This window comes from Streptomyces sp. NPDC102283 (assembly GCF_044766265.1).
Taxonomy (GTDB): domain Bacteria; phylum Actinomycetota; class Actinomycetes; order Streptomycetales; family Streptomycetaceae; genus Streptomyces.
Genome location: NZ_JBIWLQ010000001.1, coordinates 730,650 through 788,320, shown reverse-complemented (window position 1 = coordinate 788,320; position 57,671 = coordinate 730,650). Strand labels below are relative to the sequence as shown.

Genomic DNA, 57,671 nt, shown 5'->3' with positions numbered 1-57,671 from the left:
GGCTGTCGAAGCTGCGCGCCTACAGCGCCGTCGACTTCGACCGGGCGAAGTAGCCGACCGCCGGAACGGGGAGGGGGTGCGGGGAGCGATGGTCCGCGCCCCGCACCCCCTCCCCGTACACGCGGATCCCGTGTACATGGGAGGCTGTTGTCCGCGGATCCCCGTGTACGCGGGCGCGTTCAGCCCGCCGCGGCTATGTGCTCGGCCTTCGTCGCGGCGGCCGTGAGCTCGATGTCCCGGCGTCGTCGCCGGGCCAGCGCCACCCGGCGCTCCGCCGCGGTGAGGCCGCCCCACACCCCGTACGGCTCGGGCTGCATCAGCGCGTGCTCGCGACACTCCACCATGACCGGACACCGGGCGCAGACCCGCTTGGCGGCCTCCTCGCGGGCCAGCCGGGCCGCGGTCGGCTCCTTCGACGGGGCGAAGAACAGGCCGGCCTCGTCGCGGCGGCAGGCCGCATCGGAGTGCCAGGGGCCCGCGTCGTCCTCCCGGGCGGGGGTCCGCTGGGCCGGAACGGCGGCGACCTGCAGAGGCTGATGCGGCGGTTGCAGCACGGTCTACTCCTGACGACGGCTACGGCTTCGCGAGCGAGAGTCGATGCAGCATTCCCTACCCGCTGTACGTACGCCTATGCACTGCGTGGCACCAGCGCCCGAGGCACCGCAATGCGCCCCCGCGGCTTTATGGCCGATTCATGGCCGATTACCGGAGGGCGTGCGCCCCGCCGTATTCAGTGGCCGAGATGTTTGCGCAGCCGCCGCTGGAGGTCCGCGACGAACTTGCCCCGCTTCGGCCTGGCTTCCACGCTCCCGAACACGGAATAGCCGTTGACCACGACGACCGGTGCTTCCGGGTCCGCGGATTCGAGCGTGCGCACTTCGAACGTACCGAAGACGCCCGTGCCGCTGCCGCGCAGGGAAATGTTCTCCGGCACCCGGACGTCGACGCTGCCGAAGATGGACGTCGCATTGATAACGGTGAAGCGTTGGCCGAAAAGCGCTTCGGTCAGGTCGATCTCCACGCTGCCGAAGAGCGCGAAGGCGTTCGTCCGGCCGCCGACCCGCCAACGGCCCTTGCGGGTGGCGCTGCTGAAGACCGCGACGAGGTTCTCCGCGGGGCCGTCGGGGCTCTCGGGGCCGTAGACATAGGGCTGGGAGTCCGGGCGGACCGTGGGCCCGGAGGACGCGGGCAGGTCCCGGACCATCGGCTGGAGTTCGCCGACAGTCTTGGCCCGATAGACCAGGTCGATCCGCTCCGCGTGCTCGTCCGCCGTCAGACGGCCCTCGGCCATCGCCTCCCGCAGGATGTCCGCGATCCGGTCGCGGTCGGCGTCGGAGGCGCGGATGCCATCGCCGTCCAGGACTTCGGCGGGCGGCGGGACGGCCGGCGCGAGGGGCTGCTGGGGCTGCTTCTCTAGGTCCACCGACCCAGCGTACCCAAACGCGATAGATCGCGACTACCCCTCCAACCGGTGTGCCCCGGGCCCCGCGCACCGCCCCGCGGCGGCGTCCAGGTGAGCCTTACCTCACAGGAACCTCCAGGAGGCGGCGCTCTACCCTGGTGGATGCGCTGCCCGAGGGAGGCCAGCCGCTGTCGCCGAGTGAGGAATGGCCGTCATGGCAGAGTTTGCGTACTCCGATCTGCTCCCCCTGGGGGAGGACACCACGCCGTACCGTCTGGTGACCGCCGAGGGTGTCTCCACCTTCGAGGCCGACGGCCGGACGTTCCTCAAGGTCGACCCGGAGGCGCTGCGCACGCTGGCCGCCGAGGCGATGCACGACATCTCGCACTATCTGCGCCCGGCCCACCTGGCCCAGCTGCGGCGGATCGTCGACGATCCGGAGGCGTCCTCCAACGACAAGTTCGTGGCGCTGGACCTCCTGAAGAACGCGAACATCGCCGCCGCGGGCGTGCTGCCGATGTGCCAGGACACCGGTACGGCGATCGTCATGGGCAAGCGCGGGCAGAACGTGCTGACCGAGGGCGGTGACGAGGAGGCCCTGTCGCACGGGATCTACGACGCGTACACCAAGCTCAACCTGCGCTACTCGCAGATGGCGCCGCTGACCATGTGGGACGAGAAGAACACCGGCTCCAACCTCCCGGCGCAGATCGAGCTGTACGCCACCGACGGCGGCGCGTACAAGTTCCTCTTCATGGCGAAGGGCGGCGGCTCGGCCAACAAGTCGTTCCTCTACCAGGAGACGAAGGCCGTCCTGAACGAGGCCTCCATGATGAAGTTCCTGGAGGAGAAGATCCGCTCGCTGGGGACCGCGGCCTGCCCGCCGTACCACCTGGCGATCGTGGTCGGCGGCACGTCGGCGGAGTTCGCGCTGAAGACCGCCAAGTACGCCTCCGCGCACTACCTGGACGAGCTGCCCGCCGAGGGCTCGCCCACCGGACACGGCTTCCGGGACAAGGAGCTGGAGGAGAAGGTCTTCGAGCTGACGCAGCGGATCGGGATCGGCGCCCAGTTCGGCGGCAAGTACTTCTGCCACGACGTGCGCGTGGTGCGGCTGCCCCGGCACGGGGCCTCGCTGCCCGTCGCCATCGCCGTCTCCTGCTCGGCCGACCGCCAGGCCACCGCGAAGATCACCGCCGAGGGCGTCTTCCTGGAGCAGTTGGAGAAGGACCCCGCGCGCTTCCTCCCCGACACCACCGACGAGCACCTCGACGGGGCGGGCGGGGACGTCGTGGAGATCGACCTCAACCGGCCGATGGACGAGGTGCTGGCCGAGCTGACCAAGTACCCGGTCAAGACCCGGCTCTCGCTGACCGGCCCGCTGGTGGTGGCCCGCGACATCGCGCACGCCAAGATCAAGGAGCGGCTGGACGCGGGCGAGGAGATGCCGCAGTACCTGAAGGACCACCCGGTGTACTACGCGGGCCCGGCGAAGACGCCCGAGGGGTACGCCTCCGGCTCCTTCGGCCCGACGACGGCCGGCCGGATGGACTCCTACGTGGAGCAGTTCCAGGCGGCGGGCGGCTCCAAGGTGATGCTCGCCAAGGGCAACCGCAGCAAGCAGGTCACCGACGCCTGCGACGCGCACGGCGGCTTCTACCTCGGCTCGATCGGCGGCCCCGCCGCCCGCCTCGCGCAGGACTGCATCAAGAAGGTCGAGGTCGTCGAGTACGAGGAGCTCGGCATGGAGGCGGTCTGGCGCATCGAGGTCGAGGACTTCCCCGCGTTCGTCGTCGTCGACGACAAGGGCAACGACTTCTTCACCGAGCCCGCCCCGGCTCCGACGTTCACCAGCATTCCGGTGCGGGGGCCGGGTCTCGGCTGAGACCACACGGCTGTGGGCCGGGCGATCCCGCCCGGCCCACAGCCGTGTCGGCGCTTACCGCGAGGTATGTCCTTACGAAAAGAAAGCCCGCCCTCTACGGTGGCGTCCATGAGCGAGATCACCGTGGAGATCTGGTCCGACGTCGTCTGCCCCTGGTGCTATATCGGCAAGCGCCGCTTCGAGGCCGCTCTGGAGCGGTTCGAGCAACGCGACGTTGTCACTGTCGCCTGGCGGAGCTTCGAACTGGACCCGGACGGGCCCCAGGACGGCACGCTGACGATTCCCCAGTGCATGCGGCGCGATCTCGGCATGTCGCCCGAGCAGGCTGCCGCGGGCCTGGCGATGGTCACCCGGCTCGCCGCCGAGATGGGGCTGGAGTACCGGCTGGAGAACGCCGTGCCGGTCAACACCTTCGATGTGCACCGCCTCATCCATCTCGGCGAGCACCGCTCGCTCGGCGAGCCGGTACGCGAGCGTCTGATGCGGGGATACACCGCCGAAGGGGCCTACCTGGGCGACCGGGAGACGCTCGTCCGGCTCGGCACCGAGGCCGGGCTCGACACCGCGGAGGTGGCGGGGCTGCTGGACGGCGACCGGTTCGGGAAGGCGGTGCGCGCCGACGAACAGCGCGCCGCCCGACTCGGAGTCACCGGCGTGCCCAGCTTCTCGTTCAACGGACGGCGGGCCGTCTCCGGGGCGCTCTCCGTCGCCGACATCCTCGCCCGGCTGCGACACGCCCTGCTGCTGACCAGGGCCTGACAGGACGCGCGTTCTCAGCCGTCCAGCAGGCCCGAGGTCGCGACCAGATACCCCAGCTGCGCCCGGCTGTTGCTGCCCAGCTGCTCGGACACCTTGCGCATGTGCTCGGCGACGCTGCGGCGGCTCATGCCGATCCGGCGGGCGATGGCGGCGTCCGTCTCGCCGTTGACGACGGCCTGGAGGATGGCGCGCTGGAGGTCGGAGGTGACCACGGGGGTGCGCAGCGGCGCGCGTTCGGGCCGGACCGGGACCGCGCGGGACCACGCCTCGTCGAAGTGGCGGACCAGGAAGCGGACCAGTGACGGGTGCTGGACGCGCAGCGCGGTGTGCGGCTCGTCGGAGAACGGGATGAGGGCGAGGTCCCGGTCGAAGACGATGAACCGGTCCACGACCTCGGCCAGGGTCCTGATCTCGGCGCCCTCGGCGGTCACCTGCTCGATGTAGGCGAGCGTGGTGCGGTCCGAGCGGACGGTGTGCTGGTAGAGGGTGCGCTGCCGGATGCCGCGGCGCAGGTTGCCCAGGTCGCGCGGGAGCGCCTGCTCCAGGACGTGGGCGGGGCGTCCGCCGCCGGGGTGGGCGGTGCGGACCTCGGCGCGGCAGCCGCTGACCCCGGCGTCCAGGGCCTTGCCGATGACGGCCGTGCCGGAGAGCCGGGTGAGGGCGCGGCGCTCCGGCCGGTTCATCTCGGTGTAGAGGCCCTCGAAGGCGGCGAGGGTGGCGCGGGCGGAGCGCAGGGTGCGGCGCTGCTCGACGATCGCCTCCTCGATCGGGGCGAGCGCCGCGAAGGAGGCGGTCTCCGGCGGCACGGGTATGAGGTAGCCGGGCGACTCCTGGTCGGCCACCATCAGATGCAGGGACAGCAGGCAGGGGGGCGCGGCGCCGGCCGCGAGGCCGCCCTCCGTCAGCGCACGGCGATAGGCCGCGAGCGCCGCCTCGCAGGGTTGTTCCGGTATCGACCGGTCCGAGGGTGATTCACGGCAATCACATACCGGTGAGGGGGAATGATCGTCCTTCACAAGGATGCAGATTACCTTTGTGCACTCGGCAGTCCCTCGTCCGGCGCCCGCGCTCGACGAGTATGTCCGGGTGACATCTGGAATGGACAACGCGGACGGGCCGAAAACGGACGAGGCGGACGGCGGCGCCCGGAAGGACCGGGACACCGCGGTCTCCGAGCGGCGTTTCCGATTCCTCGTCGCCGGATACGCGGTGTCTTCCTACGGCACATTCCTGAATATGGTGGCGCTGAATCTCTTCGTCTACGAGACGACGGGCCGGGCGCTGGCCATGGGGCTGTTCATGGCGGTGCGGCTCGCCTCCGGATTCGTCGCCGGTCTCGTCGTGGGCGGCCTGCTCGCCCGTTTCAGCGCGAAAAGCATCATGCTGTGGGCGAATGTCGCGCAGGGCGCCGTGATGCTGGTGCTCATCCTGGCGCCGGACGGCCTGCTGACCGGGGCGCTGATGGCCGTCTCCGTGGTGATCGGGGCGTGCGGGACGCTGTTCATGGTGGCGTTGCGCAGTTCGATCCCGGAGATGGTCGGGGAGGACCGCAGGGCCTGGGCGAACTCCCTCTCGATCACCGGTCGTTCACTGGCCATGGTGGCGGGGTTCGCCTCGGCGGGCCTGGTGGTGTCCCTCGTCGGGTACACAGCGGCCTTCCTGGTCGACATGGCGACGTTCGTGGCCTGCGCGGTGACGGTGGCCCTGCTGCCGATCGCCGGAGGCAAGGGAGCGGGCGACAGGGCAGCGAACGGCAAGGGAGCGGACGGCTCCGGGGCAGGGAAGGACGCCTCGGGCGCCTCGTCCGCGAAGGGCGCCAGGCGCTGGCGGCCCGTGGCCTTCCTCGCGCTGGCCGCCGCACCCGGGATGGGACTGATGGTGGCCCTGCGCGGGGTCGACGCGTTCGGTTCCTCGTCCCACAACGCGGCGCTGCCGATCTACTCCACCTCGCTCGACGCGTCGAACCCCGCGGTGTTCGTCAGCGCGTTCTGGTGTGTGTGGGCGCTGGGCAACATCGGGGCCCAGCAGGTGATCCAGCGGTACGCGCAGCGCACCGGGCGCTCTGTGGGAGCGCTCGGTTTCGGCTACGGCACGGTGGTGATGTCGGCGGCGTTCATCGCGGCGTTCGCCGGGTTCCCGCTGGCCGTGACCGCGGTGATCGCGCTGATCGCGGGGGCCGCGGACGGCCTCACCGAGGTCGCGTACACCTCGCATCTCCAGACACTTCCGGCCACCTTGCGCGGCCATGCCTTCGGTCTTTCGGCCACTTTCGAGAACCTCGGCTTCGGCGTCGGCATGATCCTTGTGGCGGCGGCCCTCGACCGGTTCTCCCCGCTGGCCGTGGTGGGCTGGTCCCACGGCGCCGCCATCGTCGTCGCCGTGGTGTTCCTGCTGAGGGTGGCGGGAGTGCGGCGGGCGGAGCGTGCGGGGCTTACGGGGCGTGCGGGGCTGCGAAAGGAAGAAGCCGTTGAGGGACGACCGGATCGCGGTGATCGGGACGGCGCTGAGGTTTCCGGGGGCTGACACCCCCGAGGCGTACTGGCGCGACATCCGGGCGGGAGCCGGTCACGTACGCCGTTTCACCCGGGCCGAGTTCGCCGCGGCGGGGGTCCCGGCGGCGGAGTACGAGCGGCCGGGGTTCGGCGGGGCGAGCGCGCTCCTGGGGGACGTGGACGGCTTCGACACAGGGTTCTTCGGGATGAGCGGGCGGGAGGCGGAGCTGACCGATCCGCAGCAGCGGCTGTTCCTGGAGTGCTGCTTCCACGCCCTGGAGGACGGGGGTTACGCGGGTGGCGAGGACCGTTACGCGAACAGCGACGGCGACTGCGTACGGATCGGGGTGTACGGCAGCTCCGGCTACCGCCTGTACTCGCTGCACAGCTATCTCGCGGAGAACCTGGCGGCGGAGGCCTCCTCGGGCGACTGGATGACCGCCAAGCAGGTCCAGGTCGGCAACTACCCCGACTTCACCGCCACCCGGGCCGCCTTCCGGCTCGGTCTGACCGGTCCCGCGCTGACCGTGTCGACGGCCTGTTCCAGCGCTCTGGTCTCGGTGCACCTGGCCTGCCAGGCGCTGCGCGCCGGGGACGCGGAGCTGATGCTGGTGGGCTCCGCGGCCCTGCATCTGCCGGAGGTCACCGGCCAGGTCCCGGTGAAGGGCTCCACCCTCTCCCCCACCGGCACGGTCCGGGCCTTCGACGCGGACGCGGACGGCACGGTCGGCGGGAACGGGGCCGCCGCCGTCCTCCTCAAACCGCTGGCACGCGCGCTCGCCGACGGCGACACCGTGCACGCGGTGATCCTGGGCTCGGCGGTCACCAACGACGGTTCGGACAAGGCGACCAACGACCGTACGGGGAGGGGAGGGTTCACCGCCCCCGGGGTCGCCGGGCAGCGGGACGCGGTGCTCGGGGCGCTGCGCGCGGCGGACGTGGACGCGGCGTCGATCGGCTACGTGGAGGCGCACGGCACGGGCACGCTGAAGGGCGACCCGATCGAATTCGCGGCCCTGACCGAGGCGTTCCGCGCGCACACCGACCGGACCGGCTTCTGCGCGCTCGGCTCGACGAAACCGGCCATCGGCCACCTGGACAGCGCCGCGGGGCTGGCGGGGCTGGTCAAGGCCGTCGAGGTGCTGCGGCACGGGGTGGTCCCACCGCTGGTGAACTTCTCCCGGCCCAACCCGGCGCTGGCGGTGGACGACAGCCCGTTCCTGCTGCCGGTACGGGAGGGGCCCTGGCCGCTGGCGGGGGTGCGGCGAGCCGGTGTGCACTCCATCGGCATGGGCGGTACGAACGTTCATGTGATCCTGGAACAGGCGCCGGAGACCCCGCACACCGCGTCCGCCGACGACGTGCCCGCGCCCGCGCTGCTGCCGCTCTCGGCCGCCGACGGCGGCGCGCTGCGGGCGTACGCCGTCTCCCTCCGGGACCGCCTGGCGGGCGGATCGCCCCCGCCGCCCGCCGATCTGCTGACCAGCACCGCGCTCGGGCGGCGGCTCCTGCCGCACCGGCTGGTCGTCACGGCCGCGGACCCGGTGGCCGGCCTCGACGCGTTCCTGTCCGGGGCCCCGGCGGGCGAGGCGTACACGACCGGCGTCGTCGACGGCGTACGGGAGGGGCGGCCGGTGTTCCTCTTCAGCGGCCAGGGCGGCGGGCATCCGGGCATGGGCGCGGAGCTCGCCGCGCGCTTCCCGGTGGTGGCCGAGGTGCTCGAAGGCTGCGCCCGGGTGTACGCGGAGGAGACCGGACGGGACGACTTCCTCACCCGGATCGTCGACGGGCAGGGCCCCGAGCGGTGGGACACGGCCTTCGCGCAGCCCGCCCTGTTCGCCCTCCAGATCGCCCAGGCCCGGCTGTGGAAGAGGCTCGGGATCACCCCGGCCCGGGTCACCGGGCACAGCGTCGGCGCGTACGCGGCGCTGTGCGTGGCCGGGGCGCTGGAGACCGAGGAGGCGATGCGGCTGGTGTGCGGGCGCGGGCGGCTGATGCTGGAGCGGGCGGCCCCGGGCGCGATGGTCTCCGCGTTCGTCCCCCGGGCCCGGGTGCGGGAGCTGCTGGCCGCCGTCCCCGGGCTGGAGCTCGCCGTGGTCAACGGAGCCGCGCACCACGTGCTGGGCGGCCCGCCGGAGGCGGTGGACGCGGCACGGGCGCTGCTGGCGGCGCGGGGTGAGGCGTACGAGGTGCTGGCGGTGGACCGGGCGTTCCACACGGCACTGCTCGAACCGGCCCTGGAGGACTTCCGGGTACTGGCCGAAAAGGCCGAACTCCGGCCTCTGCACACGGAGTTCGTCGACGGCATCGACGGTACGGTCCGCCCCGCGGGGTGGCGCCCGGACGCCGCTTACCTGGTCGCGCAGGCCCGCCGCACGGCCGACTTCGCCGCCGTCCTGGACCGGCTGGCCGGGTCCCCGCCGCTGCTGGAGCTGGGCCCGTCCGCCGTGCTGACGGGGATGGTCCGCCGGTCACTGCCGGACGCGGTCTGCGTACCGACGCGGCAGTGGGAGCGGGCGGTGGCCGCGCTGCACTGCGCCGGAGCAGGGGTGGACTGGGCGGCGCTGCTGGAGCGTTGCGGCGGCCGGCGCGTCCGGCTGCCCACGTATCCCTTCCAGCGCCGATCGCACTGGAGGGGCCCGGCCCCGTACACACCCCCGGTGCCGCCCAGCTCGCCCAGCCCGCTCTCCTCGATCACCTCGCTCACGGAGCTGACCGCCCCGGCGGGCGGGGCCGCTCACCCATCCCCAGGCTCCACGGAGGACCGCATGACCGAACAGGCCGTACTGGACAGGGTGCTGGAGCTGACCGCGCGCCATCTCGGCCACCGGCCCGGCGAGGTCGCCGCCGACCGTACGTTCGTCGGCCTCGGCGCGGACTCGCTCCAGCTCATCGGGATGGTGCGGCAGCTGGAGGCCGAGTTCGGCACGGAGATCAGCATGCGGGAGGTCCTGGAGGAGGCGGGCACACCCCGGCTGACGGCGGCGCTGATAGCCGGGCGGGCGGCCCCCGCGACAACGGCGGCGTACGTGGAGTCGGCGCCGACGGCCGTGGAGCCGGGGCCCGCGATGGTGGAGCCGGTCACGGACGCGCCGGTCACGGGCGCGCCCGTGTACGCGACCCGGGCCGAGGTCGCCGCCCTGTCCGAGCAGCTACGTCAACTGGCCGAGACCCAGGCCGTCATGCTCACCCAGCTCTCCGAGGCCGTCGCGCTGCTGACCGCCCGCACCACGGGGACGGACGGGCGATGAGCGCGGGGATACCCGGCTCCGCCGAGGCCGTGACCGGGGCCGTGACCGGGACGGACGCCGCCGGCGCCGCCGCCCAAGCGGCCGCCGGGGCCGTGGCCCGCGCGGCGGAGCTGTCCCGCGCGCTCACCGCCCGGCTCGCGGAAGCCCGCGGCCAGGTCTCGGCGGAGGGCTCGAAGCACGCCGCCGGGGAGACCGCCCACGGCCCCCGTCTCGTCGTGGACGCGGCGGGCGGGATGGCCGGGGCGGGGGCCGACGAGGCCCAGCGGGCCCACACCGCCTCCCTGGTCCGGCGGTTCACCGAGCGCACCCGCACCTCCAAGGAGTCGGCCCAGCGGCACCGTTCGGTGCTCGCCGACAGCCGCGCGGTCGTGGGGTTCCGGGACGCCACCAAGGAAATGCTCTATCCGGTCGCGGCCCGCTCGGCGTACGGCTCCCGGCTCACCGACGTGGACGGCAACACCTACACCGACATCACCATGGGGTTCGGCGCGCTGCTGCTGGGCCATGAGGCGGAGCCCGTCACCGACGCCGTGCGCCGCCACCTCTCCGACGGGTTGCGCTTCGGCCCCCGGTCCCCCGACACCGGGGAGGCCGCGGCCCTGCTCGCCTCGCTCACCGGCCTGGACCGGGTCGCCTTCGCCTCGTCCGGCACGGAGGCGAACTCGGCCGCGATCCGGCTGGCCCGCGCCGCGACCGGGCGCGACAAGGTCGTCATGTTCCGGGGCTCGTACCACGGGCACATCGACTCCGTCCTCGGCCGGCCGGGCGGCCCCGGGCAGCACGCGGTGCCGGTCTCCCGGGGCATCCCGGCCAGCGCGGTGGCGGAGCTGATCGTGCTGGAGTACGGGGACCAGGAGTCCCTGGAGGCGATCGACGCCCTCGGGGACAGCATCGCGGCCGTGCTCGTCGAGCCCGTGCAGTGCCGCAACCCCGGCCTGCGGCCCGTGGAGTTCGTCCGCTCGCTGCGCGAACTCACGGCGCGCCGGGGCATCGTGCTGCTCTTCGACGAGATGCTGACGGGGCTGCGCCCCCACCCGCGCGGCGCACAGGATCACTTCGGGGTGGTGCCGGACCTCGCCACGTACGGCAAGGCGCTCGGGGCCGGCTTCCCGATCGGCGCGGTGGCCGGGCGGGCGGATCTGCTCGACGGGGTGGACGGCGGCTTCTGGCGGTACGGAGAGCCCGGCGGCCCCTCGCGCGAGACCACGTTCATCGGCGGCACGTACATGCAGCACCCGCTGTCGATGGCGGCGGCCCGTGCGGTGCTCACCCACCTCACCGAACGGGGGCCCGGGCTCCAGAGCGGGCTGAACGCGCGCACCCAGGCGCTCGCGGACCGGCTCAACACCTTCTTCCGCGACGAGGAATTCCCGCTCGAACTGGCCCACTTCGGGTCGATGTTCCGCTTCCGGCACCGCGCCGACCTGGAGTTGCTCTACCACCACCTCCAACTGCGCGGCGTGTACGTATGGGAGTGGCGCAGCTTCTACCTCTCCACCGCCCACACGGAGGAGGACGTGAACCGGGTCGCGGAGGCGGTGGAGGGATCGCTGCGCGAGCTGCGCGACGGCGGGTTCTTCCCCCGGTCCACCCGTCCGGCCGCGGTGAAGCGGGCCGAAGCACGCCGTCCCGCACCCGACTTCGGCGTCTACTTCTTCGGCGACCACCCGGACACCGGCGGCGCCGGGAGTGGCGGCAGCGGCGTCCCGGAGGCGTACGACACCGTCCTGGAGACCGCCCGCTTCGCCGACGAGCACGGCTTCTCCTCCGTCTGGCTGCCCGAGCGGCACTTCGACTCCTTCGGCGGGATCTTCCCGAACCCCGCCGTGCTCGCCGCCGCCGTGGCGCGGGAGACCGGGAGCGTCCGGATCAACGCGGGCTCGGTGGTGCTGCCGCTGCACGATCCGGTGCGGGTCGCCGAGGAGTGGTCGGTGGTGGACAACCTCTCCGGCGGCCGGGTCGGCATCGGCTGCGCCACCGGCTGGCACGCCCGGGACTTCGCCCTGCACCCGGACCGGTTCGCGGACCGGCGGCGGATCGCCTTCGACCACCTCGACGAGGTGCGCCGGCTGTGGCGCGGGGAGGCGGTGCGGCGGCGCACGGGCGAGGGCGCGGAGGCGGAGATCCGGATCCGGCCGCGCCCGGTGCAGGAGGAGCCGCCGTTCTTCCTCGCCACCTCCGGGCAGCGGGCGTCGTACGAGGAGGCGGCCCGGCGCGGCCTCGGGGTCGTCACCAACCTGATGAGCCAGACCGTGGACGAGCTGGGCGCGAACGTCGCGCACTACCGGCGTACGCGTGCGGAGTGCGGGCTCGACCCCGCGGGCGGGCGGGTGACGGTGCTGGTGCACACGTATCTCGGCGACGACCACGCCACCGCCCGGGCCGAGGCGCTGGAGCCGATGGTGCGGTATCTGCGGTCCTCGCTCCTGATGCGCTCGGCGGCCACCGCCGCGGGGTCCCGGCACGAGGACGTCGCGGCGGCGAGCGAGGAGGACCTGGACTATCTGTTCCGCCGCGCGTACGACCGCTACTGCGACCGGCGGGCCCTGATCGGCACGCCGACGAGCGTCGCGCCGCTGGTCGACGCGTTGCACGGGGCCGGGGTGGACGAGATCGCGGCCCTGGTCGACTTCGGGATGGACCGGGAGCGGCTGCGGTCGGGGCTGGAGCGCCTGGACGTGCTGCGCCGCCGGACGCGGGAGCGGGGCACCCGGGAACGGCAGCAGGACACCAGGGTTCCGGACGCCCAGGTTCCGGACACCGTCGCGCCCGCCACCTCGGCGCAGCGGCGGCTGTGGCTGGCCGCGCGGTTGCTGGAGAACCCGGCGGCGTACAACGAGACGGGCGCCGTGCGGCTGCGCGGTCCGCTGGACGTGGCGGCGCTGCGGGCGGCGGTGGACGGCCTGGTCGAGCGGCACGCGGGGCTCCGCACGGTGTTCCGGGCCGAGGAGGCGGGCGTCGTCCAGGTCGTACGGAACGGGCTCCGCATCCCGTTGACGGTGACCGACGCCCGGGGGCAGGACGCCGACCGGGCGATCGGGGCACTGCTCGCCGAGGAGAGCGGCCGGTCCTACGACCTGGCCGCGGGACCGCTGTTCACGCCCCGGCTGCTCCGGCTGGCCGAGGACGACCACGTCCTGGTGCTCGGTACGCACCACATCATCACGGACGCGCACTCGGCCGCGCTGATCGCCGGGGACCTCCGGGAGCTGTACACGGCGGCCCGCGCCGGACGCCCGCCGGTCTTCGAGCGACCCGCCGGAACGACCGTCGAAGCCCCCGAGCCCTCGGGCGACGCGGCCGATCTGGCCTGGTGGCGCGAGGCGCTGGGCGACCGGCCGCCGGTGCTGGTCCTGCCGACGGACCGGCCGCGCGGTCGCCGGGTGGCGGGGCGCGGCGGGGCGGTGGCCCGGACCGTGGGCCGGGAGCGGGCGGACCGGCTGCGGGAGTGGAGCGGGCAGCAGGGCGTCACCCTGTTCGCGACGCTGTGCACGGCCTGGCAGCTGGTCCTGCGGCGGCGGTCGGGGCAGGACGCGTTCCTGCTGGGCACGACGTTCGGGCGGCGGCCGGCCGCGACGGCGGACACGGTCGGGTTCCATGTGGCGCTGCTGCCGTTGCCGCTGTCCGCCACCGACGCGACCCCGCCACCGGAGGCCGTACGGGCCACCGGGCGGGCGCTGTTCGCGGCGGACGAGCACAGCGGGGTGGACCTGGACGCGCTCCTGGCGGCCGTCCACCCGGACCCGGGGAATCCGCGCCCGCTGGTGACCGTATCGGTCGATCTGGACCGGGCGGCGCTGGCCGGAATCGACCTGCCCGGGCTGCGGGCGGAGGCGGTGGCGGCCGGGACGGAGTCGGCGCCGCTGGAGCTGGCGCTGATGGCCACCCACGTCCCGGACGGGAGCCTGCGGCTGCGGCTGCGCTACGACGCGGACCTGTTCGACGCGGCGACGGCGCAGGGGTATCTCGCCGAGCTGGACGAGCGGTTGGACACGATGACGGCCCCGGACGCGGTGGGGCCTGACGCGGTGGAGCCGGAGAGGGCCGAGCCGGAGAGTGCGGAGCCGGGCACCCGGGCGGCCTCCGGCACCGCCGCGCTCCTCCGCGAGGTCTGGGAGTCCGTCCTCGGCGTGCACGGCTTCGCGGACGACGGCAACTTCTTCGATCTGGGCGGCAATTCGATCGCCGCGATCCGCCTGGTGAACCGGGTCCGGGACACGCTCGGAGTCGACTACCCGCTGGCGGACTTCTTCGCCGACGCCACCCTGCGGGCCATGACCGGGCAGCTGACGGGAGGCCCGGAAGCGGACGGCCCGGCGGAGAAGGACGGGCCGGAGACGAACGGCCCGGAGACGGGCGGCACGGAAGCGGACGCCCCGGAGACGGGCGTCGCGGCCGTCGTCGACCGCGCCCCCGTCAGCGACCAGCAGGCCCGGATGATCGCCGGGCACCACACCATGCCCGACCCCGCCGTGTGGAACGTACCGACGCGCATCACGTTCACCGGGGCGCTGGACCCGGCGGCCCTGCGGTCCGCCGTGACCGAGCTGGTCGCCCGGCACGACGGGCTGCGGACCAGGTTCGCGCAGGAAGGGGTGCCGGACGGGCCGTGGTGGCAGGAGGTGCTGGCGGCGGAGCCGGTGGCGCTGCCGGTGGAGGAGCTGAGCGGCCTCCCCGCCGACGAGCGGCAACCCCGGGCGGACGCCCTGTGCCGGGCCGACGCGGCGGCCCCCTTCGACCTGACGCGGTCGCTCCGGCCCCGGACGCGGCTGCTGCGGGTCGAGGAGGACCGCTGGGAGCTGATGTTCGTCCTGCACCACATCTGCGCCGACGGCTGGTCGCTGTCCGTGCTGCTCTCGGAGATCGCCGCGCTCTACACGGCCGCCGCCGCGGGCGTCCCGCACGGCCTGCCCGATCCGGCGATGCAGGCGCCCGGGTACGCCCGGTGGCAGCGGGAGCGGCACGATCCCGCCGCCGAGGCGGAGCGGGCCGCGTTCTGCGCCCGCTATCTGGACGGGGTGCCGTCCGCCGTCCCCGTACCGACGGACCGGCCGCGGCCGCAGAAGCTGAGCGGCCACGGGGACACGGTGCGCGGGGTCGCGACGGGTGCGGTGCGGGCGGCGGTGGAGAAGCTGGCGGCCGACCGGCGCACCACCCCGTTCGCGGTCGCGGCGGCGGCTCTCGGGGTGTTCCTGACCGGGCTGTCGGGAGAGGAGGACACCTTGCTGAGCGTGCCGTACGCCAACCGCGAGAGCACCGCTTCGGAGTCGCTCGTGGCGATGACGTCCACCGCGGTGATGGTCCGCGTACGACTGGATTCAGCCAATCTTGACGAGACGTGCGCGGAGCTCGCGGTCCGTACGGGCGCGGGCGCGCTCGGTGCCATGGCGCATGTTCTTCCCACCGCGCGCATCATGCAGGCGATGCGGGACGCGGGCGCTGTCAGCGTCCCCGACCGGGTGCCGCACGTCCTGGCGTTCCAGAACTCCGTCGACACGGACATCGAGATCCCCGGGCTCCGGGTCGAGGTGGCCGATCTGGCACCGCCGCTTTCCCGCAGCGAGCTGTGCTTCGGGCTTGCGCCGCGCCGGGACCCCGCGAAGGGTTATCGAACGTTCCTGGAATTCTCCACCGACCTGTGGGACCACGAGAGTGCCCACGACCTTCTCTCGTCGTACACCGACCTGCTCGCGGAGTTCAGCGCCCGGCCCGACCGGCCGGTGCGGGAACTCCTCGGGGAGCGCCCCTGGCAGGGGCCGCCGGGCCGAGGCTCCGGAGGCTCCGCCGGGGACGCGAGCGCCGGGCCCGACCAGCCCGGCGGACCGTCACCCTCCCAGTCACTGCCGAACACCGGAAAGGCGGACGCCGTATGACTCCGGCCCCCCACCGCAGCCACACCGACGACCTGCTCTCCTTCATCGCCGCCAGCCCTTCTCCGTACCACGTGGTGGCCAGTGCGGCCCAGCGCCTGGAGAAGGCCGGGTTCCGCGAACTGCGCGGCACGGACGACTGGACCGGGGCGACCGGCGGCTGCTTCGTCAGCCGCGCCGGTGCGCTGATCGCCTGGTACGTCCCCGAGGGCGCGCCCGCCCACACCCCGTTCCGGATCGTCGGCACCCACACCGACTCGCCGAACCTGCGGATCAAACCGGCTCCGGACACCGGGACGTCGGGCTGGCGGCAGATCGGGGTGGAGATCTACGGCGGGGTCCCGCTGAACACCTGGCTCGACCGCGACCTGGGCGTCTCCGGCCGGCTCGCCCTGCGCGGCCCCGACGGCGTCCCGCGCAGCCGGCTCGTACAGATCGACGAACCCCTGCTGCGGGTGCCGCAGTTGGCCATTCACCTGGACCGCTCGGTGAACGAGGGCGTGGCCCTGGACCGGCAGCGGCACATCGCGCCGATCTGGGCGCTGGGCGACCCGCGGGAGGGCGAGCTGCTGCGCCGGGTCGCTTCGGCCGCCGGGGAGGACCCGGCGGACGTGCTGGCCTGGGACCTGATGCTGCACGACATCCAGCCGCCCGGATATCTGGGCGTGGACCGGGAGTTCGTGGTGGCTTCCCGGCTGGACAACCAGGTCTCGGTGCACGCCGGGGTGACCGCGCTGGTGGACGCGGCGACGGGGACCACGCAGCCCTCCTTCGTACCGGTGCTGGCCGCCTTCGACCACGAGGAGGTCGGCAGCGGTTCCGAGACGGGTGCGCAGAGCCCGCTGCTGGAGCGGATCCTGTCGCGGTCCGTGTCGGCGCGCGGCGGCAGCGACGAGGACTGGTCGCGGGCGCTGGCGGGCGCGTTCTGCGTCTCCGCCGACATGGCGCACGCGGTGCACCCCAACTACGCGGAGCGGCACGACCCCGACCACCGCCCGCTCCCGAACGGCGGCCCGACGGTCAAGGTGAACGTCAACCAGCGGTACGCCACCGACTCCACCGGTATCGCGGTGTTCACGGCGGCTGCCGAGCGGGCCGGAGCGCCCTGGCAGCCGTTCGTCTCCAACAACGCGATGCCCTGCGGTACGTCGATCGGCCCGCTCACGGCGGCCCGCCTCGGCGTCACCACGGTGGACGTCGGGGTGCCGGGCCTGTCGATGCACTCGGCGCGCGAGCTGTGCGGGGTGCGTGACCCGGGCCATCTCGCCGCGATCCTCACCACGATCATGGTCGGGGACTGACCGAAATCCGGTAGCACCGAACTCCGGTGACAGGGAACGCCGGCAGCAGAGAACGCCGGTAGCAGAGAAAGAGAACAGGAACGACCGTGGCCGACGAAGAGACCGTCCTCATCTGCCTGCCCTTCGCCGGGGCGGGCCCCTCCTTCTTCACGCCCTGGAAGAAGCTGGCCCCGGAGGGTCTGCGGATCCTCCCGGTGTCGCTGCCGGGCCGGGAGAAGCGGTTCCCCGAGCCCGCCCACACCTCGGCGGCCCCGGCCGTCGACGACGCGTACGCGCAGGTGACGGCGGTCCTCGGTGAGGAGGACGGGACCGGCGGCCCGGTCGTGCTGTTCGGGCACAGCATGGGCGCGGTCCTCGCGTACGAACTGGCGCACCGGATCGAGCGGTCGGGCGGGCCGATCCGCCTGGCCGCGCTGGTGGTCAGCGGTGCGCCCGGCCCCTGGACGCCGCGCACGGACCGGGCGGACGGGCTGCCGGACGAGGAGTTCGCCGCCCGGGTCCGGGCGTTCGCCGGATATGACCATCCGGCGCTGGCCGACCCGGAGATGCGGGAGCTGCTGCTGCCGACGCTGCGGGCGGACGTCCGGCTCCACGAGACGTATACGCCGTCCACGGACAGGCCGTTGGGTGTCCCGGTCATCTCCGTCCGGGGGCGGGAGGACGCCCTGGTCGGGGCGGCGGAGGCCGCCGAGTGGGGCCGGGCGACGACGGGGAAGCTGACGGTGGCCGAGCCGGCCGGCGGGCACATGTATCTCACCGAGCGGCCGGGCGAGCTGCTGGAGCTGGTGGCCGCCGAGGTACGCGCGGCGAGGGGCCGGTGACGGGCGGCGGTGGCCCGGGGCGTGCCGCCGGCGGACGTGGTCCTGGACCGGCGGGCGGCGGCACCCGGCTCGCCGGTCGTACGGCGCTGATCACGGGAGCGGCACGCGGTCTCGGCCGGGCCTGTGCGCTGGCGTTCGCCCGCGAGGGTGCGGACCTGGTGCTGCTGGACGTGGCGGGCGGGCTTCCCGGGGTGCCGTATCCGCTCGGTTCGGCCTCGCAGCTCGCGCACACCGGGCGGCTCTGCCGCGAGGCCGGGTCCGCCGTGCTGACCCGGCAGGCCGACGTCCGGGACCTCGCGGCGCTGGAGTCGGTGGCGGAGGCGGCCGAGGAGCGCTTCGGGCGGATCGACGTCCTGGTCAACAACGCGGGCATCGCCGCCCCTTCGGGCCGCCCGGCGCACGAGATCACCGAGGCCGAGTGGCAGCTGATGATCGACGTGGATCTGGGCGGTGCGTGGCGGGCTATCCGCGCGGTCGGCGGCCGGATGGCCGCTCAGGGGTCCGGTTCGATCGTCAACATCGCCTCGACGGCGGGCCTGGTGGGCTACCGGCACTTCGCGGGGTACGTCGCGGCCAAGCACGGTCTGGTCGGCCTGACGAAGGCGGTGGCCCTGGACTACGCGCCCCGGAAGGTCCGGGTCAACGCGGTGTGTCCGGGCTCGGTGCGGGACGACGAGGCGATGGAGGGCCGGATGCTGGCGGAGATCGCCCGCTCGCTGGAGGTGCCGGTCGCGGAGCACGAGGCCGCGTTCCTCCGGGACCAGCCGATGAACGCTCTGGTGGAGCCGGGCGATGTGGCGGACGCGGTGCTCTGGCTGGCCTCGGACGAGTCCCGGCAGGTAACCGGCAGCGTGGTGACCGTGGACGGCGGGTTCACCGCCCGCTGACCGTCGTATCAGCCGTTTCCCCTCCGTGGACGAGAGGTTGTGCACGTGCCGCCTGCCCATCATTCCCTGACGGTCCGTCTGCCGCCGTCCTTCGCCGATATCGCGCTCGCCGCCGCCCTGACGGCGGCGGCCGAACTGTGGTGGCCCGGGGAGCGCCGCCCCCGGCTGTGGACGGAGACCGTGCCCGCCCCGGCCGGGTCCGGCGCCGCCGCCCGGCGGCGCACGGCCGAGGCCGGCCGGCCGGTCGCGCCCGGCCACCGGCTGCGCGCGGTGCTGCTGCGGTACGCGGACGAGCGCCCCGCCGACCTCGTCCTGACCGCCGACGGAGCCGCGCTGGACGCCCGGTCGTTGCGGACCGTCGCCCGGGTGCTGCTGGGCGAGGTGCCCCCGGACGCGGTGTCGCCGCACGACGGGCCGCTCCCCCCGGACCTGCGCGTGGCCGAGGAGACCCGGGGGCTCGCCGTCGCGCTCGCGCTCACCGCAGGGCGGTACACGGGCGCGGCCACGGTGCGCGTCGCCGTCCCCGTACCGGCCCGGGACCGGCCTCCGTACGCGCTGGGGGCGCTCGACGGGTACGCGGTGTTCACGGCGGACCTGTCGCCCGGCCGGACGGTGGCCGACCTGCTCGCCACGGAGCCGGACCCTCCGGCCGAGGGCGAGGAACCGCCCGCGCTGATGCTGGCGGGCGACGGGGACGGACCCGCCACGCTGCCGACCGGTCCGGACGCCCTCCCCGTACCGGCGAGTCAAGTGGGGCGTGTACGAGAGCAGTTGGTGAGCGGCTCGCCCAACACCCCGCTCTCGGTCCTGGATCCGCTGAGCAAGGCGGAGTCGGCGGCGCAACTGACCGCCGGCTCACCGCGAAGGACCCCCGCCCTCCGCGTCGACGAGGCCTTCGCCGCCCAGGCCGCCGCCCGCCCGGACGCTCCCGCGCTCACCGCCGGGCCCGCCTCCCTCACCTACGCCGAACTGAACCACCTGGCCGAGGAGTTCGCCGACGGCCTGTACGCCCACGGCGTCCGCCCCGGTGACCTCGTGGGGCTCTGCCTGCCCCGCGGAGCCGACCTGGTGGCGGTGATGCTCGGCGTCCTGAAGGCGGACGCGGTCCACGTACCGCTGGATCCGGAGCATCCGGCGGACCGGCGTGAGCGCACCGCGAAGGACGCCGGGGTCCGGCTGACCGTCGAGGACCCGGCCGCCCTGACCGGCCACCCGCCCCGCCCCGCGGCGGAACGGAGGGAGGCCGGCGCCCCCGCCTACGTCATCCACACCTCGGGATCGACCGGCCGCCCCAAGGGGGTGCTCGTCCCGCACGCCAACGTCACGGCCCTGGTCGACGCCGTCCGCGACGACTTCGCCCTCTCCCCCGGCGACACCTGGACGTGCTTCCACTCGGCGGCGTTCGACTTCTCGGTGTGGGAGATCTGGGGGGCGCTGCTGACGGGCGGCCGACTGGTCCTCGTGGACCACTGGACCTCGCGCTCGCCGGAGGACTTCCACGCGCTGCTGGCACGGGAGCGGGTGAGCGTGCTGAGCCAGACCCCGTCGGCGTTCACCCAGCTCGCCGCCGCCGACCGGACGGGCGGCGGGCTGTCCGCCCTGCGGCTGGTGGTGCTGGGCGGCGAGCCGCTGGACGCCCGCCCGCTGCTGGACTGGTTCGACCGGCACCCGGAGGACCGCTGCCGGGTGGTCAACATGTACGGGATCACCGAGACCACGGTGCATGTCACGGCGGCCACGGTGACCCGCCGCGAAGCGCTCGCCGGGTCCCGGTCGGTGGGACGGCCCCTGCCGGGCTGGTCGGTCCGGGTGCTGGACGGACGCGGGCGGCCGGTGCCGCCGGGGGCGCCCGGGGAGATCCATGTGGGCGGGTCGGGCGTGGCGCTGGGCTATCTGCACCAGCCCGCCCTGACCGCCGAACGCTTCGTCCCGGACCCCCTGGACCCGGCCGGGCGGCTCTACCGCAGCGGCGACCTGGGGCGGCTGCTGCCCGACGGGACGCTGGAGCACCTGGGCCGGATCGACGACCAGGTGAAGGTGCGGGGCTTCCGGATCGAGCCGGGCGAGATCCGGCAGGTGCTGCTGGAGGACCCGGCGGTGTCGGCGGTCGCGGTCACCGTGACCGGCGGGGGCGGCGACGCCGCGGCCGTGCGGATCGACGCGTACGTGGTCCCGGCACCGGGGGCGGGCGAGGACGCCGGGCCCGTGCGGGCACGGGCCGCCCGGCTGCTCCCCCCGCACATGGTGCCCGTGACGGTGACCGTGCTGCCGGCCCTCCCCCTCACCGCGAACGGCAAGCTGGACCCGGCCCGGCTGCCCGCGCCCGGAGCACGCCGGACCCCTGCCCCACCGCCCCGCGTGGAGGCCTCCCCCACCACCGTCCTCGCCGCCATCTGGCGGGAGGTCCTCGGCGTCGAGGAGATCGGCCCGGACGACGGCTTCTGGGACCTGGGAGGCAATTCGCTGTACGCGATCCGCATCGCCACGCTCGCCCGGGAGCGCGGGCTGCCGGGCATACCGCTGCGGCAGCTGTATCTGACGCCGACGCTGGGGGCGCTGTCCGAAGCGCTGTTCCCGGAGGCGTGAGAGCGGCATGAGGAGGGGGCGACCGCGTCACGCCGGCCGCCCCCTCGCACGCGGTGGTTACACGAAGCGCTGGTTCGCGCCGCCGTCGCACTTCTGGAGCCTGAGCGGGTCCTTGGCCCCCGCCAGCGTCAGACACAGGTTCGTCGCGGCGGCCGGGCGGACGGTGCCCGCCTGCCGGACGAACTTCTGGTTGGCCGCGCCCGAGCAGTCCCACACGACGAGCGTGGCGCCGGCGTCGTACTTCGCGCCCGGCACGTCCAGGCAGCGGTCGTGGCTCAGCGCGGTCCGCGCCGTCTGCGTACCGGCGTCGTACCACCAGCTCTGGTTGCGCCCGCCGTGGCAGTCCCAGCCGCCGATCGCGGTGCCGTTACGGGTGACCGAGGCAGGCACGTCCGCACAGGCCCCGGTCGCCTCGTTCTTCAGCGGGGCGAACAGGTCGTCGAAGGCCGCTCCCGTCAGGACCGGCTTCCCCGTGCTCGCCGGGTCGGCGCAGCTCGCCTCGCGCAGCCCGGAGTCGTACAGCTGGGTGAGGCAGGAGGCGAAGGCCCGGTGGCCGGCCGCGTTGGGGTGGAAGGACTGCCGCACGGAGTTCTCGTCGGGCAGGCCCGGCTTGGTCACGTCGATGAACAGCCCGCGCGCCCAGGTGTCCTCGGTGCACACCTCGTGGCCGTGGAAGAGCCGCGAGTTGTCGAGGTAGGACGCCCCGGTGGCGGCGGCGGCCTTGCGCATGCCGACCTGGAAGGCGGGCACGGCGGTGTTGCGGCCCCAGACGGTGTCGGAGTCGTAGCCGAGCCCGCCGCAGACGAGCTTGCCGGGGAACTTCGGGTTGTCGCGGAAGTCCGGGCCGATCGGGCTCGGGTAGCCCATGAGGACGAGCCTGTAGTCGTTGTTGGCGTACCCGGCGCCCGTCATGACGGTGCGCAGGTCGCGGACGGTCTGCTCGACCTTGGGGACCAGCGCGTCGACCCGGGCCTGCCAGCCGCCCGCGTACTTCGGTTCGCAGGGGCCCTGGAGACTGATGTAGCGGACCACGCAGTCGGTCATGACCGGGCCGAACTGGAGGTCGTCGTTGGCCCCGGCGACCAGGACGATCATCTTGATGCGGGTGTTGCGGGCCTTGATCGCGAGGCTGTCGCTCTGCACGAGTTCGTCGGCGTACTGCTTGTTTCCGCCGATCTTGATGTTTCCGGTATAGGCGCCGGAACACGAGACGTTGTACGTGACGTCCGCCGCGATGCCCGTGCGGTGGATGGCGGCGTCCGGCGAGCGGTGGCACCAGTTGTCCGGCCCGTTGGTGCCGGGGTCGTAGGTGCCGACGCCCTCGCCGGAGATCTCGCTGTCGCCGAGCGAGATCAGCCCGGTCCTGCGGTCGCCGAGCGGGCGCTCGGCGGGGCTCCCGTACAGCTGGGTGGCCTCGGCGGCCCGGACGGCTTCCAGCGCGGGCGGGAGAGGGGTGGATGCGATAGAGCTGGTACCCGACTCCGTCGCGCCCGCGGGTCCGGCGGCGGCCATACCGCCGACGGCGGCCGCGAGAGCGACGGCGGCCGCGACCGTGACACGGAGCCGGCGAAGGCTTCCGAGCCCTCGAAGTCTGGTGCTGGTGCGCCTCATTGCGCCTCCCGGTAGTGGTTACCCCCGGTATTTACTGGTCGGTAGGCGACTTGGGAATACACGGAACAAGAGAAGTGCTCATCTTTTTCAGGAGGTTTAAACACCATGGTCGACACGTCAGGTGACACGCCCCGTGACAGCGGGTTCCGGATCGAGCACGACTCGATGGGCGAGGTGAAGGTCCCCGCGGATGCCAAGTGGCGCGCCCAGACCCAGCGGGCGGTGGAGAACTTCCCCGTCTCCGGGCAGCGGCTCGAACGGGCGCACATCGAGGCGCTGGCCCGGATCAAGGGCGCGGCGGCCAAGGTCAACGCCGAGCTGAAGGTACTGGATCCGGACATCTCCGCCGCGATCCAGGAGGCCGCCGCCGAGGTCGCCTCGGGCCGCTGGGACGCGCACTTCCCGGTCGACGTGTTCCAGACGGGCTCGGGCACCTCGTCGAACATGAACACCAACGAGGTGATCGCCACCCTCGCCACCGAGCGCCTCGGCCGCGAGGTCCACCCCAACGACCACGTGAACGCCTCCCAGTCGTCCAACGACGTCTTCCCGTCCTCCATCCACATCGCCGCCACCGCCGCCGTCACCGCCGACCTGATCCCCGCCCTGGACCACCTGGCGGAATCCCTGGGGCGGAAATCGGCCGAATTCGCGGAGGTCGTGAAGTCCGGCCGTACGCATCTGATGGACGCCACCCCGGTCACCCTCGGCCAGGAGTTCGGCGGCTACGCGGCCCAGATCCGCTACGGCGTGGAGCGGCTGCGCACCTCCCTTCCCCGGCTCGCCGAACTGCCGCTCGGCGGTACGGCGGTGGGCACCGGCATCAACACCCCGCCCGGCTTCTCCGCCGCCGTGATCGCGGAGGTCGCGGACGCCACGGGGCTGCCGCTCACCGAGGCCCGCGACCACTTCGAGGCGCAGGGCGCGCGGGACGGGCTCGTGGAGACGTCCGGCCAGCTGCGGACCATCGCCGTGTCGCTGACCAAGATCTGCAACGATCTGCGGTGGATGGCGTCGGGTCCGCGCACCGGCCTCGCCGAGATCGCGCTGCCCGACCTCCAGCCGGGCTCCTCGATCATGCCGGGCAAGGTCAACCCGGTGATCCCGGAGGCGGTCCTGATGGTCGCCGCCCAGGTCACCGGCAACGACGCGACGGTCGCCACGGCCGGCGCGGCGGGCAACTTCGAGCTGAACGTGATGCTCCCGGTCATCGCGAAGAACCTGCTGGAGTCCGTACGGCTGCTGGCAGCCGCCTCCCGGCTGCTCGCGGACCGTACGGTCGACGGCATCACCGCCGACGTGGAACGGGCCCGCGCCTACGCCGAGTCCTCGCCGTCCGTGGTGACCCCGCTGAACAGGTACATCGGCTACGAGGAGGCGGCGAAGGTCGCCAAGAAGTCGCTCAAGGACGGGACGACGATCCGCGAGACGGTCCTGGCCTCGGGGTACGTCGAGCGCGGCGACCTGACGATGGAGCAGCTCGACGAGGCGCTGGACGTGCTGCGGATGACGCGTCCGTGAGCGCGGGCCGCCAGGGCGCCGCCCGGTGACGTCCGAGGGCGCCCGGCGGCCCCCGGGGTGACCGCGTGACACCTGGGGTGGCCGTGACATCTGGGGTGGCCATGACGGCTGAGGTGTCCGGCGGATCGGGGCCGGGTGACCTGAGTCGCAGCGGGCCGGTGGGAGCGCTCCGTAAGATCCCTCCATGACAGGTACGGGAGAGCACGCACGCTGGGCGCCGGGGGACCGGATCCTCTGGCGCTACCGCGACAACGGCCGGGCCCACCGGACGGCCGGCGCCCCGCCCGTGCACATCTGCCGTCCGGTGACCGTGGTCCAGGACACCGACGAGCTGCTCGCCGTCTGGATGGCGCCCGGCACCGAATGCGTGCGGCCGGTGCTGGCCGACGGCACCCAGGTGCACGCCGAGCCGCTGGCCACCCGCTACACCGCACCCCGCACCACGGCCCGCTCGACCTGGTTCGGCTCCGGGGTGCTGAAGCTGGCCAGGCCCGGGGACCCGTGGTCGGTGTGGCTGTTCTGGGACCGGGGCTGGATGTTCCGCAACTGGTACGTGAATCTGGAGGAGCCCCGGACCCGGTGGTCCGGAGGCGTGGATTCCGAGGATCACTTTCTCGACATCTCCGTGAACCCCGACCGCAGCTGGAAATGGCTCGACGAGGACGAGTTCGCCCAGGCGCAGCAGGTCGGTCTGATGGACCGGGAGACCGCGGCACGGGTCCGCGCGGCGGGCCTCGCGGCGGTCGAGGTGATCACCGGGTGGGGGGCGCCGTTCCGGGACGGCTGGGAGCACTGGCGGCCCGATCCGCGGTGGCAGGTGCCACCGCTGCCGGATGACTGGGACCGCACCCCTGCCCGTATGCCGTCGTGAGACCCTGGAGAGACCCTTCGGGCGGTCCGGTCGGCAGGTCCGGTCGTACGGAGGGCTGATCACCGCAACCAGCGGTCACCACACCGGAACTGACCACAAGTCACCACACCGGTCGTGCGGAGGGACGGGCCACGGACCCGGACGTTCCGCTCGGTCGCGGGAGCCACTACGAGGGGGTGGAGACGTGCACGCTGTCCGCTGCCCTCTCACCGCGTCCGCCGTCGGCGGGGTCGCCCGTCGGCCATCTCCGAGGCGCTCGGTTTCGGCCCCTTCATCGGGGGCATCCGGTGACAGCCGTTGTTCTTCCCGCGCTTGCCGGGGCACAGTAACGCCCCACGAGGTGACTGCCTCATACAACCGGCCCGGACGGACGGAATCCCACGCGTGACGGAGCACCCCACCTCCCACGAAGGCCGGCAGCCTCTGGCGGCCCGGCAGCAGGAGCGCACCCGGCCCCGGCAGCAGGACGCCGCGGCAGCGGCCGCCGCTGCCGCGGTCCCGGCTCCGGCCGCCGCGCCGAACCCGGGTCCGGGAGCCGCCGCCGAGGCGCAGGCGGCCACCCGCCGCGAGGGCGACCGGCTGCGCTTCGTCGGCGCGGCCACCCGGCGGATCGCCCGGGGCATAGACCTGGACGAGATCGTCCTCGGGCTGTGCCGGGCCAGCGTGCCGACGTTCTCCGACGCGATCCTGGTCTATCTGCGCGACCCGCTCCCGGTGGGCGACGAGCGCCCGGTGAGCCCGTTCGTCCTGCGGCTGCGCCGCAGCGACCGGCTGCGCGTCAGCGGCGAGGAGGCCGGCGAGGCGACCGGATCGGAGACCGAGCGGCTGCGCCCGCTGATCCTCGACCCGCAGGCCGACCTGATGCCGGCCGCCGAGCTGTGCGAAGTGCGGGCGGGCGGTGCGCTGGCCGAGGTGCTGCGCGGGGTGCGGCCGGTCTTCGGCGACTCGGCGGCGGCGCGGGCCGCCCTGCCGGAACTGCTCGGCCCCGGCCGGTCCGTCCCCACCGGACACCGGGCGATCCTCGCCCCGCTGCGCGGCCGGCGCCGGGTCATCGGGGCCGCGGTGTTCGTGCGCGGCATCGAGCGCACCCCGTTCGAGGCCAGTGATCTGCTGGTCGCGGCGCAACTGGCGACGCACACCGCGCTCGGCATCGACAAGGCCGTGCTGTACGGGCGCGAGGCCTACATCGCCGACGAGCTGCAACGCACGATGCTGCCCGACTCGCTGCCCCAGCCCACCGGCGTCCGGCTCGCCTCACGCTATCTTCCGGCGGCCGAGACGGCCCGGGTCGGCGGCGACTGGTACGACGCGATCCCGCTGCCCGGCAGCCGGGTCGCGCTGGTCGTCGGCGATGTGATGGGCCACTCCATGACCTCGGCGGCGATCATGGGCCAGCTCCGGACGACGGCGCAGACCCTGGCGCAGCTCGACCTGCCGCCGCAGGAGGTCCTGCACCACCTGGACGAGCAGGCGCAGCGCCTGGGCAGCGACCGGATGGCGACCTGCCTGTACGCGGTCTACGATCCGGTCGCGCACCGGATCACCATCGCCAACGCCGGACACCCGCCGCCCGTGCTGCTGCACCTGGGCGGGCGGGCCGAGGTGCTGGTGGTGCCGCCGGGCGCCCCGATCGGGGTGGGCGGCGTCGACTTCGAGGCCGTCGAGCTGGACGCCCCGGCCGGCGCCACGCTGCTCCTCTACACCGAAGGCCTGGTGGAGTCGCGGCTGCGGGACGTGTGGACGGGCATCGAGCAGCTGCGGGAGCGCCTCGCGGCGACCGCGCAGCTCACCGGTGACGACCACTCGCCGCCGCTGGAGGCCCTGTGCGACGACGTGCTGGACATGCTCGGCCCGGGTGACCGGGACGACGACATCGCGCTGCTCGCCGCCCGCTTCGACGGGATCGCGCCGAGCGATGTGGCGTACTGGTACCTGGAGCCGGAGGACGCGGCTCCGGGCCGGGCCCGCCGGCTGGCCCGGCGGGCGCTGAGCCGCTGGGGTCTGGACGACCTGGCCGACGAGGTGGAGCTGCTGGTCAGCGAGGTCGTCACCAATGCGGTGCGCTATGCGGAGCGGCCGGTGACGCTGCGGCTGCTGCGGACCGACGTCCTGCGCTGCGAGGTCGGCGACGACTCGCCGCAGCTGCCCCGGCAGCGCCGGGCGCGGGAGACGGACGAGGGCGGGCGCGGGCTGTTCCTGGTCAACCGGCTGGCCCGGCGGTGGGGTGCGACGCGGCTGTCGACGGGCAAGGTCGTGTGGTTCGAGATGGCGCCCCGGGGGCAGTGACGAGCCCGCTGGAGGCTCCATGGGAGGAGGGGGCGGGCCCGCGGGCCCGCCCCCTCCTGTCGTCACGGCCTCACGGTCCGAACAGTCCGTTGCCGCCCGGCCGTTCGCCCGGCTGGCCGTCGTCCTCCCCGGGCTGGGGCGGCACCTCCGGGCTCGTGGGGGGCGTGGTGGTGGGCGTGCTGCTGGGCGGAGGCGGCGTCGACGACGACGGGGTGTCGCTGGGCGTCCCGCTGGGCGTCTCCTCGGAGGGCGTGTCCGACGGGGTCGGATCCTTGGTCGGGGTGGGGTCCTCGGAGGGGGTGTCGGACGGCGTCGGCGGGGCGGGCACCTCGCCGCGCTCCACGTCCTGGAGGTCGAACGTCTTGTCGGACCCGCCGCCGAGGGCGCCGAGGGTGTAGTCGGCCCAGATCCTGGCCGGGAAGCCGCTGCCGCTGGCGCGGCCGGAGTTGGCCGTACCGGTCAGGGAGACCTGCTTGCGGCCGCCGTCACCCTCGCCGAAGAGGGCCACGACCGTGCTCAGCTCCGGGGTGTACCCGGCGAACCAGGCCGACTTGTTGTCCTCGGAGGTGCCGGTCTTGGCCGCCGCGTCGTAGGCGGGGCTGTTGGCCGCGCCCCCGGAACCGGCGTCGACGACCCCGGTGAGCCCCTTGGTCACGGTGTCGGCCGAGGCGCGGCTGATGACCTGCTCCCGCTTGGGCTTCTCGGCGTTCACCGTGCGGTCGCGGTGCTCGGCGGACTGGAGGATGTGCGGGGTGACCTTCCGGCCGTGGTTGTCCAGCGTGGCGTACACGCCAGCCATGTCCCAGGTCGAGGCGTTCATGGTGCCGAGGGTGACGGCGGGGCGCTCGGGGAAGTTCTTGTCCGGTACGCCGAGGGCGAGCGCGGTCTCCTTCACGGCGGCGGGCGTCACGTCGACGATCATCTGCGCGAAGACGGAGTTGACCGAGCTGTTCAAGGCCTTCTGGACGGAGACCGGGCCGTAACTGCGGTCGTCCTGGTTCTGCGGGGCGAACGGGGTGTCGCTGCCGACGACCGGCCGCTTGCTGGTGCCGTCGTACATCGTGTTGAGCCCGATCAGGCTGCCGTCCTGCGTCTTCGACTCGTTCTCCAGGGCCGAGGCGAGCACCAGCGGCTTGAAGGTGGAGGCGGGCTGGTAGTCCTGGCGGGTGGCGTTGCTGATGTAGTGCTTGATGTAGTCCTCGCCGCCGTACAGGGCGACGACCTTGCCGGTCTTCGGGTCGACGGAGGTGGCGCCTGCCTGGACGGTGGCGTCGATCTTGTTGCCCTCGCGGTCGAGCTTGGACTCCAACTGGTCGTCCACCGACTCCTCCAGCGCCTTCTGGCGCTTCTTGTCGACGGTGAGGGTGAAGGTCCAGCCGCCCGCGTCGCGGTCCGCGGCGGAGACGCCCTGCTTGTCGAGCTCCCTGTTGGCGGCCTCGACGAGGTAGCCGGCCTGGCCCTCCATGCCCTGGGCGGGCTTGGGCTCCTGGGGGACGGGGAACTTCAGGCCGGATTTCTCGGACTCGGTCAGCCACTTCATCTCGACCATGTTGCGCAGGGTGTAGGCCCAGCGCTCCTTGACCAGCTTCTTGCCGGTGTCGGTCGCGGTGTTCCAGTCGTACTGGCTGGGGGCCTGGAGGAGGGAGGCGAGGTAGGCGCCCTGGGAGACGTTCAGGTCCTTGGCGTCGACGCCGTAGTACGCCTGGGCGGCGGCCTGGATGCCGCTCGCGCCGCGTCCGTAGTAGGCGGTGTTGATGTACCCGGCGAGGATCTTCTCCTTGGACTCCTGCTGGTCGACCTTGAGCGAGATCACCAGCTCCTTGAGCTTGCGGCTCACGGTGGGGTCCTGCGTCAGGTAGAAGTTCTTCACGTACTGCTGGGTGATGGTCGAGCCACCCTGCTTGCCCTTGCCGCTGACGGTGTTGAGGAGGGCGCGGGTGGTGCCCTTCAGGTCGACGCCCTGGTCCTTGTAGAAGGACTTGTTCTCGGCGGCGACGAAGGCGTGCTGGACCTTCTCGGGCACCTCGTCCAGGTCGACTATCTGGCGGTTGACGCCCTTGCCGGTCCGGGCGAGGACCGAGCCGTCGCTGTACTGGTAGACGTTGCTCTGCCGCTCCGCCATGGCGTTGGCGGCGGGGACGTCGACGTAGACGTAGAGCGCCCCGAAGGCTCCCATACCCAGCAGGACGATCCCGAAGAACGCGCCCAGCAGTTTCTTCCACGTGAAGAGTCTGCGTATGCCGCCGCTCTTCGGGGCCCGGCGCGACTCCCGCGCCTGGGCTCGTCGCGCATCCGCTCGACCCATTGGTGTGTTGCTCCCGCTTCTCTGCTCGACCGGCTCGCTCGGTTTCCTCAGTTCGCTCAGACCTGCCAGCTAACACCGCCGACAGGGACAAAAGACGAGCGATCCGGTCTTTTACGGACGTGAGAATCAGCACCCGTTCCCTAGGAACCGACTCCCCAGAGGTGGACAAGGTTGCGACAACCGTTAATGTGGAATCACATTGCTAGCGCGGTGCGAGACCGCGCCGAACGGGGGATCCCATGACCGCACAGCACGACGGCCACCGCCCGGGCGCACCGGCCGCCGACCTCTCCATCGACGCCCCCGACATGCCCGCCCCCCAGGTCAGGGAGGTCACCGCGCACTCCATCCCGGGTGGCGTCGGCCTGCTCCTGACCGTCGTCGGAGTGTTCGCCGGAGTCGGCCTCGCCATCGTCGGCGGGGTGATCGGGGCCGGCGGGAACAACGCGGTCGGCGTCCCGCTCTTCATCGTCGGGGTGCTCCTGGTGATCACCTCGTTCTTCTGCATGAGCGGTGTGAAGATGGTCGCTCCGGGCGAGGCCCGGGTGATCCAGCTCTTCGGCCGGTACGTCGGCACCATCCGCGCCGACGGGCTCCGCTGGATCAACCCGCTGACCTCCAGCCGCAGGATCTCCACCCGCGTCCGCAACCACGAGACCGCCGTCCTCAAGGTCAACGACGCCTACGGCAACCCGATCGAGCTGGCCTCGATCGTCGTCTGGAAGGTCGAGGACACCGCCCAGGCCCTCTTCGAGGTCGACGACTTCCGGGAGTTCGTCGCCACCCAGACCGAGGCGGCCGTGCGGCACATCGCCATCGAGTACCCGTACGACGCCCACGAGGAGGACGGCCTCTCGCTGCGCGGCAACGCGGAGGAGATCACCGAGAAGCTGGCCGTCGAGCTGACCGCCCGGGTGCAGGCCGCGGGCGTCCTGATCATCGAGTCGCGCTTCAGCCACCTCGCGTACGCCCCCGAGATCGCCTCCGCCATGCTCCAGCGGCAGCAGGCCGGGGCGGTCGTCGCGGCCCGCCAGCTGATCGTCGAGGGCGCGGTGGGCATGGTCGAGATGGCCCTGAGCCGGATCGCCGAGCAGGACATCGTGGAGCTGGACTCCGAACGGAAGGCGGCCATGGTCAGCAATCTGATGGTGGTGCTGTGCGGTGACCGCGCGGCTCAGCCGGTCCTCAACACGGGCTCCCTCTACCAGTGACCGACCAGACGCCTCCCCGGCGGACACCGGCGTCCCGGTCGCGGCAGCGCAAGCAGATGCTGCTGCGGTTGGACCCAGCGGTGCACGACGCACTCGCCCGCTGGGCCTCGGACGAACTGCGCAGCGCCAACGCGCAGATCGAGTTCCTGCTGCGGCGGGCGCTCGCGGAGGCGGGCCGGCTGCCGGGGGCCGCGCGTCCGATCGCCCGCCGGGGGCGGCCGCCCGGACAGCCGCCGGAGGAGCCGAAAGCCCCGCCGGAGCCCGGGGCGAGCACACCGCATCCTCCGCCCGGAGCCGACGCCCAGGACACCTCTTAGCACCGCGACCCCGGCCCTCCCTCATGGGCCGGGGTCGCTTTCCAGACGCGTATACACGGCAGGTATACACACCGTGTACAGTTCTTCTCATGTCTATCGGTCACACCCTCCTCGGGCTCCTGGAGTCCGGCCCCCGACACGGCTACGACCTGAAGCGGACCTTCGACGAGAAGTTCGGCCAGGACCGCCCGCTCCACTACGGCCAGGTCTATTCGACGATGTCCCGGCTCCTGAAGAACGGACTCGTCGAGGTCGACGGCGTCGAGAGCGAAGGAGGACCCGAGCGCAAGCGGTACGCCATCACCGACGCCGGGATCACCGATGTCTCGCACTGGCTGGCCCAGCCCGAGAAGCCGGAGCCCTACCTCCAGTCGACGCTCTACACCAAGGTCGTCCTGGCGCTCCTGACCGGTCGCAGCGCGGCCGATCTGCTGGACACCCAGCGCTCGGCGCACCTGCGGATGATGCGCGTCCTCACCGACCGGAAGCGCGGGGGCGACCTCGCCGACCAGTTGATCTGCGACCACGCCCTGTTCCACCTGGAAGCCGATCTGCGCTGGCTGGAACTGACCTCTGCCCGTCTCGACCAGCTCGCCAAGGTGGTGGCTCCGTGATTCCCGAAGGCTCTCTTCTCGCCGCGCACGATCTGCGCAAGACCTACGGCTCGACGCCCGCCCTGGACGGCGCGTCGTTCTCCGTGCACCCCGGCGAGGTCGTCGCCGTGATGGGCCCCTCCGGTTCCGGCAAGTCGACCTTGCTGCACTGCCTGGCCGGGATCATCACGCCCGACTCCGGCACCATCACCTACGCGGGCCGCGAGCTGTCCGCGATGTCGGACGCCGAGCGCAGCGCTCTGCGGCGCAGCGACTTCGGCTTCGTCTTCCAGTTCGGCCAGCTCGTCCCGGAGCTGACCTGTGTGGAGAACGTCGCCCTGCCGCTGCGGCTGAACGGCGTCAGGCGCAAGGCCGCCGAGCGCACCGCCCTGGAGTGGATGGAGCGCCTGGAGGTCGACGATCTCGGGGCCAAGCGTCCCGGCGAGGTCTCCGGCGGGCAGGGCCAGCGGGTCGCCGTGGCCCGTGCGCTGGCCGCGTCGCCGAAGGTGATCTTCGCCGACGAGCCGACCGGCGCGCTGGACTCCCTCAACGGCGAGCGGGTGATGGAGCTGCTCACCGAGGCCGCCCGTTCCGCCAATGTCGCCGTGGTCCTGGTGACCCACGAGGCCCGCGTCGCCGCCTACTCCGACCGTGACATCACCGTGCGCGACGGCCGGGCCCGCGACATGGAGCACGCCGTATGACGCTGCTCGAAGAAAGGCCGCCCGTCGCGCCACCGCGTCCGGCAGCTCCCACGCGGGGCGCGGTGACCCTCCGCGACCTCGGCCTCGGCATCCGCTTCGCCGCCGCCGGGGGCCGCGAGGGCTGGATCCGTACGCTGCTGACCGCCGTCGGCGTCGGCCTCGGCGTCGCCCTGCTGCTGCTCGCCTCCTCCGTACCGCATCTGCTCGACGAGCGGAGCGCGCGCGAGCAGGCCCGCAGCGAGTCCCGGATCTCCGACTTCCCCGACGCGAACGCCCCGAAATCGGACAGCTCGGTACTGCGGATCGACACGACCACCGAGTACCACGACCGGACCGTCGCGGGCCATCTCATGCGCCCCGACGGCTCGAAGCCCGTCCTGCCGCCGGGGATCGACCGCTTCCCCGCGCCGGACACGATGGTCGTCTCCCCCGCCCTGCGGGAGCTGCTCGACGAGCCGGGCAACGAGCTGCTGCGGGATCGGCTCCCGTACGAGATCACCGGCACGATCGGGGACGCGGGGCTGCTCTCCCCCGGTGAACTCCTCTACTACGCGGGCAGCGACACCCTGACGCCGGCCAACGGCGGCCACCGGATCGCCACGTACGGCGACGACCGCCAGGGCGATCCCCTCCCGCCCCTGCTGATCGTGCTCGTCATCATGGTCTGCGTCGTGCTGCTGGCGCCGGTCGCGATCTTCATCGCCACCGCCGTGCGCTTCGGCGGCGACCGGCGCGACCGGCGACTGGCCGCGCTGCGCCTGGTCGGCGCGGACATCCGGACGACCCGGCGGATCGCCGCCGGGGAGGCGCTGTTCGGCGCGCTGCTCGGGCTGCTGTTCGGCCTGGTGTTCTTCCTGGTGGGCCGCCAGTTCGTCGGCGCGGTGGAGATCTGGGACGTCAGCGCGTTCCCGGCCGACCTGGCGCCGGACCTCCGGCTGGCGTCGCTGATCGCTCTGGCCGTGCCGCTGACGGCCGTCCTCGTCACCCTGGTGGCGATGCGGTCCGTGGTGATCGAGCCGCTCGGCGTCGTGCGCCGGGGGCGTGAGCGGGGGCGCCGCCTGTGGTGGCGGCTGCCGGTGCCGCTGGCGGGTCTCGTGGTGCTCGCGCTCTGGGGCCGGGTCGAGGAGTACGCCCCGGTGAACCCGTTCCCGATCACCGCTGGCGCCGTGCTGGTGCTGTTCGGGCTCGCTCTGCTGCTGCCCTGGCTGGTCGAGGCCTGTGTGAACCGGCTGCGCGGCGGCCCGGTGCCGTGGCAGCTCGCCACCCGCAGGCTCCAGCTGAGCAGCGGGGCCGCGTCCCGCGCGGTCAGCGGGGTCACCGTGGCGGTGGCGGGGGCGATCGCCCTCCAGATGATGTTCGCCTCGATGAACGCCGACTTCAACCGGATGACGGGTGCGGACCCCACCCGGGCGCAGTTCGCCGGGTACTCCGAGAACGTCACGGGCGAGGGGGCCACCGCGGCCATCGAGCAGTTCCGCGCGACCCAGGGCGTGGACGTGGTCATCGGCTCGGTGGAGGCGTACGCGTCCAAGCCCGGCACGTACGCCGAGGACGAGGTCCAGCCCACCACCTCGCTGACCGTCGGCACCTGCGAGACCCTGCGCGAGCTGGCCCGGATCGGCGCCTGCGTGGACGGCGACACCTTCGTCGTCCACCCGGAGGACGACAAGGACATGACCGCCTGGGTCGACGAGACCGCCCGCAAGGGCGAGGTGGTCGAGATCGGCTCCGGGAAGAAGCCGATGCGGTGGACGCTGCCCGCCGACGCCCGGACCGTGACGGGCCGCACCGACCCGATGGGCGACCCCCACTGGGGGATCATGGCCACGATCGGCGCGGTCGACGCGGGCAAGCTGCCCGGGGCGACGATCACCACCCAGATCCGGGTCGACCGGAGTGTGCCGGACGTCGCCGAGTACGTACGCAACACTGCGGCCAGGATCGACCCCGGGATGCGCTTCGTCACGATCGACTCGGTGGAACGCGACCGCCAGTACGCCAGCATCCAGACCGGGCTCCAGGTGGGCGCGAGCGCGGTGCTGCTGCTGATCGCCCTGTCGATGCTGGTCTCCCAGCTGGAGCAGTTGCGTGAGCGCAGGCGGCTGTTGTCGGTGCTGGTGGCCTTCGGCACCCGGCGCTCCACGCTCGGCTGGTCGGTGCTGTGGCAGACGGCCGTGCCGGTGGTGCTCGGTCTGGTGGTGGCGGTCGCGGGCGGTCTGGGCCTCGGGGCGACGCTCGTCCACCTGATCGAGAAGGAGGTCTCCGACTGGTGGCTGTTCTGGCCGGTGACGGGGGTCGGGGGCGCGCTGATCCTGCTGGTCACCCTGTTGTCGCTGCCGCCGCTGTGGCGCATGATGCGCCCGGACGGACTGCGCACCGAGTGAGACCCGCACGACCCGCGTAGAGCCGGGGCCCCTGGGAACAGGGGCCCCGGTCCGCGTTCCGCGCGAGGGCGGCGCTCGCTACGGGCCCTCCGCCACCAGCCGCACCGGCAGCGGCCGCATCGCCTCGCGCAGGGCGGCCGCGAGCTCCGTGAACTCGCCGCCCCGCGCCGACCCGGTCCGCATCGCCAGCGCCACCCGCCGGGTGGGCGCCGGGTCCGCGAAGTACCCGGTGGCCAGCGCCTCGTTGCGGCCGGTCTCCACCGTCACCGCGGTCCGGGGCAGCAGCGTCACCCCGAGCCCGCCGGCCACCAGCTGCACCAGGGTGGAGAGCCCGGCGGCGGTCGTGGTCACCGGCGCGCCCTCGGTGCGGCCCGCCTCACGGCAGATGTCCAGGGCCTGGTCGCGCAGGCAGTGCCCCTCGTCCAGGAGCAGCAGCGGCAGTTCGCGCAGGGCGTCGCGCGGGATGTCCGCCCGGCCGCCGAGCCAGTGGTCCTGCTCCATGACCAGCACGAAGTCCTCGTCGAACAAGGGGATCTCGCTCACTCCGGGGACGCCGAGCGGCACGGCGAGCAGGAGCAGGTCGAGCCGCCCGGCGGCGAGACCCTCCAGCAGTGAGGAGGTCTGTTCCTCGTGGACCTGGAGGTCGAGGTCCACGTACCGCTCGTGGACGAGGCGGAGCACGGTGGGCAGCAGATACGGGGCGACGGTCGGGATCACGCCGAGCCGGAGCACTCCGGTGAACGGGGCCCGGACCGCCTCCGTTTCCTCCATCAGCGCGGCGACGGCCTCCAGCACCGCCCCGGCCCGCACGGCGAGCCGCTCCCCCGCGGGCGAGAGCAGCACCTTGCGCGTCGTACGCTCGATGAGCTGGACACCCAGTGCCTCCTCCAGGGTGGACACCGCTCCGGAGAGTGCGGGCTGACTCATCCCGATTGCTGCCGCGGCGTCCCGGAAGTGCAGATGCTCCGCCACGGCCGTGAAGGCGCGCAGCTGCGACAGGCTGGGCTGTTTGGCGGCCGACTTACCGGACTGCTTGGGGCGTATGCCCTGATTACCCTGGCCCACTGATAGGCACCTCCGATCATCTCGACCGAGTGTAGCTATTTCCGCGATCAATGCACTCTGTGCCAAGGTGGAACTCGTCCAACCCTCAGGAACGCCCCCAAAAGGGGAATTCCAGACGTTGCAAGGAGAGCGCGTGCTCACTGTCGGTGACAAGTTCCCCGAGTTCGACCTGACTGCTTGTGTCTCGCTGGAAAGCGGCAAGGAGTTCGAGCAGATCAACCACAAGACCTACGAAGGCAAGTGGAAGATCGTCTTCGCGTGGCCGAAGGACTTCACCTTCGTGTGCCCCACCGAGATCGCCGCCTTCGGCAAGCTGAACGAGGAGTTCCTGGACCGCGACGCCCAGGTCCTCGGCTTCTCCGGCGACTCCGAGTTCGTGCACCACGCCTGGCGCAAGGACCACCCGGACCTGACCGACCTGCCCTTCCCGATGCTGGCCGACTCGAAGCACGAGCTCATGCGTGACCTCGGCATCGAGGGCGAGGACGGCTTCGCCCAGCGCGCCGTCTTCATCGTCGACCAGAACAACGAGATCCAGTTCACGATGGTGACCGCCGGTTCCGTGGGCCGTAACCCCAAGGAGGTCCTGCGGGTCCTCGACGCCCTGCAGACCGACGAGCTGTGCCCGTGCAACTGGACCAAGGGCGAGAACACCCTCGACCCGGTCGCGCTCCTCTCGGGCGAGTGAGCTGATACCGACATGGCTCTCGACGAACTGAAGTCCGCCATACCGGACTTCGCCAAGGACCTGAAGCTGAACCTCGGCTCGGTCATCGGCAACAGCGACCTCCCGCAGCAGCAGCTGTGGGGCACCGTGCTGGCCTGCGCGATCGCCTCGCGTTCGCCGAAGGTGCTCCGCGAGCTGGAGCCCGAGGCGAAGGCCAACCTCTCCGCCGAGGCGTACACCGCGGCGAAGTCGGCGGCCGCGATCATGGCGATGAACAACGTCTTCTACCGGACCCGGCACCTGCTGTCGGACCCGGAGTACGGCACGCTCCGCGCGGGCCTGCGGATGAACGTCATCGGCAACCCGGGCGTGGAGAAGGTCGACTTCGAGCTGTGGTCGCTCGCCGTCTCCGCGATCAACGGCTGCGGCCAGTGCCTGGACTCCCACGAGCAGGTGCTGCGCAAGGCCGGCGTGGACCGTGAGACCATTCAGGAAGCCGTCAAGGTCGCTTCGGTGATCCAGGCGGTCGGTGTGACCCTCGACGCCGAGGCCGTACTCGCCGAGTAGTGACACCGCACCACCCCTGGTACGAGAAGAGCCCCGAGGACGACCGACCGTCCCCGGGGCTCTTCTTCCGTTCCGCTACTCCTGCGGGGGCTTGTTCTCCCGCGCCGGTTCGCCCGGCGGATCCTGCGGACCCGGTGGCGGCGTCTCCGGCCCCGCGTGCGCCGGGCTCATCGACAGCGCGGTGGCCCCGTGGTGGCCGCTCCGCTCGCCCGGTTCCCCGTACGAGCGCAGATAGCCGACCACCGTGTTGACCACGGCGACCAGCGGTACGGCGACCACCGCGCCGCCGATGCCCGCGACCAGGCCGCCGGTCGCCACCGCGAGGACCACCGCGAGCGGATGCACCCGGACGGCTCGGCCGAGGATGAACGGTTGCAGGATGTGGCCCTCGATCTGCTGCACCGCCAGGACCACCACCAGCGCCCACAGCGCGGTCCACACTCCCTCGGTGACCAGCGCGACGACCACCGCGAGCGCCCCGGAGACCACGGCGCCGACGAGCGGGATGAAGGCGAACAGGAAGATGAAGACCGCCAGCGGCACCGCGAGCGGAACGTTCAGGACGTAGAGGCCGAATCCGATGAAGATGGCGTCGATCAGGGCGACGAGCACCGTGCCGCGCACATACGCGGTCAGGGTGCGCCAGGCGCGCGGTCCGGCGCCGGCGACCCCGGGGCGGGCCGCGGCGGGCACCAGCTTGAGCGACCACTCCCAGATGCGCCGGCCGTCGTAGAGCAGGAACAGCGTGGAGAACATCGCCAGCAGCAGCCCGGTGAGGAACTCCACCATCACGGTGACGCCCTGGAGCCCGGCGGAGGTGATCTCCTCGGTGTTGGTGCCGATGGTGTCGTTGAGGTTCTTGGCGATGTCGTTGATCTGCGACTCGGTGACGTGGAAGGGGCTGTCGAGCGCCCAGCGCTTCAACTCGTCGATGCCGTCGCGGACCCGGTCGGAGAGCGTGTCGAGGTTGTCCATCACCTGCCACACCACGAACCAGCCGACCAGGCCGATGATGACGAACCCGAGGACGGCGGTCACGGCGGTGGCGAGCCCGTGGGGCAGCCCGAACCGCTTGAGCCGGACCACGGTCGGCTGGAGCATCGCGGTGACGAGCAGCGCGGCGGCGAAGGCCAGCACCACGAGCTGGACCGCGCTGATCACCCGCATCAGCACCCAGAGCGTCCCCGCCAGGACGAGGAGACGCCAGCCGGCCTCGGCGGCGACCCGCATCCCCCACGGGATCGCCGCCACCGGATCCGGCTTGGCGGCGACCGAGGGGGCGTACGAGGGTGGCGCGGGCACCTGCCCGGTGCCGTCGTCCTCCGGGACGGCGGAGCCCCCTCGCGCCGCGAGGTGGTCCTCGTCCTCGGCGGCGGCGCGCGCCCGCCGCTCGTCCAGTCGCGCGCCCAGCTCCGTCAGTTCGGAGCCGAAGCGGCCCAGCCAGCCCGGTAGTTTCGACATGCCTGCTTTCCTTCCCCCATCTTCGCCACCCAGCGCTCCGCGGCGTTTCGCCACGCTCCCCCGGACCGCCAGGATGCGACCGTACACGCGCGAGGCCCCTCACCGTCTGGACGGTGAGGGGCCTCGCGAGGTTGAGAGGGCGGTCCGTGGACCCCGCCCGCTCCCTCTAGTACCAGTTGTTGGCCTGCCAGAAGGACCAGGCGCCGCACGGGCTGCCGTAACGGCCGTCCATGTAGCTGAGGCCCCACTTGATCTGGGTGGCCGGGTTGGTCTGCCAGTCGGCGCCGGCGGACGACATCTTGTGACCCGGGAGCGCCTGCATCAGACCGTACGCCCCGGAGGACGGGTTGCTCGCGCGGTAGTTCCAGGTCGACTCGTGGTTCACGATGTTGCTGAAGCACTGGAACTGGTCCGCGGGGACCATCTGACGGGCCATCGCCTGGACGTCGGCCACGCTGTAGGAGCCTTGCGCGGAGAACGAGGCGGCGTCGCGGACGGAAGAACGGCTGGCGCGCTCGGCGTCTTCCTTCTTCTTCTTCTTCTCCTGCTCCGCCTTGCGCTCGGCCTCGACCCGGTCCTCGGCGGCCTGCTTCTTGGACTTGGCGTCCTTGGCGGCCTGGAGGCGGGCCGATTCCTCGGCCGACTTCTTCGCGGCGGCGTCGGCGGCGGATGCCTGGGCATCGGCCTGCTGCGTCAGCGAAGCGGTCTGGACCTGGGCCTGCTGGCCCGCGGGGATGTCTGCGAGCAGCGTGGTGTCGGCTGCGGCCGCCTCGAAGTTGTTGTTGTCGTCGGCGGCAGGTGTGCCGCCCGCAGCAACGCCTACGACGGCGCCAACGGTGGTGACCGCGGTGGCAGATGCCACGGCGAACCCCCGGACCGAGATCCGGCTCACATGATGTCCTTCCAGCATCGCCCGCTTAGGTGACCTCGCGGGCGCGTTCGTGCCCCTGGCACTGGCCTCCCTACTGCGTGGGTCACGGGAGACACGGGCCCGATGGGCAACCCCGGCGAGGGGCTGCCGCGTGGTGCTCGCGGGCGGCATACGGGCGTCTCGTGTTGAGTTGTGTGGTGCGTGGCGCCTCTGGAGGTGCCCAAGTGCCGTATGCGGGGCCTGACGGAAGCAAGACTCTGCCGGACGGGAGCACCGGGAGGCAATTCTGTCTTGCGTGGGAAAGGTCACACCTCGTTTGGCCCTCCGGTTTTTCGGAAATGACGGCGCAGCACCATGCCGCCCGGCTAAGCTCCTTGGCTCGCCGGGCGGCATCAAAAGGGCATGCGTGTCAGATGTGGCCTTCCTCCAGCATTTCGGTCACCAGCGCGGCGATCCGCGAACGCTCCGACCGCGTGAGCGTGACGTGGGCGAACAGCGGATGACCCTTCAGTTTCTCGACGACCGCGACGACTCCGTCGTACCGGCCGACCCGGAGGTTGTCCCGCTGGGCCACGTCGTGGGTGAGCACGACACGCGAATTCGCCCCGATCCGGGACAACACGGTCAGCAGGACGTTCCGTTCGAGCGACTGGGCCTCGTCGACGATCACGAACGCGTCGTGCAGGGACCGGCCGCGGATGTGGGTGAGCGGCAGGACCTCCAGCATCCCGCGCCCGAGCACCTCCTCGATGACCTCGCGCCCGGCGACCGCCGAGAGCGTGTCGAAGACCGCCTGCGCCCAGGGGCTCATCTTCTCGGCCTCGCTGCCGGGGAGATAGCCGAGCTCCTGCCCGCCCACCGCGTACAACGGGCGGAAGACCATCACCTTCTTGTGCTGCTGGCGCTCCAGCACCGCCTCCAGGCCCGCGCAGAGGGCCAGCGCCGACTTGCCGGTGCCGGCCCGGCCGCCCAACGACACGATGCCGACCTCGGCGTCGAGGAGGAGGTCGAGGGCGATCCGCTGCTCGGCGCTGCGCCCGTGGATGCCGAAGGCCTCCCGGTCGCCCCGCACGAGCCGTACGTTGCCCTCGGCCGTCACCCGGCCGAGCGCCTTGCCGCGCTCGGACTGGAGGACCAGACCGGTGTGCACGGGCAGCTCGGCGGCCTCGGGGACGTACAGCGTCTCCTCGGCGAACAGCAGGTCGATCTGTTCCCCGGCGAGGGACAGCTCGCCCATGCCGGTCCAGCCGGAGTCCGTGATGGCGAGCTCCGCGCGGTACTCCTCGGCGAGGAGGCCCACGGAGGAGGCCTTGATGCGGAGCGGCAGGTCCTTGGAGACGACCGTGACGTCGTACCCCTCGGCCTGGAGGTTGCGTGCGACCGCGAGGATCCGTGAGTCGTTGTCCCCCAACCGGTAGCCGGCGGGCAGGACGCCGGGATCGGAGTGGTTGAGTTCGACGCGGAGTGTCCCGCCCAGATCCCCGAGCGGGATCGGGGCGTCCAGCCGGCCGTACCGGACCCGGAAGTCGTCCAGCAGGCGCAGGGCCTGCCGGGCGAAGTAGCCGAGCTCGGGGTGATGCCGTTTGGCCTCCAGTTCCGTGACCACCACGATCGGCAGCACGACTTCGTGCTCGTCGAAGCGGGCCATGGCACCGGGATCGGCCAGCAGGACGCTGGTGTCGAGAACGTATGTGCGCCGGTCGGGCATGCGGCGCTTGCTACTGGTCACCACGGAAGGACGTACCCCCTCGGACGAGGTCGGGGAGTGCGACGGACGGTCGCGGAGCTTCCCGAAGGGAGAGGACGGACCGGGATCGGGCCCCTGTGCGCGGGCCGGACCACGGCCACCGCGTCGGCCGCAGACTGTCTACGGTCCTTCGTGTGCAAAGGGCCTCCCGGGCGAGCGGGCTGGGTGCCGCTCACTTGGATGCGACATCCGCCTGGTTGATGACCGGACGTCGACCTGACAGGGGTATTCCCTTTTCCGCGGGAAGCCATGCCGCCGCATATGACACGGTGTGGAGAAGTCCCGGTGGACGCGCGGTGACCCCCTCACATACGCGATGGCTCCCCTATATAGGGGAGCCATCGGCGAACGCGGGCGGGAGGGGTGTTTCAGGACACCTCAGGCGCCGTAGCGGCGGTGGCGGGCGGCGTAGTCGCGCAGCGCCCGGAGGAAGTCGACCTTGCGGAAGGCCGGCCAGAAGACCTCGCAGAAGTAGTACTCCGAGTGGGCGCTCTGCCAGAGCATGAAGCCCGAGAGCCGCTGCTCGCCGCTCGTCCGGATCACCAGGTCGGGGTCGGGCTGGCCCCGGGTGTAGAGGTGCTCGGAGATCAGATCGGTGGAGACGACCTCGGCCAGCTCCTCGAAGGTCGTGCCCTTCTCCGAGTGCTCCAGGAGCAGGGAGCGCACCGCGTCCGCGATCTCCTGGCGGCCGCCGTAGCCGACCGCGACATTGACGATTATTCCGTCGATGTCGGACGTCGCCTCCTGCGCCTCCTTGAGCACCGACTGGGTCTCCGGGGGAAGCAGGTCGAGCGTGCCGACGTGGTGGACGCGCCAGCGCCCGTCCGCGGCCAGGTTGCGCACGGTGTTCTCGATGATGCCGAGCAGCGGCTTCAGCTCGTGCTCGGGCCGGTCGAAGTTGTCCGTGGACAGCATCCAGAGGGTGACGACCTCGACATCGGTCTCGCTGCACCAGCCGAGCAGCTCGGAGATCTTGTCCGCGCCGGCCTGGTGGCCCTGCACGGCCGAGCCGCCGGACGCCTTGGCCCAGCGCCGGTTGCCGTCGAGGATGACCCCGATGTGCTTCGGCACCTGGTCGTGGTCCAGGCGGCCTCCCACCCGGCGCGCGTAGAGCCTGTACACCAGGTCGCGGAAGTTCACTGCGTTCACCCTCTCGGTTCCGTACGGGCCCGGGGCCCGCCTTCCCCGTCGCCGGGGGTCCGGGGGCCGTCCCCCGCAGGGGATCGCTGCACGGTCTGCGCCGCCCGCACGATCCCTCGGCGGTCCGCGCCCCTACCACTGGCACGGCCGCGCGGGCCTTCGCCGCGCCGCACATCGGCTTTCCCCGAAGCGGCCACATTACTGCGATCGGGTCACGGGGGCCCAACCCGGTCTGTCACAACTCCGTGATAGGGAATGAAACGTGACTGATTACCTCTCCCCCGACCTCTCCTACCGCGCCGCCGGTTCGCGCTACGACTCCATGGAGTACCGCCGGACCGGGCGCAGCGGCCTCAGGCTGCCCGCCCTCTCGCTGGGCCTGTGGCACAACTTCGGCGACGACCGGGCCCTGGACTCCCAGCGGGCGATCCTGCGCCGCGCCTTCGATCTCGGGGTCACCCACTTCGACCTGGCCAACAACTACGGCCCGCCGCCCGGCTCGGCCGAGCTGAACTTCGGCAAGCTCTTCGCCCAGGACTTCACCCCGTACCGTGACGAACTGGTCATTTCCACCAAGGCCGGCTATCTGATGCACCCCGGCCCGTACGGCGAGTGGGGCTCCCGGAAGTATCTGCTGTCCTCGCTCGACGCCTCCCTCAAGCGGATGGGCCTCGATCACGTCGACGTCTTCTACTCGCACCGCTTCGACCCGGACACCCCGCTGGAGGAGACGATGGGCGCGCTGGCGTCCGCCGTCCAGCAGGGCAAGGCGCTGTACGTGGGCGTCTCCTCGTACACCGCGGAGCAGACCGCCGAGGCGGCCGGGCTGCTCAGGGAGATGGGTGTGCCGGCGCTGATCCACCAGCCGTCCTACTCCATGATCAACCGCTGGATCGAGGACGACGGGCTGCTCGACACCCTGGAGGCGGCCGGAATGGGCTGCATCTCCTTCGTGCCGCTCGCCCAGGGCCTGCTCACGAACAAGTATCTGAAGGGCATCCCGGAGGGCTCGCGCGCCACCCAGGGCAAGTCCCTCGACCCGGGCCTGCTCTCCGACGAGGTCGTCCGCCGGCTCAACGGGCTCAACGACATCGCCCGGGGCCGCGGCCAGTCGCTCGCCCAGCTCGCCATCGCGTGGGTGCTGCGCGACAGCCGGATGACCTCGGCGCTGATCGGCGCGTCGAGCGTGAAGCAGCTGGAGGAGAACGTGGCGGCCCTCGCGGGCCCGGCGCTGACCGCCGACGAGCTGAAGGAGATCGACGCCTTCGCCGTGGACACCGCGGGCACGAACATCTGGGCCGGTCGCAGCTGACGCCGACTCAGCGCTGAGGTCGGCTCAACGGGAGGTCGGCTCAACGGGGCTCGCGGGCGAGGAGGACGGAAGCCCCCCGGGGCTGTGCGGCAGCGCCGGCATCGGCCCACAAAAAAACGGGCCGGTCCGTGGGGGGGATACGGACCGGCCCGAGGGGGGGTTTCCACCATAACCCTTCGTAAGTGCTGCCGCGCGCCTCGCCACTCCACCATTACTCTCCGAATTCACCGGACTGCGTTCCGGACAGGGCGGCGGACACCGGTCGAACTCCCGATACCGAGGGGGTGCGGTACGGCGTCGGCTTGACGCTTCCGGGCGATAGAGGACGGAACCTGACCTCTGACGGCTCTAGGTTCGAGGCATGACGACACGATCCCGCGCGACAGCGACAGCGACCGTGAGCTGGACCGGGGCGAACGCCCGGAGGCTGGCCCGCCAGCACCTCCACCACCCGGATGCCACCACGTCCCCCATCGCCACCCCCGGCGCGGCGGTGGCCGCGATGCTCGGCGCGCACGCCCAGGTGCTGTCGGCGGCCGAGCTGTCCGTGGGGCTGCGCGGGGACGGGCTGACCCGCACGGACGTCCGTACGGCCCTGTGGACCGACCGGACCCTGGTCAAGACGTTCGGACCGCGCGGCACGGTCCACCTGCTGCCCGCGGCCGACCTGCCCCTGTGGACCGGGGCCCTGTCCACCGTGCCGGCGGGTACGAGCCCCTTCCCCAAGGGCGCCCGGATGAGTCCGGACCAGGTGGAGGCGGTCGTCGCGGCCGTCGCGGAGGCGCTGACCGGGGCGGAGCTCACGATCGACGAACTCTCCGAGGAGGTCGTCGCACGGACCGGACCGTGGGCCGGGGACCTGGTGATGCCCGGATTCCAGACGATGTGGCCGCGCTGGCGACAGGTCCTGCACCTGGCCGGCCACCGGGGCGCCCTCGTCCACGCCCCGAACCGGGGGCGGAAGACGACGTACACCAACCCCGGGTGCACCCCGCTGCCCGGCCCCGGGGCGCTGGCCGCCCTGATCGAGCGGTATCTGCGCGCGTACGGGCCGGCCACCCCCGCCCACTTCGCCCGGTGGCTGGCCGCGCCGAAGTCCTGGGCGGCCGATCAGTTCGCCGCCCTGGCGGTGGCGGGGGCCATCGAGGAGGTCGCCCTCGCGGACGAGGGTCCGGCGTGGGTGGTCGCGGGCGACACGGACTTCCCGGCCTCGCCGGTGCGCGGCGTGCGCCTGCTCCCGTACTTCGACGCGTTCGCCATCGCCTCCCAGCCCCGCGAGCGGCTGTTCCCGGGGGCGGCGTACGAGCGGGCCCTCGCGGGCGGGCAGGCGGGGAACTTCCCGCTGCTGCTGGTGGACGGCGTGGTGGCAGGCGTCTGGCACCTGCGCCGCTCGGGCCGGCGGATCGCGGTGACGGTGGAGCCGTTGGAGCCCCTGCCCCCGGCCGGGCTGCGGGCGCTCCGGGAGCAGGTGGAGCGGGTCGCCACGATCATGGAGGGGACGGCGGAACTGACGGTCGGCCCGGTGACGGTGGGACCGCACGCGTAGGGGCCGTGTGCGGGGTCCCTTCGAGGGTGCGGGGGTCGGTGCGGGTCGTGTGCGGGTCAGGAATGAGGGTGCGGGGGGCGTGCGGGTCAGGGGCGGGGCTCGCGGGTCAGGGGGCAGGGCTCGAAGCGGATCGCCATCGTGTCTCCGGCGACCACCACGAAATCCCCTTCCTCGCACCGGATGACCGCCCGGAGCACCTCCCCGCCGGAGTCCCTCAGCTCCTGGGTGCCCACGACCGTCCACGCTCCCCCGTACGGCACCGGCGGGAGCAGGGCGGGCGGGGCGTGCTGCCATCGGCTCGCCGGTACGCACCAGTCGGGCAGGCCCGGCCAGGCGCCCGGGGTGACGTGCAGTGTCCGGTCGGAGGCGCAGGTCAGCAGGACGGACTGGTCGTCCGAGAGGACGAACTCGACGGCCTCCGGCTCACCCGCCCGGCCCTCGGGCCGGTAGTAGATCCCGAGGACGGCGGTGATCCTGGCTCCCGTGAGCCAGTCGGCGTTGCCGTGCCGCGCGCGCCCGGCAGGCGCCGCACAGTCTCCCCGCTCCATGGTCATGACCGCTCCCCCTCCTCCGCTGTGCCCTTCGCTGTGCGCGCGTCCCGTCGAGTAGGACGCCCGCCCGCACGATCCCGTTGCCTCCAGGGCGGGCCTGAACTGGCGTACGGGGTAGGCGGGTTGACCGGCGGATGCATGCCGGCCACCGTCACCGGGGCTTGCGGGCCTCGATCAGGAAGCGGGCCGTGCGGGCGAGGAACGGCCCTTCCGCCTCGATCTGCCGGTGCAGTGCGGCCAGTTGGGGCCGGTACTGCTCGACGGTGAAGCCGGGCACCATCCAGATCACCTTGCGCAGGAAGTAGACGACCGCGCCGATGTCGCGGAACTCGGTGCGCAGCGTCTCGGAGCGCAGGTCCACCACGTCGAGTCCGGCCGCCGTCGCGGCGGCCCGCGCGTCCTCGGGGTGGCGGCCACGCCGGACCTCGGGCGGCTGGGGGCCGAGGAAGTACTCGACGAGTTCGAAGACACTGGCCGGGCCGACCTGCTGCGAGAAGTACGTGCCGCCGGGAGCCAGCACCCGCGCGATCTCCTCCCACCACGTGGTGACCGGATGGCGGCTGACCACGAGGTCGAAGGCGGCGTCCCCGAAGGGAAGGGGTGGCTCGTCCGCGTCGGCGACGACGACCGCCCCGAGCGGGTGCAGCAGGGCGGTGGCGCGGGCGATGTTGGGTGGCCAGGCCTCTGTGGCCACGGTGACCGGCGGGAGCTTCGGCGCGGCGGCCAGGACCTCGCCGCCGCCGGTCTGGAGGTCGAGCGCGGCGTGGGCCCGGCCGAGCCGGTCGGCCATCGCGCGGGCGTACCCCCAGGAGGGGCGCTGCTCGGTGGCCCGGCCCTCCAGCCAGGAGAAGTCCCATCCGTCGACGGACACGGCGTCGGCCTCGGCGACGAGGGCCTCGAACCGGTCGCGGGAGGCCGCGGAGTCGAAGCGGAGGGGTGCGGGAGCAGGGCCGGGGGCGGGTGCGGAGGGCTCGGACATACGGAAATCGTGTCAGGCGGGTCCGGGGCGCGCGAATGGATTCCGCGCGTGCGCGGGCGCGCGCTCCGAGCGGGTGGGCGCGGGCGGGTCCACGCGCGGGCGGGCGGATTCCGCACGCCGGGTCGTCGTCACCCGGCCAGGGCCCCGAGCAGCAGGCCGGTCAGCGCCCCGCCGATCATGAACGGCCCGAACGGGATGCCGGTCCTGCGCCCCGCCCGGCGCAGGACCACCAGACCGAGTCCGTACGCCGCCCCGAACAGGAATCCGGCGAACCCGCCCACGAACAGCACGGTCCAGCCGTACCAGCCGAGTGCCACGCCCAGGGCGAGGGCGAGCTTCACATCGCCGAAGCCCATGCCGTTCGGGTTGATCAGGAAGAGCAGGAGGTAGAAGCCGCCGAGGGCCAGGCCGCCCAGCAGGCCGGAGCTCCAGGATCCGGCGTGCCCGGGAAGCAGCGCGGCGCCGCCGAGCAGCAGGACTGCCGCGGCCGCCAGGGGCAGGGTCAGCGGGTCGGGCAGCCGGTGGACCCGCCCGTCGACGACGGCGAGGAGTACGGCGACAGGGGCCAGCGCCAGCCACCCGATCAGCTCGGGCCTGGCCCCGGTGGCGGCGGCGAGCGCGACACAGGCGGCCACGGTGACGAGGGGGGCGAGGACGCCGGGGGCGTAGGCCGACGGGCCGGGGGCCGGAGCTGCCGGATCTCCGGTGCTGCGGCCCGCTTCGGCAAGGGCCGACGCAGGCCCGGCGGCTGACCGGCCGGCGTCGGTGCCGGCGGTGGTAGCGGGGGTGCCGGTCCGGGGTGCGGCCGGCGTTCCCGGGGCGGCGGCGCAGGGCGCGCACCGGGCCGGGCCGAGCCAGCCGCGGACCGGGCCGGTGAGCGGATGCCCCGCGGGGCACGCCGTACGCCAGGGCTCCTCCGGCTCGACGGCGAACCGGTAGGCGGCACGCGGGATCAGCAGTCCGGTGACGGCACCCCAGACCGCGGCGAGGGCGAGCAGCGCGGCGTCCACGGGACGACCCTAACGGGCGGCGGGAACAGGGGTCTTGGGCCCGGGGACCCAAGCGCGGCCGTATCCGGCCCGGGCGGGTCCGGCGGGGGCTACGGTCGGTGCCCATGAGGACATGGCGCGATGGCGACGGGACGCTCACGGTCGGCACGGACTCCGGGGCCCGGGAGGTGCCGCTGCGGATAGCGGCCTCGTACCGGGCCCGCACCAAGGGGCTGCTGGGGCGGGACGGGATCGAGGGGGCGATGATGCTCACCCCGTGCGGGAGTGTGCACACCTTCCGGATGCGGTTCCCCATCGATGTGGTGTACCTGGACCGGACGTTCACGGTCCTGGCCGTCCGCACGATGAAGCCCGGCCGGCTCGGCCTGCCCCGGCTGCGCGCCCGGCACGTGGTGGAGGCGGAGGCCGGGGCGATGGAGCGGTGGGGCGTGCGACCGGGCGTACGGGTGGAGCTGAGAGCGACGGCCCCCGCCTCCGGGGCGCCCGGGGCGTCGGGTTCCGGGGCCTGAGCACGCGGCGCGACGCCCCGGAGCGGCGGCGCGAGGCTGCCGGGGCTCCGGGGCCACGGCGTCCGGGCGGACCGGGCTACGGCGGGCCCGGGCCCAGCAGGGTCCAGGCCCCGTAGGCGGCGGACGCGCAGGCCAGGACGGCGAGGACGGCGGCCGTGCGCCCGGTCGTGCGCAGGCGCAGCAGGGCGACGGCGGGCGGGAGCAGGAGCGGGAACGCGGGCATCATCAGGCGCGGCCGGGAGCCGAAGTAGCCGGCGCCGATCAGCGAGATGACGACGATCGTGAGGGCGTAGACGAGCACGGGGAGCGGCTGCCGCTGCCGTACGCACAGCGCCACCAGCCACCCCAGCAGCCCGAGCGCCGCGCACAGGCCGAGGGCGGCGGGCCAGGGCAGCCCGGCGATGAAGGCGGCGAGCGCGCGGCCGCCGTCGATGTTGTTGCCCCACTGCGCCTGGACGTCGAAGTAGGCGAACGGGCCGCCCTCGCGGACGGCCACGAACACCACGTACGCCAGCCAGCCCAGCGGTGCGAGCGCCACGCCGACGATCATCCGGGCGTTGCGGCGCAGCACCGGCCCGGCTTGGCGCTCGTCGCGGTACTCCCGTACGAGGGTGACGGCCGCCGTGATCGCGAGCGCGGCGATGAGCGCCGCCGCCGTGGGCCGGGTGAGCCCCGCCAGGACGCAGAGCGCGCCCGCGACGATCCAGCGGCCCCGGAGGACGGCGTACAGCGCCCAGGCGGCGAGCGCGGTGAACAGGGTCTCGGTGTACGCCATCGACTGGACGAACGCCGTCGGGTACACCCCCCACAGCGCGGCCAGCACCACGCCCGTACGCCGTCCGCGCAGGTGGGCGCCGACGGCGTAGATGCCCCAGGCGGCGAGCAGCCCGGCCGTCCAGGCGACGAGGAGTCCGGCGCCGCCGAGGGTGAGCGGGGTCACGGCGGAGACGGCGCGTTCCAGGGCCGGGAGCAGGGGGAAGAACGCCAGGTCGGAGTGGACGGAGCCGTCCGGGAGGGTGACGGTGTAGCGGTAGCCGTTCTCGGCGATGCGCTGGTACCAGACGGAGTCCCAGCGTCCGCTGAGCGGCCCCAGCGGGTCCTTCCCGGCGGCGGACGCGGCCGCCCGGAAGGCCAGGAGCCCCAGGGCCCGGGCGGCGGCGTAGACCGCGAGCGCGGGCGCGGCGGCCCGGAGCGCGACGGCCGCCCGGGACCCGGGGGTGGCGGGGCCCGGGGCCGGACCGGCGGGCGGCCGGGTGCGGAGCTGGTGATCGGACATACGGCCGATTATGACGTCGGCGGCGGCCGTCGCTCCGCACCGGGGCCGGGGCCCGGGGCGGGGCCCGGGGTGTGTCCGGGCAGTGTCCGGGGGGGCGCGGCGGCCCGGCTCAGACGCCGAGCACCTCGTTCCCGTACACCTTCCACGGCGACATCTCCACCCCGTCCATGACGGCCAGCTGCGGGTGGCGGGCGGCCGTCTCGTCCCGTACGGCGACGGTGTCCGGCCAGGAGTGGAGGTGCGCGTCGCCCTCGATGACGACGCCGTCCCAGTCGGTGGCGGCCGTCGCGCCGCTCCGGTCGACGACGAAGCCGATGCAGAGCACGGAGGCCCGTCCGACGGTCCGCCGGATGGCGCTCACCGCGTGTTCCCGCTCCGGCTCGGGCAGCTCCCCCACGGAGAACTCCACGGCGACGACGCCGGCCCGGGCCTGCCGGATACGCACCAGGAGGTCGCGGCCCCCGTCGGTCCACAACCGGAACCCGACCTCGCGGAGCCGCTGGAGCCCGGCGATGGACAGCAACTGATCGCGGGTGACGGGCGAACGGGCGCCCAGGGAGGCGGTGTCGAGACTGACGAGCACCGTGCGGCCGGTCACCGGGTGCGCCGGGCGGAGCCCTTCGGCCTCCAGGTCGCCCAGCAGTGTCCGGGCGTCCAGCCGGGTCCAGCCCAGGTGGTACGAGTAGAAGAATCCGGCATCCATCGACGCCCCACCCCCATCGCTGTTCGTCGCGGCGTCGTGGTCGGCGACCACCGGCACATCCGAGCGTACTGAGCCGCGGCCGGGGCGGCGTGGGCCCACGGGCCCACGGGCGGCCCCAAGCGGAACAGCCGCCGCGTATCGGTGCAACTCAGCTGCCGCACACCGCACTTGGGCCCGCGCCTGGGACCGGGGGCCCGGGCCGGGGAAGCTTTTCGGCCGTACGCTCTCAGCCGTCGGGCAGGACGCGCGGGGTCGAGGAGAGGTGCACCGTGAGCGGTGGCGGGGGCTGGGGAGACCGGGGCGCGGGCCACATACCGCCGGGGCGCCACGGCATCGCGGGGTCCGGCGCCCCACGCCACGTCCAGCAGGGCGGCCGGTTCTTCGCGTTGGCCCGCAGCTGGGTGACGGGCGCCCTCGTCCATCTCGCCGCCGGGTTCGTCACGAGCCGGGTCCTGGTCGACCTGCTGGGCACCGAGGCCAGGCTGGAGGCCTTCGGCTGGCGGCTGGCCCTGATCCATCTCCCCGCCCTCGCCGGGACACTCCTGACCGTCCTGGCCTCCGCCCGGATCCTCCCCGACGAGTACCGCGAGTCCTCCCGCACCCTGTATGCCCTCGCCGCCCTCGCCGTGCCCCTGGCCGGTCTGCTGTACGGCTTCGCCGTCGCCGGGGACCTCGTCGACATCGAGGGCGTCCTCATGCCCGGCGTCTCGCTGGCGGCCGGCGCGGCGTCGGGGGTGGCCGTCGACCGGCTTCTGGAGGAGCGCGCCACCCGGACCCCGGAGCCGCACCGGTACTCGTACAACTGGCGGGACGGCGGCGCGACCGCGATGGAGTCCCTGGGGCTCGTCGTCCTCGTCGCCCTGCTGATCGGCGCGATGGCGATGGCCTGGGTGGGCCGGTAGACCGGGGAGCGCCTGCGGTGCGCGATCAGCTCGCCGCCCCGCGGCGGCTCGTGCTCGGCTGGTTCGAGTGGGGCGAGGAGGAGGCGCGGAAGACGCGGGACGACACGAGGAGATGAAGATGTGGGAGGCCTCCACCAGGCACAGCGGCGGCTACGTGCGATGTGCGTGGTTGGCCGGAGCTTCCGCGGCGTCGAGAGCATGCTCCACGTGGTGCTTCTTCCCGAGCAGGGCGCCGATGAGGACAGCGCCGAGGGCGAGGAGGGCCGCGGCGACGGTGAGCGCGAAGGAGAAGCCTTCCGTCGCGGCGCGCAGGGGACCCTCCCGTGCGGTCAGGGCGTCGCTGCGGCGCGAGGCCAGAGCGACCAGCACGGCCACCCCCACGGCGCCGCCGACCTGCTGAACGGAGCTCAGGACGGCCGAGCCGAGTCCGGCGTCCTCCTCGGTGGTGCCCGTGAGCGCGGCGACGGTCAGGGCGGGCAGAGCCAGTCCGCATCCGATGCTCGTGACGAGCATGCCGGGCAGCACCCCGAAGACGTAACCGTCGCTCGGTGCCACGCCGGACAGCAGCAGCAGTCCGGCCGCGCTGATCAGGAAGGACAGGACGAGGGCCGGGCGTACGCCGAGCCTGGCCACCGCTCGGGAGGAGAGCCACATGCCCGCGAGGATGCCCGCACCATAGGGCAGGTAGGCGACCCCGGCCGTGAGCGGGCGGTAGCCCAGCACCGTCTGCAGGTGCACCATCAGCAGGAAGGCCATCGCGTACATGGCGGCGGAGAACAGCAGTGTCGTTCCGTTGGCGACGGCGCGGATACGGAAGGACAGGAACGACAACGGCACCAGCGGCTCGGCGGTCCGTGCCTCGACCGCGACGAAGGCGACGGCCAGCAGCACGGCCAGCACCAGGGACCCGGCAGCGGTCGTGTCGCCCCAGCCCGACTCCCCGGCCCGGAGCAGTCCGTAGACCAGGGCCACCAGGGCACCGGTGCCGAGTACCGCACCGGGTACGTCGAGGCGCACCGCGCGCCCGGACCGGCTCTCGGGGACCAGGCGCGGGAGCAGCACCACGGCTGCGAGGGCCACCGGCAGGTTGATCAGGAAGATCCAGCGCCAGGACGCCAGACCGGTCAGCGCCCCGGAGATCACCAGGCCCATCGTGCCGCCCAGCCCTGCGATGCCGCCCCAGATGCCGAACGCCTTGGCGCGCTCCCGGGTGCCGGGGAACAGCAGCGCGATCAGTGCCAGCGCGGCCGGGCTGGCCATGGCCGCGCCCGCACCTTGGACGAACCGTCCGGCCACGAGCTGCCAGGGCTCCTGCGCGAGCCCGCAGACCAGGCTCGCCGCACCGAACAGCGCCACACCGGTCAGGAAGACGCGCCTGCGGCCCAGCAGGTCGGCCATGCGGCCGAACAGCAGCAACAGCCCGCCGAAGGCGAGGAAGTAGGCGTTGACGACCCAGGCCAGGCCCGCGGTGCCGAAGCCGAGATCCTCCCTCATGCTGGGGAGCGCCACGCTCACCACGTTGTCGTCCAGGACGAGCATGAACTGTACGAAGCACAGCACTACCAGGGCCGGCCCGCGGCGGCCGAGGGCGTTGGCAGTGACGGTGGTGGGTGCCGAGGTCATGCTGAGCACCCTGTCCTCGTCAACGGCTCCGGTGAACTGCGGTAGCGCCCGTGGCGCGGTGGGTGATTGATCGGCATGCCAATGACGCTATGCACCGGCTGCGCCGACCGCGATGCGCTACCAGGCCACGTCGTATCGGGATGAGGCCATAGGCTGGGGCCATGACCGAGGACGTGATGGGAGCCGTCCCGCCCGGGGTGGGCGCGATCGTCGTCGGGAGCTTCCCGTTGGCGCACGGGGAGTGGTTCATTCCGCACAGCCACCCGCAGCACCACCAGTTGGTCTGGGCGCGGCACGGTGTGCTCGGCGTCGCCGTCGACGACGCCTACTGGGTCCTGCCACCCACACGGGCGCTGTGGCTGCCCGCGGGGGTGGTCCACCGGACCGGTGCGACCCGCGAGGCGGTGCTGTGCAGCCTCTACTTCGCACCGGACAGATGCGACCTGGACTGGGCGGACCCCACACCGGTCGGCGTCGACGGACTGCTGGCCAGGCTCATCGTCTACCTCAGCCGCGAAGACCTCCACGACGGCCCGCGGCTACGGGCCGAGGCGGTCGTCCCGGATCTGCTGCGCCCCTTGCCGGCCACCCCCATCGATGTCCCGCACCCCACCGACGACCGCGTGCGCGCCGTGGCCGAGGCGCTGCTCGCCGACCCGGCGGACTCACGGAGCCTTGAGGCGCACGCACGGGCCATCGGGGTGAGCCGACGTACCCTGACCCGGCTGTTCGTCCACGACACCGGCATGCACTTCGACCGCTGGCGCACCCAAGTGCGGTTGCGTGCCGCGCTTCCCCTGCTCGCCGAGGGCCAGCCGGTCTCCCGCGTCGCGCACGCCGTCGGATACGCCACACCGAGCGCCTTCCTCGCGGCGTTTCGGCGAACTGTCGGCACTTCGCCGGGGCGTTACCTCAAGGGCGACGCTTCGTTCGAGGCGCCTGTTACGAGCGCCGCCGCCGACCGGCTGACGGGCTGACGGGCTGAACAAGGTAACTCCGGCTGACTCACAGGGTGTTCGGAGCACCCGGCCGCTTCCGCTCTCAGGCCAGCGGGCAGCTGAGGGGGAGGACGCGTTCGGACAGCCGGCCGGTGAGGGTGGTGTCGGTGAAGGCCGTCTCCGTCAGCCAGTCCGCCGCGGTCAGCCGGTCCACCAGCTCCCGCAGGTCGCCGGGGGCGATGGCGCACCAGGAGGAGAGGGTTTCCCGGCCGAGGCCCTCGCCCTCGGGCCCCAGTTGTCCGTCGGCCGTGACGCCGGTGGTCAGGGCCAGGGCGAGCAGACGGGCGTCGGCCCCGGTCTTGGCCTTGCGCAGCTTCTTCTCGCCGACGACTCGCTGGGCCCATCCGCTGAGCTTGGGGCGCATCTTCCTACCGAAGGTGAACGGCCCCGGGGCGCTCTCGTCGGGTGTCAGGGACGGCACGCTGATACGGGTGGGGTTCTCCGGACGGGAGGCGATCAGTTCGTCGACGGTCCCCGCCATTTCCAGCCAGCCGCACTCGACCAGTTGCGCCACCACGTGCTCGGCATCCGGCAGGGGCAGCCCCTTGAGGTCCTGCCCGACGAGGTTACCGAGGCCGCCCTGCGCGGTGCGCAGCGTCAGCATGACCACCAGCAGGCGGGCCTCCGGCCCCGGCAGGGGCGAGTGGCCGGCCACGTGGGCGAGGACGGCCCGTGCGTGATCCCACTGGGCGGGCGCGGTCAGCAGCCGTGCCACAGCGGGCTCTTCGCCTTCCGGAGCCTCACCGATGCGGTTCAGATGCTGGAGACGGGCGGTGGCGGCGGCCTGTTCGGCTCGCTGGGCGTCGAGGCGGAGTCCGGTGTCGGCGGTCACGTCGGCCCAGGCGCTGAACGCCTTCGCCTTACGGGCGTGGAGCTCGGCGAGCATCGCGAGGTCGGGTTCGGCGCGCTGCTGGTAGGCGCGGAAGAGCTCGCCGAGTTCGGCGAGTTCGTCCCGCAGCGTGATGGGCCGCAGGTCGTGCGGGACGAAGCGCTGCGCGATCCTCCCCCGCCGGGCGCGCTTTCGCGCCGGCCTCGCGGCCCGGGGGGCCGGTACCTCGGGCGGGGCCGTGGTACCGGAAGCGCTGTGCGAGAAGTGGGGCCCGACTGCCGACACCGTCGGGGCGGGGGCCGCAGGGGCCCGGAAGCCGTCGGTCGGGGCCGTCCGGTCGGGGGCCGGGGCGGTGGCGACGACCTTCGCGGTGGGGTGGCCGGCCGCGCAGCGCGAGCAGCACTCCATCACCTGCCACCAGCGGCCTTCCCGGTCCGTGACGACGGCCAGAACGACCGCGCCCCCGCACCTCCAGGGCGCGGGGCGCTCACGTGGTCCGGCGGGGCGGATGTGGGTGTGACATTCCGCGGCCCGGCAGGCGCAGTACACCGAGGGTCGGGGGGCCGGGCCCGCGCGCAGGTGGGCCTTGAGGTGCTCGACCGCCGCCGTCCGGCCGGCGGCCGCGGAGGGCAGCACCTGTGCGGCGCAGGCCGGGCGGCTGCACGAGACGCGTACGTCAGCACGGCCGCGCCCGACGGGATCCAGCCGCACCGTCCACGTGCGCCCCGTCACCCGTTCGTTCGTCGCGTGGGCCTCCACACCCATCACACCCTCCTCGACGCCTGTTCGTACGTGCACCTCGGCACCCCACCTGATGAATGTGTCCTCGGCGCGCGGCGCGTCATGGTCTCCTGCGCCGGGCTGTCCGTATTCCGGCCCACAACACCAACGACGGTCCGCCGTTCGGGTGACGGGCCCGGAGAGCATGTGGCCGGTTCTTTGCCCTGGCGGGGGCTGTCGGCCGTGCCCCTCTTCGAGCGTCCGGATGACCTCGGCGACGCGCGGGGGCGGCGGCGCGGCGCGGCGCGGTGCGGAGTCGAGGGGCGGTGGTCACGCCCGTAGTCGGCCATCGCGTCCGCTCACGTCTTTCATCTCTTTTCATGTCTGTTCATGTTTTCGCCGAGTCACTCGAGGATGCCCAGGCCTCGGCCCATGAACTTGGTGAGATTCTCGCGGGTGATGTTGGGCCTCCCCAAAAGTGCCGTCAGCCCCCTGTCCAGCCCGAGCCTCCGGGTCAGGGTGATCGCTCGGTCGGGGACCCGATCCGCCAGCACGCCGAGGTTGCCGGGTCCGGTGTCGGGGTTGAACGTTCCTCCCGCGGCCATCGGCAGGGGGACAGTGGCTGCACCCCCGGTGATCCTGGGACTGCCGCCCACGACGGCCGGGTTCGGTTCCCGCTCAAGGGCCAGGACGTTGAAGATGTGCTCGGGATTCCACCTGGTGGGCTCGGCCAGGAAGGCGAACACGAATTCGTCGAGGTCCCGAACGTTGATCGATGTTCCGGTCGGCGCCGCTTCCGTGTCGGTGCTGTAGAGAAGAGCGTTGGTGATGGCGTTGGCGGTGTTCTTGCGCAGCCCGTCTTCGCCGCCCGCGTAGGTGTGCATGCCGCCGTCCGGCGGGAAGACGTAGTAGTGGTTCGTTCCCTGGCGCCCCACGCTGTAGGTACGGCCGAGGATGGTGAAGTCCCTGCGTTGTTCGGCATGCTCGGAGCCGGTGGACGTGATGCCGACCGCGGCGAACCTGGCCTGCTCGCCGCGCAGGATTCTCAGCTTGTCCGTGAAGCTGTAGCTGTTCTGTCCGCCGACGGTGGGTGCTCCCTCTTCCTGTACCGGCGTATCACCTTCCGGCGTGTCGATGTGATTGCTCAGATGGCGGTACAGGTCCTCGACCACCGAGTGCATCGCCACCCAGAGCAGCGCGTCGCCGGCCGTGCCCTGAGAGAACGTGTAGTTGATGCCCGATTCGACCACTGACGTCAGCAGGGGGCGGAGCCAGGTTCCATCGGCGAAGTTGGTGATGTTGAACCCGGCTGCCTGGGCGGCCTGGAGAAGGTCGGTGACGTTGTTGTACTGCTGGCCCCCGGCCGTCACCGTGCGCTGCACCGGAGCAGCCGCGACCTGCGCCCCGGATGCGGAGAGCGGGGTAGCTCCGCTGCCCGGAGCGTGTGCCGCGGTCGACGGCGCTGGGCGGTTGAGCGCGCGGGTAGCGTTGGCTTCGGCTTCACGTTCGAAGCGGTCGGACGGGTCGGAGACGCTCAGACCCGCCCCGTTGTCGGTTCCGGCGACGGGGCCCCGGCGCTGCTGGATGACGTGGGTGAGTTCGTGGGCGAGGGTGTGCTTGTCACCTCCGCCGTCACCGATGACGACGTGGTTCCCCGAGGTGTAGGCACGGGCGCCCACCTCGGCGGCCGAGGCTTTGGCGGCGCTGTCGTTGTGGATGCGGACGTCGGAGAAGTCGGCGCCGAGCCGGGCTTCCATGTCAGCGCGGGTGGCGTTGTCCATCGGCCGACCGGCGGCGCGCAGGACATCCGGGACGGCGGAGCGCTGCACGGTGCCCTGTTCGGCCTGCTGGTGGCAGGCGTCCCGCAGCATCTGGACGACGGCCGCGTTCCCGATCGTGCTCTGCATGGCATGAAGCCCGGCGAGGGGCGGTCCCGCGGCCGCAGGTGTGCGGGCCGGGGCCGGCCGGTGCTCCGCGCCGGTCTTTTCGGCACCATCCTGGCTACGCATGGGAACCTCTCTCCTGCTGAGCGTGTGACTCTCCTGGATACTGGATATACGGGGCGCGGCTCCGGATCCAGGTACTGAGGGGCACAGTTGAGTGACCGGACGGGTGCCTGGAACCGCGCCTCGCCCGGC

Annotated in this window: 42 protein-coding genes and 1 pseudogene (1 of these 43 only partly in view); 25 read left to right on the top strand and 18 right to left on the bottom strand. The window is 72.7% G+C overall.

All coding sequences use genetic code 11. The features are described 5' to 3' along the window. Nucleotides 1-53, top strand: partial view of a class II fructose-bisphosphatase gene (gene glpX / locus ACIRJT_RS03790; RefSeq protein WP_403903982.1) — the final stretch only. Its footprint begins 979 nt before the window's first position; 53 of the gene's 1,032 nt are visible here — the last part of the coding sequence; its start codon lies beyond the left edge, outside the window; it ends in the stop codon at nt 51-53. A 126-nt stretch (nt 54-179) separates the two neighbouring features. Here glpX and ACIRJT_RS03785 read toward each other — a convergent pair whose 3' ends face one another. Together ACIRJT_RS03785 and ACIRJT_RS03780 are read right to left on the bottom strand one after the other, a co-directional pair. After that, nucleotides 180-554, bottom strand: a complete 375-nt coding sequence (locus ACIRJT_RS03785; protein WP_403903979.1) for a WhiB family transcriptional regulator — start codon at nt 552-554, stop codon at nt 180-182. 176 nt (nt 555-730) lie between these two features. Continuing rightward, nucleotides 731-1,423, bottom strand: a complete 693-nt coding sequence (locus tag ACIRJT_RS03780) for a DUF1707 domain-containing protein (RefSeq protein WP_403903976.1) — start codon at nt 1,421-1,423, stop codon at nt 731-733. 193 nt (nt 1,424-1,616) lie between these two features. Here ACIRJT_RS03780 and ACIRJT_RS03775 point away from each other — a divergent pair, with 193 nt between their 5' ends. After that, the gene (locus ACIRJT_RS03775) at nt 1,617-3,287 is read left to right on the top strand and encodes a fumarate hydratase (RefSeq protein WP_032790107.1); all 1,671 of its coding nucleotides are present in this window, start codon (nt 1,617-1,619) and stop codon (nt 3,285-3,287) included. A gap of 108 nt (nt 3,288-3,395) precedes the next feature. Continuing rightward, nucleotides 3,396-4,046: a DsbA family oxidoreductase gene (locus ACIRJT_RS03770; protein WP_403903973.1), complete on the top strand. Its 651-nt coding sequence runs from the start codon at nt 3,396-3,398 to the stop codon at nt 4,044-4,046. Nucleotides 4,047-4,060: 14 nt separating this feature from the next. On the opposite strand, the gene ACIRJT_RS03765 is transcribed toward ACIRJT_RS03770, so the two are convergent. Further along, complete coding sequence (locus tag ACIRJT_RS03765) at nt 4,061-5,062, bottom strand: LuxR C-terminal-related transcriptional regulator (RefSeq protein ID WP_403903970.1); 1,002 nt, start codon at nt 5,060-5,062, stop codon at nt 4,061-4,063. A gap of 82 nt (nt 5,063-5,144) precedes the next feature. On the opposite strand from ACIRJT_RS03765, the gene ACIRJT_RS03760 reads away from it, so the two are divergent. The 7 genes from ACIRJT_RS03760 (at nt 5,145) to ACIRJT_RS03730 (ending at nt 21,254) form a co-directional block, all read left to right on the top strand. Continuing rightward, nucleotides 5,145-6,569 (top strand): MFS transporter, encoded by a 1,425-nt coding sequence (locus ACIRJT_RS03760; RefSeq protein WP_403904464.1) that lies wholly within the window; start codon nt 5,145-5,147, stop codon nt 6,567-6,569. Continuing rightward, a complete protein-coding gene (locus tag ACIRJT_RS03755) occupies nt 6,514-9,789 on the top strand; it encodes a type I polyketide synthase (protein WP_403903967.1) in 3,276 nt (1,091 codons plus the stop codon). Before ACIRJT_RS03760 ends, ACIRJT_RS03755 begins: the two co-directional genes overlap by 56 nt. Further along, the gene (locus tag ACIRJT_RS03750) at nt 9,786-15,662 is read left to right on the top strand and encodes a MupA/Atu3671 family FMN-dependent luciferase-like monooxygenase (protein WP_403903964.1); all 5,877 of its coding nucleotides are present in this window, start codon (nt 9,786-9,788) and stop codon (nt 15,660-15,662) included. The genes ACIRJT_RS03755 and ACIRJT_RS03750 overlap by 4 nt, the downstream gene beginning before the upstream one ends. Then, complete coding sequence (locus tag ACIRJT_RS03745; RefSeq protein ID WP_403903962.1) at nt 15,659-16,960, top strand: M18 family aminopeptidase; 1,302 nt, start codon at nt 15,659-15,661, stop codon at nt 16,958-16,960. Before ACIRJT_RS03750 ends, ACIRJT_RS03745 begins: the two co-directional genes overlap by 4 nt. Before the next feature lie 86 nt (nt 16,961-17,046). After that, nucleotides 17,047-17,781: a thioesterase II family protein gene (locus tag ACIRJT_RS03740; RefSeq protein WP_403903959.1), complete on the top strand. Its 735-nt coding sequence runs from the start codon at nt 17,047-17,049 to the stop codon at nt 17,779-17,781. Continuing rightward, the gene (locus ACIRJT_RS03735; RefSeq protein WP_403903957.1) at nt 17,778-18,668 is read left to right on the top strand and encodes a mycofactocin-coupled SDR family oxidoreductase; all 891 of its coding nucleotides are present in this window, start codon (nt 17,778-17,780) and stop codon (nt 18,666-18,668) included. The genes ACIRJT_RS03740 and ACIRJT_RS03735 overlap by 4 nt, the downstream gene beginning before the upstream one ends. Nucleotides 18,669-18,713: 45 nt before the next feature. After that, the gene (locus ACIRJT_RS03730; RefSeq protein WP_403903955.1) at nt 18,714-21,254 is read left to right on the top strand and encodes an amino acid adenylation domain-containing protein; all 2,541 of its coding nucleotides are present in this window, start codon (nt 18,714-18,716) and stop codon (nt 21,252-21,254) included. A 57-nt stretch (nt 21,255-21,311) separates the two neighbouring features. On the opposite strand, the gene ACIRJT_RS03725 is transcribed toward ACIRJT_RS03730, so the two are convergent. Beyond that, complete coding sequence (locus ACIRJT_RS03725) at nt 21,312-22,865, bottom strand: ricin-type beta-trefoil lectin domain protein (RefSeq protein ID WP_403903952.1); 1,554 nt, start codon at nt 22,863-22,865, stop codon at nt 21,312-21,314. Nucleotides 22,866-22,970: 105 nt separating this feature from the next. On the opposite strand from ACIRJT_RS03725, the gene ACIRJT_RS03720 reads away from it, so the two are divergent. The 3 genes from ACIRJT_RS03720 to ACIRJT_RS03710 all read left to right on the top strand — a co-directional run bounded on the left by ACIRJT_RS03720 (nt 22,971) and on the right by ACIRJT_RS03710 (nt 27,543). Next, nucleotides 22,971-24,386: a class II fumarate hydratase gene (locus tag ACIRJT_RS03720; RefSeq protein ID WP_403903950.1), complete on the top strand. Its 1,416-nt coding sequence runs from the start codon at nt 22,971-22,973 to the stop codon at nt 24,384-24,386. Nucleotides 24,387-24,570: 184 nt separating this feature from the next. Beyond that, nucleotides 24,571-25,257: a DUF402 domain-containing protein gene (locus tag ACIRJT_RS03715; protein WP_402101591.1), complete on the top strand. Its 687-nt coding sequence runs from the start codon at nt 24,571-24,573 to the stop codon at nt 25,255-25,257. A gap of 384 nt (nt 25,258-25,641) precedes the next feature. After that, a complete protein-coding gene (locus ACIRJT_RS03710) occupies nt 25,642-27,543 on the top strand; it encodes a SpoIIE family protein phosphatase (RefSeq protein WP_403903947.1) in 1,902 nt (633 codons plus the stop codon). Nucleotides 27,544-27,613: 70 nt separating this feature from the next. Here the strand turns inward: ACIRJT_RS03710 and ACIRJT_RS03705 are convergent, their stop codons facing one another. Further along, on the bottom strand, nt 27,614-29,848 hold the full coding sequence (locus ACIRJT_RS03705; protein ID WP_403903944.1) for a transglycosylase domain-containing protein: 2,235 nt from the start codon (nt 29,846-29,848) through the stop codon (nt 27,614-27,616). A 239-nt stretch (nt 29,849-30,087) separates the two neighbouring features. Between ACIRJT_RS03705 and ACIRJT_RS03700 the strand changes: the two genes are divergently transcribed. From ACIRJT_RS03700 to ACIRJT_RS03680, 5 genes are all read left to right on the top strand, one after another. Continuing rightward, nucleotides 30,088-31,059 carry an SPFH domain-containing protein gene (locus tag ACIRJT_RS03700; protein ID WP_403903941.1) on the top strand — a complete coding sequence of 324 codons (972 nt, stop codon included), beginning with the start codon at nt 30,088-30,090 and terminating at the stop codon, nt 31,057-31,059. 56 nt (nt 31,060-31,115) lie between these two features. Beyond that, nucleotides 31,116-31,376, top strand: a complete 261-nt coding sequence (locus tag ACIRJT_RS03695; RefSeq protein WP_403904461.1) for a hypothetical protein — start codon at nt 31,116-31,118, stop codon at nt 31,374-31,376. Nucleotides 31,377-31,465: 89 nt separating this feature from the next. Continuing rightward, nucleotides 31,466-31,990, top strand: coding sequence for a PadR family transcriptional regulator (locus ACIRJT_RS03690; RefSeq protein WP_403903938.1), 525 nt, complete (start codon nt 31,466-31,468; stop codon nt 31,988-31,990). After that, complete coding sequence (locus ACIRJT_RS03685) at nt 31,987-32,673, top strand: ABC transporter ATP-binding protein (RefSeq protein ID WP_018956159.1); 687 nt, start codon at nt 31,987-31,989, stop codon at nt 32,671-32,673. Before ACIRJT_RS03690 ends, ACIRJT_RS03685 begins: the two co-directional genes overlap by 4 nt. Next, complete coding sequence (locus ACIRJT_RS03680; RefSeq protein ID WP_403903936.1) at nt 32,670-35,057, top strand: FtsX-like permease family protein; 2,388 nt, start codon at nt 32,670-32,672, stop codon at nt 35,055-35,057. Before ACIRJT_RS03685 ends, ACIRJT_RS03680 begins: the two co-directional genes overlap by 4 nt. Before the next feature lie 78 nt (nt 35,058-35,135). On the opposite strand, the gene ACIRJT_RS03675 is transcribed toward ACIRJT_RS03680, so the two are convergent. Further along, entirely contained in the window at nt 35,136-36,122 is a 987-nt protein-coding gene (locus ACIRJT_RS03675) for a LysR substrate-binding domain-containing protein (RefSeq protein ID WP_403903934.1), read from the bottom strand. A gap of 133 nt (nt 36,123-36,255) precedes the next feature. Here ACIRJT_RS03675 and ACIRJT_RS03670 point away from each other — a divergent pair, with 133 nt between their 5' ends. Next, a complete protein-coding gene (locus tag ACIRJT_RS03670) occupies nt 36,256-36,810 on the top strand; it encodes a peroxiredoxin (protein ID WP_073957802.1) in 555 nt (184 codons plus the stop codon). Between the two features lie 12 nt (nt 36,811-36,822). Next, on the top strand, nt 36,823-37,356 hold the full coding sequence (locus ACIRJT_RS03665; RefSeq protein WP_003966620.1) for an alkyl hydroperoxide reductase: 534 nt from the start codon (nt 36,823-36,825) through the stop codon (nt 37,354-37,356). A gap of 75 nt (nt 37,357-37,431) precedes the next feature. Here the strand turns inward: ACIRJT_RS03665 and ACIRJT_RS03660 are convergent, their stop codons facing one another. The 4 genes from ACIRJT_RS03660 to ACIRJT_RS03645 all read right to left on the bottom strand — a co-directional run bounded on the left by ACIRJT_RS03660 (nt 37,432) and on the right by ACIRJT_RS03645 (nt 42,575). Beyond that, nucleotides 37,432-38,817, bottom strand: coding sequence for an AI-2E family transporter (locus tag ACIRJT_RS03660; RefSeq protein WP_403903930.1), 1,386 nt, complete (start codon nt 38,815-38,817; stop codon nt 37,432-37,434). Nucleotides 38,818-38,983: 166 nt separating this feature from the next. Beyond that, the gene (locus ACIRJT_RS03655; RefSeq protein ID WP_403903928.1) at nt 38,984-39,709 is read right to left on the bottom strand and encodes a transglycosylase SLT domain-containing protein; all 726 of its coding nucleotides are present in this window, start codon (nt 39,707-39,709) and stop codon (nt 38,984-38,986) included. Between the two features lie 388 nt (nt 39,710-40,097). Further along, nucleotides 40,098-41,420, bottom strand: a complete 1,323-nt coding sequence (locus ACIRJT_RS03650) for a PhoH family protein (protein WP_403903926.1) — start codon at nt 41,418-41,420, stop codon at nt 40,098-40,100. Nucleotides 41,421-41,813: 393 nt separating this feature from the next. Continuing rightward, on the bottom strand, nt 41,814-42,575 hold the full coding sequence (locus ACIRJT_RS03645; RefSeq protein WP_073741104.1) for an isoprenyl transferase: 762 nt from the start codon (nt 42,573-42,575) through the stop codon (nt 41,814-41,816). A gap of 262 nt (nt 42,576-42,837) precedes the next feature. On the opposite strand from ACIRJT_RS03645, the gene mgrA reads away from it, so the two are divergent. Together mgrA and ACIRJT_RS03635 are read left to right on the top strand one after the other, a co-directional pair. Further along, nucleotides 42,838-43,887, top strand: a complete 1,050-nt coding sequence (mgrA, locus tag ACIRJT_RS03640; RefSeq protein ID WP_403903924.1) for an L-glyceraldehyde 3-phosphate reductase — start codon at nt 42,838-42,840, stop codon at nt 43,885-43,887. A gap of 361 nt (nt 43,888-44,248) precedes the next feature. Further along, complete coding sequence (locus tag ACIRJT_RS03635) at nt 44,249-45,433, top strand: winged helix DNA-binding domain-containing protein (protein ID WP_403903921.1); 1,185 nt, start codon at nt 44,249-44,251, stop codon at nt 45,431-45,433. Nucleotides 45,434-45,519: 86 nt separating this feature from the next. On the opposite strand, the gene ACIRJT_RS03630 is transcribed toward ACIRJT_RS03635, so the two are convergent. From ACIRJT_RS03630 to ACIRJT_RS03620, 3 genes are all read right to left on the bottom strand, one after another. Continuing rightward, entirely contained in the window at nt 45,520-45,987 is a 468-nt protein-coding gene (locus ACIRJT_RS03630; RefSeq protein ID WP_403903918.1) for a hypothetical protein, read from the bottom strand. Nucleotides 45,988-46,135: 148 nt separating this feature from the next. Then, the gene (locus tag ACIRJT_RS03625) at nt 46,136-46,963 is read right to left on the bottom strand and encodes a class I SAM-dependent methyltransferase (protein WP_403903916.1); all 828 of its coding nucleotides are present in this window, start codon (nt 46,961-46,963) and stop codon (nt 46,136-46,138) included. A 128-nt stretch (nt 46,964-47,091) separates the two neighbouring features. Then, complete coding sequence (locus tag ACIRJT_RS03620; protein ID WP_403903914.1) at nt 47,092-47,973, bottom strand: prepilin peptidase; 882 nt, start codon at nt 47,971-47,973, stop codon at nt 47,092-47,094. Between the two features lie 104 nt (nt 47,974-48,077). On the opposite strand from ACIRJT_RS03620, the gene ACIRJT_RS03615 reads away from it, so the two are divergent. Beyond that, entirely contained in the window at nt 48,078-48,482 is a 405-nt protein-coding gene (locus ACIRJT_RS03615; RefSeq protein ID WP_403903912.1) for a DUF192 domain-containing protein, read from the top strand. 76 nt (nt 48,483-48,558) lie between these two features. Here ACIRJT_RS03615 and ACIRJT_RS03610 read toward each other — a convergent pair whose 3' ends face one another. After that, a complete protein-coding gene (locus ACIRJT_RS03610; RefSeq protein WP_403903910.1) occupies nt 48,559-49,758 on the bottom strand; it encodes a hypothetical protein in 1,200 nt (399 codons plus the stop codon). 109 nt (nt 49,759-49,867) lie between these two features. After that, entirely contained in the window at nt 49,868-50,461 is a 594-nt protein-coding gene (locus tag ACIRJT_RS03605) for a hypothetical protein (protein WP_403903907.1), read from the bottom strand. Between the two features lie 269 nt (nt 50,462-50,730). Here ACIRJT_RS03605 and ACIRJT_RS03600 point away from each other — a divergent pair. Next, a pseudogene (locus ACIRJT_RS03600) lies at nt 50,731-51,430 on the top strand (hypothetical protein); the annotation flags it as partial. A gap of 83 nt (nt 51,431-51,513) precedes the next feature. Here the strand turns inward: ACIRJT_RS03600 and ACIRJT_RS03595 are convergent. Beyond that, nucleotides 51,514-52,986: an MFS transporter gene (locus tag ACIRJT_RS03595; protein ID WP_403903905.1), complete on the bottom strand. Its 1,473-nt coding sequence runs from the start codon at nt 52,984-52,986 to the stop codon at nt 51,514-51,516. A gap of 161 nt (nt 52,987-53,147) precedes the next feature. Here ACIRJT_RS03595 and ACIRJT_RS03590 point away from each other — a divergent pair, with 161 nt between their 5' ends. Beyond that, nucleotides 53,148-53,963 (top strand): helix-turn-helix domain-containing protein, encoded by an 816-nt coding sequence (locus ACIRJT_RS03590; RefSeq protein WP_403903903.1) that lies wholly within the window; start codon nt 53,148-53,150, stop codon nt 53,961-53,963. Nucleotides 53,964-54,027: 64 nt separating this feature from the next. Here ACIRJT_RS03590 and ACIRJT_RS03585 read toward each other — a convergent pair whose 3' ends face one another. Continuing rightward, a complete protein-coding gene (locus ACIRJT_RS03585) occupies nt 54,028-55,578 on the bottom strand; it encodes a hypothetical protein (RefSeq protein ID WP_403903900.1) in 1,551 nt (516 codons plus the stop codon). A 359-nt stretch (nt 55,579-55,937) separates the two neighbouring features. Next, on the bottom strand, nt 55,938-57,542 hold the full coding sequence (locus ACIRJT_RS03580) for a DUF4157 domain-containing protein (RefSeq protein WP_403903898.1): 1,605 nt from the start codon (nt 57,540-57,542) through the stop codon (nt 55,938-55,940). Nucleotides 57,543-57,671 lie beyond the last annotated feature (129 nt).

Coding starts and splice junctions, on each gene's coding strand:
- ACIRJT_RS03775 (WP_032790107.1), top strand. CDS start 1,617: ATGGCAGAGTTTGCGTACTCCGATCTGCTCCCCCTGGGGGAGGACACC.
- ACIRJT_RS03770 (WP_403903973.1), top strand. CDS start 3,396: ATGAGCGAGATCACCGTGGAGATCTGGTCCGACGTCGTCTGCCCCTGG.
- ACIRJT_RS03760 (WP_403904464.1), top strand. CDS start 5,145: ATGGACAACGCGGACGGGCCGAAAACGGACGAGGCGGACGGCGGCGCC.
- ACIRJT_RS03750 (WP_403903964.1), top strand. CDS start 9,786: ATGAGCGCGGGGATACCCGGCTCCGCCGAGGCCGTGACCGGGGCCGTG.
- ACIRJT_RS03745 (WP_403903962.1), top strand. CDS start 15,659: ATGACTCCGGCCCCCCACCGCAGCCACACCGACGACCTGCTCTCCTTC.
- ACIRJT_RS03725 (WP_403903952.1), bottom strand. CDS start 22,865: ATGAGGCGCACCAGCACCAGACTTCGAGGGCTCGGAAGCCTTCGCCGG.
- ACIRJT_RS03720 (WP_403903950.1), top strand. CDS start 22,971: ATGGTCGACACGTCAGGTGACACGCCCCGTGACAGCGGGTTCCGGATC.
- ACIRJT_RS03715 (WP_402101591.1), top strand. CDS start 24,571: ATGACAGGTACGGGAGAGCACGCACGCTGGGCGCCGGGGGACCGGATC.
- ACIRJT_RS03705 (WP_403903944.1), bottom strand. CDS start 29,848: ATGGGTCGAGCGGATGCGCGACGAGCCCAGGCGCGGGAGTCGCGCCGG.
- ACIRJT_RS03700 (WP_403903941.1), top strand. CDS start 30,088: ATGACCGCACAGCACGACGGCCACCGCCCGGGCGCACCGGCCGCCGAC.
- ACIRJT_RS03695 (WP_403904461.1), top strand. CDS start 31,116: ATGCTGCTGCGGTTGGACCCAGCGGTGCACGACGCACTCGCCCGCTGG.
- ACIRJT_RS03690 (WP_403903938.1), top strand. CDS start 31,466: ATGTCTATCGGTCACACCCTCCTCGGGCTCCTGGAGTCCGGCCCCCGA.
- ACIRJT_RS03680 (WP_403903936.1), top strand. CDS start 32,670: ATGACGCTGCTCGAAGAAAGGCCGCCCGTCGCGCCACCGCGTCCGGCA.
- ACIRJT_RS03665 (WP_003966620.1), top strand. CDS start 36,823: ATGGCTCTCGACGAACTGAAGTCCGCCATACCGGACTTCGCCAAGGAC.
- ACIRJT_RS03660 (WP_403903930.1), bottom strand. CDS start 38,817: ATGTCGAAACTACCGGGCTGGCTGGGCCGCTTCGGCTCCGAACTGACG.
- ACIRJT_RS03635 (WP_403903921.1), top strand. CDS start 44,249: ATGACGACACGATCCCGCGCGACAGCGACAGCGACCGTGAGCTGGACC.
- ACIRJT_RS03630 (WP_403903918.1), bottom strand. CDS start 45,987: ATGACCATGGAGCGGGGAGACTGTGCGGCGCCTGCCGGGCGCGCGCGG.
- ACIRJT_RS03625 (WP_403903916.1), bottom strand. CDS start 46,963: ATGTCCGAGCCCTCCGCACCCGCCCCCGGCCCTGCTCCCGCACCCCTC.
- ACIRJT_RS03615 (WP_403903912.1), top strand. CDS start 48,078: ATGAGGACATGGCGCGATGGCGACGGGACGCTCACGGTCGGCACGGAC.
- ACIRJT_RS03610 (WP_403903910.1), bottom strand. CDS start 49,758: ATGTCCGATCACCAGCTCCGCACCCGGCCGCCCGCCGGTCCGGCCCCG.
- ACIRJT_RS03605 (WP_403903907.1), bottom strand. CDS start 50,461: ATGGATGCCGGATTCTTCTACTCGTACCACCTGGGCTGGACCCGGCTG.
- ACIRJT_RS03595 (WP_403903905.1), bottom strand. CDS start 52,986: ATGACCTCGGCACCCACCACCGTCACTGCCAACGCCCTCGGCCGCCGC.
- ACIRJT_RS03590 (WP_403903903.1), top strand. CDS start 53,148: ATGACCGAGGACGTGATGGGAGCCGTCCCGCCCGGGGTGGGCGCGATC.
- ACIRJT_RS03585 (WP_403903900.1), bottom strand. CDS start 55,578: ATGGGTGTGGAGGCCCACGCGACGAACGAACGGGTGACGGGGCGCACG.
- ACIRJT_RS03580 (WP_403903898.1), bottom strand. CDS start 57,542: ATGCGTAGCCAGGATGGTGCCGAAAAGACCGGCGCGGAGCACCGGCCG.